Origin of the sequence: Rhodococcus sp. RS1C4, assembly GCF_002258225.1 — a bacterium.
Lineage (GTDB): Bacteria > Actinomycetota > Actinomycetes > Mycobacteriales > Mycobacteriaceae > Rhodococcoides > Rhodococcoides fascians_E.
Map to the genome: position 1 here is coordinate 57,458 of NZ_NOXZ01000032.1, position 45,401 is coordinate 102,858.

Genomic DNA, 45,401 nt, shown 5'->3' on the forward strand with positions numbered 1-45,401 from the left:
CCAAGGCTGTTCGCGACGGTGACGACTATGTGCTGAACGGCGTCAAGCAGTTCATCTCCGGTGCGGGTACGTCGGACGTGTACGTCGTGATGGTCCGAACGGGCACTGCGGGTCCCAAGGGAATTTCCGCGATCATCGTGCCCAAAGATTCGCCCGGTCTGTCCTTCGGGGCGAACGAGAAGAAGATGGGGTGGAACGCCCAGCCCACACGCCAAGTCATCTTCGAGGACGTTCGCGTCCCGGCCGCCAACGTCCTCGGTAACGAGGGCGACGGTTTCCGCATCGCGATGAACGGACTCAACGGTGGCCGGCTCAACATTGCAGCCTGCTCCATCGGCGGGGCGCAGAGCGCACTGGACAAGGCCGTTGCCTATCTCCTCGAACGCAAGGCGTTCGGTGCCCGGCTGCTGGACTCGCAGGCTCTGCAGTTCCGGCTGGCGGACATGAAGACCGAACTGGAAGCTGCACGCACCATGCTCTGGCGCGCCGCCGACGCACTGCAGAACGACGAGGCGGACAAGGTCGAACTGTGTGCGATGGCAAAGAGATTCGCCACGGACACGGGTTTCGAGGTCGCCAACGCTGCGCTGCAGTTGCTCGGTGGATACGGTTACCTCGCGGAATACGGTGTGGAGAAGATCGTCCGCGATCTTCGTGTGCACCAGATCCTCGAGGGAACCAACGAGATCATGCGAGTCGTGGTGGCTCGCTCGATAGTGGGAGCAGCATGACCGAGGCAGTTACCGAATCCGAAGCAGAAGTGCTGTTCGACGTCGCCGGCGGAGTCGGCCGGATCACGCTGAACCGCCCCAAGGCGATCAACGCGCTCAATCACGCGATGGTGCAGCAGATTGCGCCGAAGCTCGACCAGTGGGCTACCGCCGACGACGTCGACCTCGTGCTGCTCGTCGGCGCAGGCGAACGTGGTCTGTGCGCGGGCGGCGACATCGTCTCGATCTACCACGACGCCAAGGACGGCGGCAGCGGTTCGAAGGACTTCTGGCGCGACGAATACATTCTCAACGCGGCGATCGCCCGATTCCCGAAGCCGTACGTCGCCATCATGGACGGTGTGGTCATGGGCGGCGGCGTCGGGTTGTCCGCTCACGGGAACGTCCGAATCGTCACCGAGCGATCGAAGATCGCGATGCCGGAAGTCGGGATCGGTTTCATCCCCGACGTCGGTGGCACGTACCTCCTCGCCCGGACGCCGGGAGAACTCGGCACCCACCTCGGCCTGACGACGGCGCGCATGGACGCAGGCGACGCGATCGCAGCAGGATTTGCGGACCACTACATGCCGTCGGAGAATCTGGAGAAATTCTACGACGCCCTGGAATCCGGTGAATTGTCCGACGCTCTCGACGAGTTCACCGAAGAAGCACCTGCGTCGACGCTCGATGCATCGCGTGAGTGGATCGACAGGTACTACGCAGGAGACAGTGTCCAGGCCATCGTGGACGGACTGCGCGGCAGCGGGATACCCGACGCCGAGAAAGCTGCGGGCGACATCGAATCGAAATCGCCTGTCTCGCTGAAGGTGACCTTGCGCTCGCTGCGGCACGCGGCTACGGCGTCGTCGCTCGAGGAGGTGTTGAACGAGGAGTATCGAGTCTCGCTAGCGAGCCTCGAATCACACGATCTCGTCGAGGGCATCCGCGCGCAGGTCGTGGAGAAGGACAGAAACCCGAAGTGGTCGCCGGCGACGCTCGCCGACGTGACCGACGCCGACGTCGATCGGTACTTCGCATCGTTGGGTGACAGGGAACTGGGGCTGGAGTGGAGCCTGCAGAAACGACCGATGGGACTGGAGAAGAACACATGAGTGAGAAGACGATCGGCTTCATCGGTCTCGGCCACATGGGCGGCCCGATGGCGGCCAATCTGGTCAAGGCCGGGTACACGGTGCAGGGCTTCGATCTGGTCCCGGCGGCATTGGCGCAGGCCGAGTCCGACGGGGTGACCGTCGTCGACTCTGCGGTGGCGGCAGTGAAGGACGCGGGCATCGTCGTGACGATGCTTCCGAACGGACGGCTTGTTCTCGATCTGTACAAGGATCTGCTGCCGGCGGCGGCGCCGGGCACGTTGTTCATCGACAGTTCCACGATCGATGTCGCCGACGCCCACGCCGCGCACAAGCTGATCGACGACGCGGGCCACCGTGGTCTCGACGCGCCGGTGTCCGGCGGAGTCGGCGGGGCGGCTGCGGGGACGTTGACGTTCATGGTCGGTGGCTCGGAGGAGGACTTCGCTTCGGCAGCAGCGGTTCTCGATGTGATGGGCCGCAAGGTCGTGCACTGCGGGCAGGCCGGTAACGGTCAGGCCGCCAAGATCTGCAACAACATGATCCTCGGCGTGTCCATGATCGCGATCAGCGAGGCGTTCGTGCTGGGGGAGAAGCTCGGACTCAGCAATCAGGCTCTGTTCGACGTTGCGTCGACGGCGTCCGGTCAGTGTTGGGCGCTCACCACCAACTGCCCGGTTCCGGGCCCAGTCCCCACGTCGCCGGCGAACAACGACTACAAGCCGGGCTTCGCCGCTGCTCTGATGGACAAGGACCTCGGTCTCGCCGCCAATGCGTTGCGCGACAATGGTGTCGAGGGAGTTCTGGGGTTGCAGGCCGCCGAGATCTACGCGAAGTTCAAGGAGACGTCCGGCGGCGGTACCGATGTCGACTTCTCCGGCATCATCAACGACATTCGTGAGCGTTCGACAGGAGCAGCACAGTGACGGATTTCGAGACCATTCTGCTCGAGCGTCGTGGGCGCGTCGGCATCATCACCCTGAATCGACCGAAAGCACTGAACGCGCTCAATTCTCAGCTGATGCACGAGGTCGTCTCGGTCGTCGAGGAACTCGATCGTGACGAGAACATCGGCGCCATCCTCATCACCGGTTCGGAGAAGGCCTTCGCTGCCGGGGCGGACATCAAGGAGATGCAGCCCAAGTCCTACATGGACGTCTACCTCGACGACTTCTTCACGGCGTGGGATCGTCTCGCCGCGGCCAGGACGCCGATCGTGGCGGCGGTGTCCGGTTATGCACTCGGCGGTGGGTGCGAACTCGCGATGATGTGTGACGTCCTGATCGCGTCGGACACCGCGGTGTTCGGCCAGCCCGAGATCAAGCTCGGCGTCATTCCCGGAATCGGTGGTTCGCAGCGTCTGACTCGTGCGGTCGGCAAGGCCAAGGCGATGGAGATGGTGCTGACCGGGCGGAACATGAAGGTCGAGGAGGCCGAGCGAGCCGGCCTCGTCTCTCGTGTCGTCCCGGTAGCCGACCTGCTCGACGACGCCATCGCCACGGCGACCACGATCGCGGAGATGTCGCTTCCTGTTGCGATGATGGCGAAGGACGCCGTGAACCGGTCGTTCGAGTCGTCGCTCGCCGAGGGAGTCAGGTTCGAGCGTCGCCTGTTCCATTCGACGTTCGCGACCGACGATCAGAAGGAAGGCATGGCCGCGTTCGTGGAGAAGCGTCAGGCCAAGTTCGTCAATCGCTGAACTGCTGATCGGTTGCACCACTGATCGTGGACAGCAACGCGGCGCCCCGGGCCGACACGAGCTCGGGGCGCTGCGGCACCACCGTCCGCAGGCGCAGGCGTTTCTCGAAGGCCGCGCCGATCGAGGTGACGTTGGCGCCCCCACCGAGCAGGACGATGGACGCAGGTTTGGTGCCGGACAGTTCGATCGTCTGTTCAACCACCATCGTCGCGTAGCGCACCGGACCGGCGATGACGTCGTCGAAGTCGCGGCGCGTCAGCACGTGGTGGCCAGCGCCGTCGGGATCGTGTGCGCTCACCACTCCGCCGTCACTGAGCCGCTCCTTGAGTGCGCGGGACGAGTCGATGTCCGTCCGGACTCCATGGTCGGCGAGATGTCGGCGAACGAGGTGGTCCAGGTCGTCACCGCAGAACGTCTCTGTTCGACGGGCGGCGACGGTTCTCCCCGCGGCCAGATCCAGCACGGACACCGTCATACCGGTGCTCCCCAGATCGCACAGCACCGTCGATCCGTGCGCGGGAACGGTTCCGGTGAACCGAAGGTAACGCAGCTGCGCCGCGGGTTCGTGCACGAGTTGGGCGTAGCGCGGATCACGGTGAGCGCTGATGGCGTCGGCTTCCTCGGCCAGCCGGTACGCGATGGCCGAATACTGCACCGGTAGAGACAGTTTGGCGGCGATGGCATGCAGGGCGGACACCCCGTCGGAGATCGTGGACACCAACGACTGACCTCGTCGGCGACGCACGGTACGCGACGCCACCGGCGCGCGATGAGGACTGTCGAGATACGTCAGGATCGCGCGCGCACCGTGTGCCCCCGCGCCTACACCCACAACCAACACTGCTTTGCTCCAACCTGGGAGCGGCCCCCGCCACACCCGGTGACCATTTGATCATGAAACGGGTGAGCGAGCGCGATTCACCAGGCCGCAGTGGCCCCGTCGTCCTCGAAATCGCCAGCGGTGCGCCTCAGTTCGGCCAGGATTCGCACCAGCGACGTCAACCGGTCCTTCGCCAGACCGGGCTTGCCGAACACTTGCGCATTGAGCTTCTCGGTGGCATCGACCGCCAGTTCGCGGCCGCTGTCGGTGATTTCGACGAGGGTGGTGCGTCGGTCGCTCGGATGCGGCGTCCGGCGCACGTACCCGGCGGTCTCCAGCCGATCCACCGCATTGGTGACACTCGTCGGGTGGACCTGCAGGCGCGCACTTGCTTTTGCCATCGGGATCGCACCGGTCTTGGTGAAGGTCAGCAACGTCAACAACTCGTAGCGCGAGAACGTCAAACCAGTCGGCTTCAGCACTTCCTCGACCCGCGCGAGCATGATCTGCTGCGCGCGCATCAGCGACGTGACCGCGGCCATCCCGTCGGCGACGTCGCCCCATCCATGCTTGGTCCACTGACGGTGGGCCTCTGCAATGGGATCGAGTGGAAGCGGCGACGAAGCAGACATGCCGTCCATCCTCCCATGGCATCCGGCCTGGGCGCCGTCGTCTGCCGTGTCTTTGAAATCACGCTGAGCAGAACCATGGTCACATCGGGTTCACTGGGGCACTCTTGTCCTCGATGCGGGTGTGGCTGAGTGGCTAGGCACCGGCCTGCAAAGCCGTTTACACGGGTTCGAATCCCGTCGCTCGCTCGAAGGAACCGCCAGGCGACATGCCTGGCGGTTCCGCTTTTCTCACCCTGCGCCGTCCGCCGGCCGACGTGTTCCGCGCTGGTTCTGCTCAGCGCTTCCGGCGGGCTGCCGCCGAGCGTGGGGGTGCTGTGCGCATGTGATCGCGGACCGGCGACAGGAGTTCGCCGAGAGCCCGGGTGTCCGACGGCGACAGCGACGAGAACAGTTGCTGCTGAACGATCTCGACGTGGCCGGGAATCACCTTGGCGATCAACGCCCGTCCGGAGTCGGTGACCGTGACGGTGACGCTGCGTTCGTCGTCGGGCGACGGTCCGCGGGACACGAGACCCGCTTTTTCGAGCAATCCAGCCTGGTAGGTCAGTCCGCTACGGCTGTAGACGACGCCGTCGGCGAGGTCGGTCATGCGTTCGCTGCCCGATGGCGAGTCGAGGGCCAGGCGGGCGAGCAACTGGAACTGCACGTAGCTGAGGTCTCCGTCCTCCCTCAATTGCTGCTCCACCGCGTGACGCAGCAGGCCGGCGACCTCCATGAGCGAGAAGTACGCGCCGAGTTGAACGGAGTCGAGGGCGGGCGATTGTTCCGACATGTGACCACTCTACAACTGCTTCGTATTCGAAAGACTTGCTTCGAATTCGCAGCAGTGCTAGCTTTGCGGTGTGCTTCGAAATCGAAGCACTTCGGGTTCGACGAGAGGCAATACCATGAAGGCCATTCGCTTCCACCAGTACGGCGACGCCGATGTTCTGCGGTACGAGGACGTCGAGACTCCCGTTCCCGCAGCCGGTCAGGTTCGCGTTCGCGTTGCAGGAACCACCTTCAACGGCGTCGACGGAAACATCCGGGCGGGCAACATGCAGGAGCCGATGCCACTGACCCTGCCGCACATCCCGGGTGTCGATGTCGCGGGAACCGTCGACGCGCTGGGCGACGGAGTCGACAACCGAAAGGTCGGGGACCGGGTGATCGGATTCCTTCCGTTCGTCACGGACGGTGCGTCAGCAGAATTCGTGGTCGTCGACGCCGACGCGCTCGCACCGGCTCCGACGTCGATTCCGCTCGCTGATTCGGCAGTGCTCGGCGTGGTCGGACTGACCGCGTGGCAGGCGTTGTTCGATCACGCCGAGCTGAAGCGCGGACAACGCATCCTGGTGAACGGCGCGAGCGGGGCCGTCGGTGGGTTCGCCGTGCAATTGGCCCACGCGGCAGGCGCGTACGTCGTCGCGACGGGGCGTGCGTCGGAGACAGAGCGTCTGAGGAAGCTCGGTGCCGACGAGGTCGTCGACCATTCGGCGGTCGACGTCGTGGTCGCGCTGACGACGCCCGTCGACGTTCTGGTGAACTTCGCGCCCATCACGCCGGACCTGTTCGGCGCCTTGGCAACCCGAGTCGCGGACGGCGGCGTGGTCGTCAACACCACGGTCTGGATGCCCGCGCCGAGTGACGAGGCGCGCGGTGTTCGCGGCATCGACATGTACCTCCGCAGCGACGCCGCGCAACTGTCCGAACTCTCGACGCGTGTCGACCGAGGCGAGCTCGTCGTCGACGTGGCCGACCGAGTTGCGCTCCGTGAGCTCGCGACGGTGCACGCCCGCGCCGCAGCGGGGAACCTGCCGGGCAAGGTCGTCGTGATTCCCGGTTCGTGACGTGGTGTCAGCGACTGGTGCAACCCATCGGCATTCCGGTGACCCGGTGCAGTGCCAGCATCGCTCCCCATGGGCCGATGACCCACACCGGCCAGGGGTAGAGGAAGTTCCCGGTGGCGACCGAGGTGACGGCCCAGATGGTCAGGCACAGGACTCCGACGCTCGCCCACGTCAGCAGTTCGCGGCTCATCGGTGGACGTTGCGGGGACTGCGGCTCGATGAGTGTCGAGGCCACCGGTGTCGAGGCGACAGGTGCGGGGAGGTCGCGGAACACGTCGTCGAGGTCGGCGCGCGTGACGGCGGCGTAGGCCTGGGCGGCGCGTCCGTCGAAGTCCTCGATCGTCAGGCGGCCGGACGCCACATGGCTGGTCAGGAGGTCGACGGCGGCGTCGCGGTGCGCGTCGGACAGGCGGGTGTTCGAGTTCGTTTCACGGACATTCGGTTGGTACGGCATCTGCACTCCAACTCCGGACTGACGTTCCATTGTGGACTGTCGGGGTGTGTCCAGCATCGACCTACCACTGTGGAATGTCAAGGTGTGGGAGCATGACGATGTGCCCGAAAAACCACCGTTGAACGCGACCGCGGCGTCACTGCTCGGGTTCCTGCATCGCGGCTCCATGACCGGCTGGGACCTTCATGCCACTGCCGTTGCCTGCATCGGCGGCTTCTGGACCGTCACGCGGAGTCAGGTGTATCGGGAACTTGCGGCGCTGACCACGAGGGGCCTGATCGAGGAAGGCGCGGTGGGAGCCAGGGCTCAGAAACCGTTCACCATCACCGATGACGGGCGGGCGGAGTTCGCCCGGTGGATCGACCGGGCTCCCGGTGAGGAGAACATTCGACACCCGCTGTTGCTGACTCTGGCGTTCGGCGAGCATCTCGCCCCGGGGCGGGTGGCGGGGATACTGGCCGACCACCGGCGTCGGCACGCGGACACCCTGGCTCGCTACCGGGAGCAGCGCGCCGCGTCGGGCGGCGCGAGTGTGTTCGATCTGGCCACATTGGATTTCGGAATCAGGTACGAGCAGGCGACACTCGACTGGTTCGATGCACTACCCGACCAGCTTCGAGTCGGAAGCTTCAGGCCAGGAGCCGAGCCGCCCGCGCCACGGTGACCGCCCAGTCGGAGTCCGATCGCCAGGGTCGCAGATCCCAAGTGCCGAAACGATGTTCGACGATCAGGCCGGACGCGGCGAGATCGTCGTCGAACTGTCCCACGGTGTACTCCCGGTCGGTGGCGAAGCCCGCGACGAACACGCCGCCCGGCGTCAGATGCGCCGCGATGCGCTCCACCGCACTGCGCTCGGTTCCGGGCTCCACGAACACCATCACGTTCCCGGCCGCGACGACGGCGTCGAACGTCTCACCGAGGTCCAGCTGGGTCAGGTCGGCCTGGTGAACGGTGATGTCCGGGTTCAGGCGGGCTGCGTCGACGAACACGGGGTCGAGGTCCACTGCGGTCACCCGATGTCCTCGACGGGCGAGCTCCGCGCCGAGACGCGCTGTGCCACAACCCGCGTCGAGGACCGAACTGCCCGGCGTGAGGAGCGCGTCGACCATCCGTGCCTCACCGTGCACGTCGACGCCCCGAGCCTCGAGCCGAGCGAACCTGTCGACGTATTTCCTGGACTGTGCCTCGTCGTTCTCGGTCTGCCAGCGTGTCGGAGCCATGGTGGACACTCTAGGCGGCCGCCGCGCACACCTCCGCCACACGATCGAGCGCAATCGTGGAATTGTGAACCTGTGAGTGCATCTTTTACACCCGAAGACGACGCACGGTTCGCAGCCGACGTTGCGCAGGCCGCGGGCAGAGTGCTGCTCGACATTCGTACGCGCGAGAACGGAAGAACGGAAGGGCGCGAGCTCGGCCGTCTCGGAGACGCCGAGGCGAACGGTCTCATCCTCGCCAGATTGAGAGCCGATCGGCCGGGCGATGCCGTGCTGTCCGAGGAGTCCGCCGACGATCCGGCCCGGCTCGACGCACAGCGCGTCTGGATCATCGATCCACTGGACGGGTCGCGCGAGTACGGAATCCAGGGGCGTGAGGACTGGGCGGTCCACGTCGGACTCTGGGAGGCCGGGAAGGGGATGACCGCGTCCGCGGTTGCTCAACCTGCTCTCGGAGCCGTCTACTCGACCACGAAGACGGGGCAACGGGCGCCGTCGAACGGCAGGCCTACCCTCGTCGTGAGCGACAGTCGTCCGCCGTACTACATCGAAGCGGTCGCCGACGACGTCGGTGGAGATGCCGTCACGATGGGATCGGCCGGGGCGAAGGCGATGGCCGTCGTCCGCGGGGACGCCGACGCCTACGTGCACTCGGGCGGTCAGTGGGAATGGGATTCGGCTGCGCCAGTGGGCGTTGCCCTCGCGGCAGGCCTGCACTGCTCACGCATCGACGGAACGCCGTTGCTGTACAACCAGTCTCATCCCTACCTCCCGGATCTGCTGATCTGCCGTACCGAACTCGCAGAGCCCTTGCTGGCGAGCATCGCCCGGCATGCGACGAGGCAAGCAGACACCGGACGCGTCGCGATGGCACGCGAATACATCAAGGCCTTGACGAGTCACGACGCCACCAAATTGCGCCTCGCGGAGGGATGCCGACGCGTCGAGAACGGCGACGTCACCGGGGAGAGCGGGCAACACATTCGGGACGACCTGGAACAGTCGTCGCGGTACCGTCGCGTCACCGCGGTCCGTGACGTGGACATCGAGGAGTGGGAGTCCTTCGTCGTCGCACGGTACCGAATCGAACTGGACGACAACACGACACTGTCCACGGTCGAACATTTCGCCATCCCCGCCGGCGACATCACCGCCATCACGACGATCGTCGTTCCCGACGATCAAGCGGGCGAACCCGCTGGACCGTCCTCGGCGGAGTGATCGGCGTCGTCGACGAAAAGCAAGCCGTCGTTGTCGACGAGGTGATCGGGGTCGAGCGGCGCGTAACCGAACCACGGTGACACGCGAGCATCGGGGCACTCCGTTGCCAGCGCTTCGGCCAGCACGCGAGTGTCGACGAGGCTTCGCCCGGCACGCAACGAGAACAGGTGGCCCTCCACCGTGTTCGGCAACGGTGGGCCGACGTCGTGGCGTTCGATCGTGCCGACTGCGGTCGGCAGGAACGCGAAGTCGGCCCCGAGTCGGGCGTCGACGAGTGCGCCCGCACTCCACCATTCGATTCGCCCCTGCCACATCTGCATGCTGCTCTTCCAGCGTTGGAGATGGCTGTTGTGCGCCGATACCAGCGTCGGTCCCCGCTCGGCGAGTGCCAGGAGGTTCTCCGCCATCATGGAGTCTCGTAGGCTGCACAACCTCGTGATGCGTGCCGCGGAGTCGTCCGCCATCCAGTAGTGGTAGCGCAGCAACCCGGCGGCGGTCCGAGCACACAGGTGCGCATCGAACCAGGACTCGTGGGTCGTCACCGCGCGGAGACGTGGCGCCTGCATATCGAGAAGACTCGCCAGATCGTCTGCGACGAGCCGTAATTCGATGGCTTCTGCGCTGCGTCCGAAGGACCGGGACGGGGAGTGCATCGCGTCGGGATCGGTCCATCGCTCGTCCGGACCGAGCAACCGATCCAGAGTCTCACCGGTGACGGGGATCAGATCCGACTCCACCCAACGGGCGAGGTAGGCATGGAGTTCGGTGAGCGCGTGCCGTGGGCTGGCTGCCGACGCCATCTCCAGCGGTGCATCGAAACCAGCGAATCGAACGGCCTCGGATACCGGGCGCCGACGGTTGTGCTCTCGCATCCACTGCACGAGCTGCCGATTTCCGTCCAACGTGCCCCACTCGTGGCTGAAGCCGTGTGTCAGAACGTGATCGAGCGTGCCGACGCCGCTCACGACGTAGTCGTCCACCAATCGACCCATCAGGCAGTCGCTTTCGATGGAGATGGTGCGGTAGCTCTCGTTCTCGACGAGTTCGCGGAAAAGGTCGTTCCGCAGTTCCAGGAGTCCATGAGCGCCGTGGGTCGGCTCTCCGACGGCGAGCAGGTGCGGCCGGGTGCCCAGCAGTTGGACGAGGGAAGACCCTTGGGCTGGATGGACGACGTGGTCGATCGAAGCAGGCATACAGTGAACGCTATCGTTGAACCGTCCTTTGAAGCTTTGAAAGGATCCTGCCATGTCGACCACCGAAAAGCCTAGATTGCGTCCCGTCGACCTGGCTCGCGAACACGGGGTGTCGACGCAGGCAGTGCGTAATTACGAGGATGCCGGAATACTTCCCGCGGCCACGAGAACCGAGCACGGTTATCGGACGTACACGCCGATGCACGCGCACGCCTTGAGGACGTTCCGAGCTCTCACTGCGGGGCACGGTCACGCGATGTCGACGGCAATCATGTGCGCTGTGAACTCCGGTGATGTCGACGCCGCGCTTCAGACGATCGACGACGCACACGCACAGCTGCGCGAAGAACGTGCAACCCTGCGGTCGGTCGAACATGCTCTGGCAGGAGTGCAGCCTGCAGGAACGACTCGAGGGGGAGTGGAGCCTGCAGGAACGACTCGAGGGGGAGTGCAGCCTGTGGCCTCGTCGGCCGCCGGGTTGTTCATCGGCCCGCTTGCTCACAAGCTGGGTGTCGAGCCCGCGACCTTGCGCAAGTGGGAGCGCGCCGGTTTGGTGCGACCCGACCGTGACAGGAAGACGGGGTATCGCGTCTACGCCGAGTCCGCGGTACGCGACGCGCAGCTGATCAGGCAGCTGCGGCGAGGAGGGTTTGCGCTGAGCCGGATTGCGCCGCTGATTGCTCACGTTCGAAGCGCGGGCGGGGTGGAACCGCTTGCGGATCTGATGGACGACTGGCGCGGCCGGATCCATGCTCGCGGGCGCGCGATGCTGACCGGTGCCGCGGAGTTGGACAGGTACCTCGTGCTCAGGAATCCTGACGGTCCAGTTCGTCCAGAGCTGCCCGTTGCTCCGCCGTCCGTGCCTGTGCATCGGTGAGAATCCGTCGTAGACGGCGGGATTCGCGCTCGGTCGACTTCTCGTCCTTTCTGGCGTCGGCTTCGTGCTCTTCGGCATCGTGCAACTCGGAGCGCAGCTGAGCCAACCGCTCCTTGATCTCGGTCAACCGGGTCGACGCAGCCTCGGCTGCGGCGTCGGCGGCAGCGGCGGCGTTCTCGGCTGCCTGCTCGTCCTCCCGAGCCTCCTCGAACCGTTCCCTGGCCTCGTCGAATCGCTTCCGAGCCTCCGCTTGCACTTCCGCGGCCCTGGCGGCTGCCTCTGTGTCCTCCTCGTGCGTCGCCTCGTCCGGCTGCTCGGGTTCGGCAGTGTCGGTGGATGTGGCCGGTTCCGGCGCCAACGACAGCACGGCCGGGCCGAAGCCGCTGTAGGACTCGGCCGTCACCACTCGTCCCCCGCGTACGCGCTCGGCGACATCGGGATCCGCGAGTGCGGCACCGAGGGTCTGACCGACTTCGCGGGCCGCGTCCTCCGTGGTGGTCCGTCCGCGATCGGCGGCGATCTCGACGGCACGGGCGGAGAGGGCGCGGATCGATTTCTGACGGTCCGCCGACAGTTCTCGGAGGTCCCCGGCGGCCGATCGGCGCTGGGCGTCGCGAAGCCTGTCGCCGAGGTCGAACAGATCTGCCACGTCCTCGGGTTCTTCACGGACGAGGAGATTGACCATCCATCCGACGGTCGTCGGTTTACGGAGCTTGATGATCGCGGCCGCTAGTTTTCGATTCCCCGAGACCTTGGCGGCTGCGGCAGCGGATGTGCGAGCGGCGACGAACTCGGCCGGATCGACGGAATACAGCTCGGCTGCAACGTCGTCGAGTTCGGCGGAGGACATGTGCGCAATTGTTGCACCGCGCGGCAGAAATGTGTGCCCCCGGCAGGATTCGAACCTGCGGCCTTTCGCTCCGGAGGCGAACGCTCTATCCCCTGAGCTACGGGGGCGCGCCGAGACGAAGAAAACCTGCGTATCCGGCGTGCCTGTTGGGCGGCTCCAAGACTAGCGCATTGCAACCGTCACCTGAAATCGCACCTGGTGTTAACGGAAGAGGAGGACAGTCGAGGGCATGACCGACTACGAGTATTCGGACGACGCTCTCGATCTCGACCTGGCGTGGTGGTCGGCAGCGAACTATCTGACCGTCGCGCAGATATACCTGAAGGACAACACGCTTCTGCGTGATCCGCTCGATGCGTCGCACATCAAACCGCGCTTGCTCGGGCACTGGGGGACAAGCCCGTGCCTGTCGATGATCTACACCCTGCTCAACCGTCACATCACAGAGACCGACACCGACTGGCTCTACGTGACAGGACCGGGACACGGCGGCCCGGCGCTCGTGGCGTCGACCTATCTCGAAGGGACGTACACCGAGATCTACCCGCACGTGTCCCGCGACGCGGACGGAATACGACGCTTGTGCCGTCAGTTCTCCGCTCCCGGCGGGATACCGAGTCACGTCAGCGTGCAGACGCCGGGCAGCATCCACGAGGGCGGCGAACTCGGCTATGCACTCGTTCATGCGGGCGGAGCAGCATTCGACCGACCACAGTTGACGGTTGCGTGCGTCATCGGTGACGGAGAGGCGGAGACGGGTCCGCTCGCGGGCTCCTGGAAGCTCCCGGCTTTCCTGAACGCACGACGCGACGGTGCTGTGCTGCCGATCGTCAACGTGAACGGCGCGAAAATCGCGGGGCCGACGGTGTTCGGCCGGAGTCGCGACGAGGACATCGTCGACTTTCTGCACGGGCAAGGATGGGAACCCGTCGTGGTGGCCGGTGACGATCCACGTGTGGTGTTCCCGGAACTGCTGCGCGTGCTCCGTGAGTCGCATCGGAGAATCCGAGCGATCCAAAGCGCCGCTCGAACCGGCGAGCCCGAGATCGGTGCCCGATGGCCCGCGATCATCCTGCGCACACCCAAGGGCTGGACGGGCCCTCACACCGTCGACGGTGTCCTCGTCGAGGGCACTTTCCGGGCGCACCAGGTGCCCCTGTCCGGTGTCAGGACCAACCCGGAGCACCTGGCGCAGTTGGAGACCTGGCTGCAGTCCTACCGTCCGCACGAACTGTTCGACGGCGACGGAGCCCTGGCCCCGCAGATCGCAGCGCTGGCTCCGGCGGGGGACAAACGTATGGGGTCGACGCCGTACGCCAACGGCGGCCGTCTGCTGCAACCACTACGTATCCCGCCACTCGAGAACTACGAGATCTCGGTCGAGTCGCCCGGCGCAGGTTTCCACGAGACGACAAGGGTGCTCGGTGAATTGATGCGCGACATCTACGCGGGGAACACCACGGACGACGGTGGAGGAAACTTCCGGTTGTTCTCACCGGACGAAACCTCGAGCAACCGCTTGGCTGCGGTCTTCGAGCAGACCGACCGCTGCTGGCAACTCCCGACGGAGGACTGGGACGACCACCTCTCACCCGACGGACGTGTGATGGAGGTACTCAGCGAGCACCTGTGCGAAGGGTGGCTCGAAGGCTATCTGCTGGCGGGAGGCCACGGACTGTTCGCGAGCTACGAGGCATTCGCGATGGTGAGCGTGTCCATGATGATCCAGCACGTCAAGTGGCTGCAGCACGCCGCCGATCTGCCGTGGCGAGAACCGGTGGCGTCGCTGAACGTGCTGCTGACCAGTACGTGTTGGCGCAACGACCACAACGGGTTCAGCCATCAAGGACCAGGCATGATCGACGCCGCGATTCCGCTCTCGCCCGAGGTCGTGCGAATCTGGCTACCACCGGACTCCAACACCCTGCTGTCGATCGCCGATCACTGCTTCCGCAGCAGGGACCACGTGAACCTGATCGTCGTGGACAAGCAACCTCACCTGCAGTATTTGACGCTCCAACAGGCGGCCGAGCACTGTGCCGCGGGCGCGTCGGTGTGGCACTGGGCGGGAACGGAAACCGAGTCCGCCGGGAGCCCCAGCGAACCCGACGTGGTGCTCGCCGCAGCGGGTGACGTACCGACCCAGGAAATCCTCGCCGCCGCACAGATCCTCGCCGAGTGGGTTCCCTACTTGCGGATCCGCGTCGTCAACGTCGTGGATCTGATGGCGCTGGTGACGCCGGGGGACCACCCGCACGGGTTCACGCACGAGAAGTTCGTCGATCTCTTCACCGCGGACACCGACGTGGTGTTCGCGTTCCACGGCTATCCCCGCGCGGTCCACGAACTACTGCACGGCCGGCCGAAGGTCGATCGGTTCCACGTGCGCGGCTTCACCGAACAGGGCACGACCACAACGCCGTTCGACATGGTGGTGCTCAACAGAATGAGCCGCTACCACCTCGTGCTCGAGGCCCTGCGTCGATCGAGGCGGGTACCGGAGCGCGGCGCAGAGCTGGTGTCCTACTGCAACGCCCAACTCGAGCGGCATGCGACCTACGTCGTCGAGCACATGGAGGACATGCCCGAGGTAGCGGACTGGACGTACTCGCCGACCGTCAGTTAGTACCGAGGGGCTGAGCGCCCTTCTCGGCGAGCATCTGTGTCATCAGGGTGGATTCGCTTTCCTGAGTCGAGATCATCGACTGAGCGAGACGGACGAGCGCCGGAGTCTCGGCGTGATCCGCCGCGTACTCCATCATCGAGAGCCCACCCTGGTGGTGACGCAGCATCAGTTGCAGGAACATGACGTCGACAGCCGGTCCGGTTGCCTGGCGGAGGGCGGCGAGTTCGTCGCTGGTCGCCATTCCCGGCATTGCCGCGACGGGGCCCGTCGTCTCGGATCCGTCGGAGCCGGCGGACATTCCGGCCATCGAGTGGCCGTGCTCGTCGCCGGACATCCAGCCCATGTAGCCGTCGGTCCCGACGGGGGAGCGGTCCCAGATGGCGAGCCAGCCCTGCATCTGGCCGACCTGGTTCTGCTGCGAAGTGAGCATGTCGAACGCGAGGTTACGGACGAGTGGGTCGGAGGCGTTGGTCAGCGCGATCGACGACATGTCGATGGCTTGATTGTGGTGCACCGACATGTCCTGCGCGAAGCCGACGTCCACCGAATCGGATGCCGGAACGTTGTCGTTTCCGCCGAGGAAGTTCGTTCGTGCCAAAAAACCCAGAGCGAACCCGATTGCGACTGCGGCGACGACGCCGAGGGCCAACAGAGCCACCAACTGTGGCCTGCTGACCCTCGGCTTCGTGGGAACAGTCATCAGGAAGTAGGTGCCGGAGCTGCCGGTGCTTCGGTCGGGATCTGGAGGTCACTCGGAAGCTGCAGGTCCGACGGCAGGCCGCCGGTCGCGCCCGTCTCGCTGGCGTCGGGTGTGATGCCTGCGCCGTCCATCGGGACGGCGTCGGGGCCGGGTGCCGAGGCGTCGAACGGCGGTGGGTTGTCGGGATCGAATCCGCCACCGGGCACCGTCGAGCAGCTCGCGCCGACCTCGGGGTACTGGTACCGGTTGAGGCGGAGCGCCGAGATGAACTGGTCCACGCGCTCGTCGTCGACGCTGTCCACCTTGAGCTGGTGTCCCCAGGACTGCAGCGAGACGGGAGATTCCTGACCGGGGTACGGCGACATCAGCATGTACGTCTCACCGTCGACCTTGTCGGCGAGAACCTGGATCTGGTCCTCGGACAGTGCGTCGGGGTTGTAGGTGATCCACACGGCACCGTGTTCGAGGGAGTGGACTGCGTTCTCGGTGCGGATCGCTTCCGGGTACACGACGCCGGTGCAGGTGGCCCACGTCGCGTCGTGGGGTCCGCCGAACGGAGGCGTCTGGTCGTAGGCGACGCGCTGGGTGGCGGACACGTGCAGGGCAGCCTCGTACGGCTGAACCACCACGTCGGCGATTTCCGACGAGGGGTCCTGGTTGCTTTCGCTGGGCTCCCAGCGCTGCGCCTCGGCGCGGTCCTGGTACTTCGGGAAGAGGTTGATGGCGAGAGCCGCGATGAGGCCGACCACGACGACGACGGCTCCAACGGTCAGCCATGGGACCTGGCGGTTCTTCGGCGCGCCCGATTTTCTGGTCGCGGGGACGCCGCTGCTTTTCTTCGCAGCCTTGATGGCCTTGTTGGCTTTGGCTGCAGACTTCTTGTCCGGACCGCCGTTGTTGGAACCCGTGGGCATCGCTGTCGTCGCTCTTTCGGTTGTCGGAGGTGCAGTTGGGCGCGCAAAAACTACTTGTGATCGCAGAGCGCCCTTACTGTACGGTCCTAGTCTGAGTGCTTGCTTTGAGGTGCCGCCAGTACGGGCTCGCGTTGCCTCGGGCCAGTGGTTGCCGACAGTCCCCGCCTCAGACCACGGGCGCCTCGAACCTCGGGCACCTCAGACAATAGGATAGACACCTGTGACTCCCGCCGACCTTGCCGAACTACTACGCGCGACCGCAAGTGCGGTACTCGCCGACCGTGGCCTCGACGTATCCGTCCTGCCTGACAAGGTGACGGTCGAGCGCCCACGCAACCCCGAACACGGCGACTACGCCACCAACGTCGCCCTTCAGGTCGCGAAGAAGGCAGGCGCGAACCCTCGTGAGTTCGCCGGGTGGCTCGCCGAGGCCTTGAGCGCCGACGCATCGATCGCCAGTGCAGAGGTGGCAGGTCCCGGCTTCCTGAACATCCGTCTCGACGCCGACGCCCAGGGCGCGATCGTCGCGCAGGCACTCGAAGCGGGTGCCGCGTACGGCACCTCGTCGACGCTGGCAGGTACCAAGATCAACCTCGAGTTCGTCTCGGCCAATCCGACGGGTCCCATCCACCTGGGTGGAACGCGGTGGGCTGCGGTCGGCGACGCACTCGGCCGCATTCTGTCGGCTCAGGGCGCGGAGGTGGTACGCGAGTACTACTTCAACGATCACGGTGCTCAGATCGACCGGTTCACCAACTCCCTGATCGCTGCGGCGAAGGGTGAGCCTGCTCCGGAGAACGGTTACGCAGGCGCTTACATCCACGAGATCGCGCAGCAGGTGCTCGCCAAGAGCCCCGAGGTTCTGGCCATGGCCGATGTTCCGCAGGCCGAGACGTTCCGGTCGATCGGTGTCGAGTTGATGTTCGACCAGATCAAGAACAACCTGCACGAGTTCGGTGTCGACTTCGACGTGTACTTCCACGAGAACTCGCTGTTCGAATCCGGTGCAGTGGAGAAGAGCGTCGAATTCCTGAAGAACTCGGGAAGTCTTTTCGAGGACGACGGTGCGTGGTGGCTGCGTAGTACCGATTACGGCGACGACAAGGATCGCGTCGTCATCAAGAGCGACGGCAACGCCGCCTACATCGCCGGGGACATCGCGTACTTCCAGAACAAGCGGCAACGTGGTTTCGACCTGTGCATCTACATGCTCGGCGCGGACCACCACGGGTACATCGGCCGCCTCAAGGCCGCCGCGGCAGCGTTCGGAGACGACCCGAACACGGTCGAGGTTCTGATCGGCCAGATGGTCAACCTGGTCCGCGACGGTGTCGCGGTGAAGATGAGCAAGCGTGCGGGCACGGTCATCACCCTCGACGACCTGGTCGAGGCCATCGGTGTGGATGCGGCCCGCTACGTGATGGTCCGCTCGTCGGTGGACTCGAGCATCGACATCGATCTCGAACTGTGGGCGAGCGCGAGCAACGAGAATCCGGTCTACTACGTGCAGTACGCGCACGCGAGGCTCGCGTCGTTGGCGCGCAACGCCGCCGAACTGGGTATCAGTGGGGACGATCCGGACCTGAGCCTGCTCACGCAGGATCAGGAGGGCGAATTGATCAGGACCATCGGCGAGTATCCGCGGGTCGTCGCCAGCGCTGCCGACCTCCGTGAGCCTCACCGCATCGCGCGGTACCTGGAAGAATTGGCCGGCGCGTACCACCGGTTCTACGGCGCATGCCGAGTACTGCCACAAGGAGACGAGGAGCCAGGCCCCGTGAACACTGCTCGATTGGCATTGGGCAACGCAACCCGTCAGGTACTGGCCAACGGCCTGCGCCTGCTCGGTGTCAGCGCACCGGAGCGGATGTGAGCGCGCATCCGGCGGGTCCGAAGCACGCGGACGTACGCTCCCAGGACGGGCTCGCCGAACGCCCGAAGGTCGCTTCCGACATGACTGCTCTTCCCGAGCACGTCTACCCGCGCAACGCTGCTCGCGGCGACGACGGTGTGGTCACGCTTGCGGGTGTGCCGGTCACCGAGTTGGCCGAGCAGTACGGGACTCCGCTGTTCGTCATCGACGAGGACGATTTCCGTTCCCGCGCAAGGGAAATGGCGGAAGCGTTCGGTGATCCCGCACGGGTTCACTACGCCTCGAAGGCATTTCTGTGCGGCGAGATCGCACGGTGGGTGGCGGACGAAGGACTGTCCCTCGACATCTGCTCCGGCGGTGAACTGGGGATTGCACTCGCGGCGGGCTTCCCCGCCGAGCGAATTGCGATGCACGGCAACAACAAATCCGTCGCGGAGTTGACGGCCGGTGTTCGAGCGGGCGTGGAGCACGTCGTGCTCGATTCCATGATCGAGATCGACCGCCTCGACGCAGTCGCCGCGGACGAGAAGAAGGTCCAGGACGTTCTGGTTCGCGTGACCGTCGGCGTGGAAGCTCATACCCACGAGTTCATCGCGACGGCGCACGAGGACCAGAAGTTCGGCTTCTCCCTCGCCGACGGTTCGGCACTCGAAGCGATCAAGCGCGTGTTCGCGACCGACAACCTCCGCCTCGTCGGATTGCACAGCCACATCGGTTCGCAGATCTTCGAGGTCGACGGCTTCGAGCTGGCCGCGCACAAGTTGCTGGGCCTGCTGCGAGACGTGGTGGCGGAGTTCGGCGTCGAGAAGACGTCCCAGATCTCGACGGTCGATCTCGGCGGAGGAATGGGAATTTCCTACGTGCCGAGCGACGATCCGCCGCCGGTCGATCAACTCGCCGCGAAGCTGAAGTCGATCGTCGCCACGGAATCCGCTCTGGTGGGTCTTCCGGTGCCCAACATCGACGTCGAGCCCGGCCGTGCCATTGCAGGCCCGGGAACGGTGACGCTGTACGAGGTCGGGACCATCAAGGACGTCACCGTCGACGCGCAGACTCGTCGACGCTACGTGAGCGTCGACGGCGGAATGAGCGACAACATTCGCACCTCCCTGTATCAGGCGGAGTACGACTGCAGGCTCGTCTCGCGTGACTCCGACGCCGATGCAGTGCTCGCTCGCGTCGTCGGAAAGCATTGTGAGAGCGGTGATGTGGTGATCAAGAACACCTGGATGCCGAGCGATGTCGGCCCCGGTGATCTGCTTGCCGTCGCCGCGACCGGCGCGTACTGCTACTCGATGTCCAGCCGGTACAACTTGCTGACGCGACCCGCCGTCGTCGCGGTGAAAGACGGAAAGTCTCGGCTCGTCCTGCGCCGAGAGACACTCGAAGACCTGCTCAGCTTGGAGGTGCAGCCATGACAACGAAGCCGTTGGGAGTAGCCGTTCTCGGCCTCGGGAACGTCGGAAGTGAAGTCGTCCGAATTCTGACCGAGAACGCCGAGGACCTCGCCGCACGTGTCGGTGCACCTCTCGAGATTCGCGGCATCGCGGTCCGGCGAGTCGATGGAGATCGCGGAGTCGACACCGCGTTGCTCACCGACGATCCCGAGTCCCTCGTCGCCCGCGACGATGTGGACCTGGTCGTCGAGGTGCTCGGTGGTATCGACATCCCGCGCAAACTGATCCTGTCGGCTCTGGAGAAGGGCAAGTCGGTCGTCACGGCCAACAAGGCTCTTCTCGCGGAGTACACCGGCGAGCTTGCCGACGCTGCCGAGAAGTCACGCGCAGACCTGTATTTCGAGGCCGCGGTCGCCGGTGCCATTCCCGTCGTACGTCCGTTGATGCAGTCGCTTGCAGGTGACCGCGTCAACAAGGTCGCCGGAATCGTCAACGGCACCACCAACTTCATCCTGTCCGCCATGGACGAGACCGGCGCGGACTACGCCGAAACCCTGGCCGAGGCCGGACGGTTGGGCTACGCCGAAGCCGATCCCACGGCCGACGTCGAGGGATACGACGCGGCGTCGAAGGCTGCGATTCTGGCGTCCATTGCCTTCCACACCCGCGTGACCGCGGGGGATGTCTACCGCGAGGGAATCTCGAAGATCACCTCGGCGGACCTGGAGACGGCTCGCTCGCTCGACTGCACCATCAAGTTGCTGGCGATCTGCGAGCGCATCACGACGCCCAAGGGCAAGGAACGCATCTCGGCGCGTGTCTACCCGGCGCTCGTTCCGCGTGACCACCCGCTTGCCACCGTCAACGGGGCCTTCAACGCCATCGTCGTCGAGGCGGAAGCCGCTGGACGCCTGATGTTCTACGGGCAGGGTGCCGGCGGAGCCCCGACCGCGTCGGCAGTTCTGGGTGACCTCGTCATGGCTGCCCGCAACAAGTTCTACGGCGGCCGAGGCCCGCTGGAGTCGAAGTACGCGAAGCTGAAGGTAGCTCCCATGGGCGACATCCCCACGCGGTACTACGTCAGCATGCAGGTGGCGGACAAGCCAGGGGTCCTCGCGACCGTGGCGGCGGAGTTCGCCACTCGCGACGTCAGCATCTCCACCGTTCGCCAGGCCGGTTCGGGTGACGGGGCGAGGCTCGTCGTCGTCACCCACCTCGCCGCCGATTCCGCTCTGTCCGAAACCGTCTCGGCGTTGGACAAGCTCGACGTCGTCACCTCTGTAGTCAGTGTTCTGAGATTGGAAGGCACCGAATGACCGTGCATACGCCGTGGCCGGGACTGATCGAGGCGTACCGCGATCGTCTGGCGATCGGACCGGACTGGAAGACCGTCACGCTGCTCGAGGGCGGCACGCCGCTGATCCACGCCGAGCGTCTGTCCGAGATGACGGGCTGCGAAGTCCATCTCAAGGTCGAGGGCTTGAACCCGACGGGCTCGTTCAAGGACCGCGGCATGACCATGGCCGTGACGGATTCCCTTGCGCGCGGCCAGGAAGCGGTGCTGTGCGCGTCGACGGGCAACACGTCCGCGTCCGCTGCCGCGTACGCCGCGAAGGCAGGTATGGGCTGCGCTGTCCTCGTCCCGCAGGGCAAGATCGCGATGGGCAAGCTCGCGCAGGCAGTCATGCACGGCGCCAAGATCATTCAGGTGCAGGGCAACTTCGACGACTGCCTCGAGCTGGCGCGCAAGACCACGGCCGAGTTCCCGACCATCGGCCTCGTCAACTCGGTCAACCCGGTGCGCATCGAGGGCCAGAAGACGGCTGCGTTCGAGATCTGTGACGCACTGGGCAACGCGCCCGACGTCCATGCGCTGCCGGTGGGCAACGCAGGCAACATCACCGCCTACTGGCGGGGCTACTCCGAGTACTTCCGTGACGGATTGACCACGGTGAAGCCGCGCATGCTCGGCGTCCAGGCCGCCGGTGCTGCACCGCTGGTTCACGGCGCGCCCGTCGCGGACCCCGAGACCATCGCCACGGCCATCCGGATCGGCTCGCCCGCGTCCTGGAACGGTGCGGTCGCCGCGAAAGAAGAGTCCGGCGGTGCCTTCCGCGCGGCCACCGACGAGGAAATCCTCGAGGCGTACCGTCTGGTCGCGAAGACCGAAGGCGTCTTCGTCGAACCCGCGTCCGCGGCTTCCATCGCCGGCCTGATCGCAGCCCGCAAGGAAGGCTGGCTGGACAGCGGCCTGCGCGTCGTCTGCACGGTCACCGGCAACGGACTCAAGGATCCGGACACCGCGTTGTCCGGAATGCCGGTGGTCGAGCCCATTCCCGTCGACCCTGTCGCTGTGGCATCTGCGCTCGAGTTGGCGTAGTGGCAGAGTCTCGTTCCATGACGACGACACTGCCGCACGGTTTGACGGTCACGGCGCGGGTTCCTGCGTCGAGCGCCAACCTCGGCCCCGGATTCGACACCTTGGGGATTGCCCTCGGGCTGTACGACGAGATCAAGGTCACCACCACGGCGTCGGGTCTGAGTATTCATGTCGAGGGCGAAGGTGCCGACGACGTCCCGTGGGGGCCTTCGCATCTCGTCGTCCGTGCCATCGAACGGGGCCTCGAAGCCGCCGGTGTCTGGGCTGATGGCTTGGACGTGGTGTGCACCAACGTGATTCCGCATTCACGTGGGCTCGGCTCGTCGGCGTCCGCTGTCGTCGGTGGACTGTCGGCAGCGAACGGTCTTGCGGCCAAACTGGACTCGTCGTTCGCATTGTCGGATGCCCAGTTGGTTCAGCTCGCATCCGAGTTCGAAGGTCACCCGGACAATGCGTCGGCGAGCGTCCTGGGCGGTGCCGTCGTCTCCTGGAGCGAGCCCGCGAGCATCACGCAGCGGACGTACTCCGCGGTGCGACTGCCCGTGCACCCCGATATCCACGTGGTGGCGTTCGTCCCCGCGGAGCGATCGTCGACATCGCACACGCGAGGCCTGTTGCCCGAGTTGGTTCCGCATCGCGACGCCGCGTTCAACGTCAGCCGCGGCGCGTTGGCCGTCGTCGCGCTCACCCAGCGTCCGGACCTTCTCATTCCCGCGACCGAGGACATGCTGCATCAGGGGCAACGTGCGAGCGCGCTCCCGGGTGCCACGGAATTGATTGCTTCACTTCGGTCCAGGGGAATCGCGGCTGTACTGTCCGGTGCCGGACCGACGGTCCTTGCTCTCTGCACCGAACCGTTCCCGCAGGACCTCAAGGACAAAGCCGTCGCCGACGGCCTGCGGGTCCTGGAACTCGACGTCGCCGACGGCGTCAGCACGTCCTGAGAAAACCTATCGTGACTCGCCGGTAGGTGCTTCTTGCCGACCGAGAGGATCGACGCTATCCTGAGGGTCGTCCGTACATCGTGCGCTTCAGACGCCGGTTTTCGCCAGGGCAATCACGTCATCGCATTCGGGGGGTTCCACGCCCGAGTCGGCGGTCGTCCTTGGAGAGGAGCCTGCGGAGTGACCGGAAGTCGCCGGCTTCGACCCACCGTGGTTCTCGCACGGCTGCGGGTCGGTCGTCCGTCGGAAGTGGCGTGATCGTGAACGGCAATATCCGTGCTCGAAAGAGATTCGAGCTGCGGAACGAACCCTTGGCTGCGCAGACTGCGAGCGAGGGAAGGAAAGGACCTCCGTGACCGATACGGAACTGATCTCTGCGCCCGAAAAGACGCGTCGTGGAGCTGGCCTGTCCGGAATGGTGCTCACCGAGCTGCGAACTCTCGCGGGCGAACTCGGAATCAAAAGCATTTCCGGCATGCGCAAGGGCGATCTGATCGCCGCCATCTCTGCACGTCAGGGCGGTGGTGCGTCGGCAACGACCGAGGCGCCCAAGGCAACAAGGCGAGGCGCAGCCGACAAGGCTCGTGCGCAGGACGCCGCTCCCGCTGCCGAGGCTCCTGCAGCCGAAGCCCCGGCCGCAGCAGATGCGCCCGCGTCCGACGACGCGTCGACCGAGCCGCCCCGCCGGACACGTGGTCGACGCACCGCAGGCCGCCGAGCAGGCGCTCCCGACCAGCTTCCGCTGGACGACACTGCCTCGCAGTCGGTCGATTCGGACGCCGCTCAGCAGGACTCGGGATCGACCCCCGATGCACCGGCGTCGGACACCGGTTCATCGACGCGACCGCGGCGCGCTCGCGCCGATCGTGGTGACCGAGAGAACCGCAACGCTGCCGACAACCGCAACGCTGCCGACAGCAACGACGGTGCCCGCGCACAGCGCGGTGACGCACCCGGTCGTGATTCGGCAGGCCAGGACGGCGAGGGCAACCGCGCCGAGGGTGGCCGCGGAGACCGCAACCGCGACAACAACCGTGGTGACGGCAACCGGGACAGCAACCGTGGTGACGGCAACCGGGACAGCCGTGACGGCAACCGGGAGAACTCGCGCGGCGAGAACGGCCGGAACCGCAATCGCAATCAGAACCAGAACGACAACCGTTCCGAAGACCGCGGCAACGGACCGCGTGACGGCCGGGACAATCGGGACAACGCCGAGGACGACGGCGACGGCCGCGGACGCAGGGGCCGTCGGTTCCGTGAGCGTCGGCGTGGTCGTGACCGCGGCGAAGGCGGTGGTGGCAACGAGCGCGAGCCCGAGATCCGCGAGGACGATGTTCTTCAGCCGGTAGCGGGCATCCTCGATGTCCTGGACAACTACGCGTTCGTGCGTACGTCCGGCTACCTTGCGGGCCCGAACGACGTGTACGTGTCGATGAACCTGGTGCGCAAGAACGGTCTTCGTCGCGGTGACGCGATCACCGGCGCCGTCCGGGTGGCCCGCGAGGGTGAGCAGTCGAACCAGCGTCAGAAGTTCAACCCGCTGGTGCGTCTGGACACGGTCAACGGCGGAGACGTCGAGGCCGCGCGCAAGCGTCCCGAGTTCGGCAAGCTCACGCCGCTGTACCCGAACCAGCGTCTGCGGCTCGAGACCACGCCGAACATCCTGACCACGCGCATCATCGACCTGGTCATGCCGATCGGTAAGGGCCAGCGTGCATTGATCGTGAGCCCGCCGAAGGCAGGCAAGACGAGCGTTCTGCAGGCCATCGCCAACGCGATCTCGGTCAACAACCCCGAGTGCTACCTCATGGTCGTTCTGGTCGACGAGCGTCCCGAGGAAGTGACCGACATGCAGCGTTCGGTGAACGGTGAGGTCATCGCCTCCACGTTCGACCGTCCGCCGGGCGATCACACCTCGGTCGCCGAGCTCGCGATCGAGCGCGCGAAGCGTCTCGTGGAAGCCGGTCAGGACGTCGTCGTGTTGCTCGACTCCATCACCCGTCTGGGTCGTGCGTACAACAACAGTTCACCTGCGTCGGGCCGGATCCTGTCCGGTGGTGTCGATTCCACGGCCCTCTACCCGCCGAAGCGTTTCCTCGGTGCTGCTCGCAACATCGAGAACGGTGGATCGCTCACCATCATCGCCACGGCGATGGTCGAGACCGGTTCGACCGGCGACACGGTGATCTTCGAGGAGTTCAAGGGCACCGGTAACGCGGAGCTCAAGCTCGATCGCAAGATCGCCGAGCGTCGTGTGTTCCCTGCGGTCGACGTCAACCCGTCGGGTACCCGCAAGGACGAACTGCTGCTGAGTTCCGACGAAGCCGCGGTGCTGCACAAGCTGCGTCGCGTGTTGTCCGGTCTCGATTCGCATCAGGCGATCGATCTGCTGATCGACCGGTTGAAGAAGAGCAAGAGCAACATCGAGTTCCTGATCCAGGTGTCGAAGACGGCACCCGGCGCGCTCGACGACTGACCTCGTGAGTACTTGTGTGTCCCCTGGGACACACAAGTACTCCCAGCGGGGAACAAGCCGACAGGGGTTCGTGTTGAAGCCACTGTCGGTGAGCGATTAGCAGGTCGGATCGCATATCTGGCATACTGAACGGCCGAGTCCGGTTCCGGTTCACGTCCTCGAACGGCGAGGTCGACCCGGCGACCATATGAAAGGGACACCATGAAGGCAGGAATTCACCCCGACTACACGCTGACCACGGTCGTGTGCGGTTGCGGAAATACTTTCGAGACGCGCAGCACCACCGACAAAGAGCGCATCAACGTCGAGGTGTGCTCGCAGTGCCACCCGTTCTACACGGGCAAGCAGAAGATCCTCGACACCGGTGGTCGCGTTGCACGCTTCGAGGCTCGCTACGGAAAGCGCGCCGGCAAGAAGGCTGCAGCCGACAGCTAGCTGCTCTCCCGACGCCCGTCCTGCGATGTCTGCAGGGCGGGCGTTCGGCTTTTCACCACCGATTCTTTTTCAGGGAAGCAGAGCGGAGCGACACCATGGCGAGGACCACGAAGCCTTCGGCCATCGACGACATTCTGGCCGAACATTCAGGCCTCGAGCAGCAGTTGGCCGATCCGGCTCTGCACAACGATCCGTCCGCTGCGCGCAAGGCAGGCAAGCGTTTCGCCGAGCTGGCGCCGATCATGTCGGTGCACGGAAAGCTGATGTCCGCCACGGACGATCTGGCTGCCGCTCGTGAGCTCGCCGCCGACGACGCATCCTTCGCTGCCGAGATTCCGGAGCTCGAGCACACCGTCGAGTCGCTCGAACAGACGCTCGCCGATCTGCTCGCGCCGCGCGATCCGCACGACGGCGACGACATCGTCATGGAGGTCAAGTCCGGTGAGGGCGGCGAGGAATCAGCGCTGTTCGCCGCGGACCTCGCACGGATGTACGTCCGGTACGCCGAGCGTCGCGGATGGCGCGTCGAAATTCTCGACGCGAACGTGTCGGATCTCGGCGGTTACAAGGACGCGACCCTGTCGATCAAAGCCAAAGGCGATCCGCTCGACGGCGTCTGGGCGCGGCTGAAGTTCGAAGGTGGAGTCCACCGCGTGCAGCGCGTTCCCGTGACCGAATCGCAGGGCCGAGTGCACACGTCGGCCGCCGGAATTCTCGTCTATCCGGAGCCCGACGAGGTCGAGGAAGTCCAGATCGACGAGACCGACCTGCGTATCGACGTCTACCGGTCCTCCGGCAAGGGTGGTCAGGGCGTCAACACAACGGACTCCGCGGTGCGCATCACGCACTTGCCGACGGGCATCGTCGTCACCTGCCAGAACGAGCGGTCGCAGTTGCAGAACAAGGCGCGTGCGATGCAGGTACTCGCCGCGCGGTTGCAGGCCGCAGCCGAAGAGGCTGCCGACGAGGAAGCCGCGGCCGGTCGAGCGAGCCAGGTCCGTACCGTCGACCGCTCGGAACGCATCCGCACGTACAACTTTCCGGAGAACCGCATCACCGATCACCGGATCGGGTTCAAGTCTCACAATCTCGACGCGGTGCTAGACGGCGAGCTCGACGCTCTCCTCGACGCTCTGGGCAAGGCCGACCGCGACGCTCGGATGCAGGCAGAATGATGTGGTCGTGAGCGCGTAGGTTCCGCTGCACGACACCGCACGGGCACACGAAGGGGAACCGATGCATCAGCAGCTCACACCCACCGGCGAGGACGCCGTGGCGGACCTGGCCGCTCGCCACGGAGTATCCACCGACGCTGTGCGGGCGATGCTCGACGCCGTGAATGCAGGCCGGGGATCGATGGCGCAGTTCCACATTCCCGAGCTCGGTGGCGGCGGGCAGTGGATGCGCGGCGGAATGACGATGGTCGGCAACATGTTCGATCACGGTCTCAAAGCTCGCGTCGACGGCCTGTGCCGCGATCTGTCCGAGCTTCTGGCCTCGCACCAGATCTATCCGCCGCTGCAGTCGAACCAGGGTTTCGGCGGGAACTGGTGGCCGAGCGGCCTCGGAAGCCCCAGTTCGAGCGGCGGGCAGAACGGTTCGCAGTACGCGTATTTTCCTGCTGCGCGGCGGCTCGCGGTTCTGGTCGGTGGACGGTTGTCGGTGTACGACACTCTCGACCACTCCATCGGCGGTGTTCAGCAACAGCAGGGCGGGAGTCCAGGCTCGGTGGAGTTCACCAGCCAGTACGGAACGTTCACCGCGGCAAGTCTTCCGCTGGTGGATCCCGCGCCGGCCGATTCGATCTCCGGTTCCGCACCAGATCCCACGCCGGCGACGAGCCCGGTAGCGCCACCGTCGACGAATCTCGACGAGATCACGTCGGCCATCGAGGCGTTGGCGGCACTGCACGGCAAAGGCATCCTGACGGACGACGAGTTCTTCTCGAAGAAGGCCGAGCTGCTGAAGCGAATCTGACCGTCGCGTGGGTGGCCGGCGGGACGTGGCAGGCTGTAACCGTGACCCGGAAACCTCTTCGACTGGCCATTCTCGAAGCAACAGCGATACTCGAAGCGGCCGGTGTTCCGAGCCCGCGGGTGGACGCGGAACTCCTCGCGTCTCATCTCGTCGGAGTCGAGCGTGGTCGGCTCGGGCTGGTCCCTCTCGTGGAACCCGAGGTGGTCGAGGCCTACAACCGCACCATCGAACAGCGTGCCAAGCGAATCCCGTTGCAGTACATCACCGGAACGACGGCGCTTGGCAACATCGACGTCGAGGTCGGACCGGGGGTTTTCGTTCCGCGGCCGGAGACGGAGCTGCTGCTCGGGTGGGCGCTCGCATTCCTCGAGGGCGTCGATCGCAAGCCGCCGGTGATTCTCGATCTGTGTACCGGATCGGGGGCACTCGCGCTGGCGCTCGCCAACGCCAGGCCCGACGCTCAGGTCCATGCCGTCGAACTCGACCCGTCGGCTCTCGCGTGGGCCAGACGCAACGCCGACCTGCGGGCCGAGCGGGGAGACACGCCCATCACCCTCCACCACGGCGATGTCACCGACCGCGAACTGCTACGAGAGCTGGACGGCCGCGTCGACGTCGTGGTCGCCAATCCGCCCTACATCCCGGAGGGCGCCGAGCTGGATCCCGAGGTGATCGATCACGACCCGCATCTCGCCCTGTTCGGAGGTGTCGACGGTCTGTCGGTCATCGAGCCGATGATCGAGAACATCGCGCGGTGGCTCCGCGTCGGCGGGGGAGTAGGCGTCGAACACGACGATTCTCACGGTGATCGCGTGGCTGCGCTGTTCGAGAAGCGCCGCGTGTTCGGCGACGTCGTCGAGCATCCCGACCTGTCCGGACGGCCCCGGTTCGTCGTCGCGTCGCGCGCAGTGTCCGCAGACAGCTGACGTCACTCGGCTACCGCCGGACGGGTAGGCGACGCACGGCAGAGGCGTCCTGCACCGCGGGAGGCACAGGTGAGAAGATGAACGGGTGAGTACCGTCTACGACTGCCAGCACGCCGATTCACGAACAGCAGGGTTGTCTGCAGCCAGAGGCGCACTCAAATCCGGCCGCCTCGTGGTCATGCCGACGGACACGTTGTACGGCCTCGCGGCCGATGCATTCGACGGCAGCGCGGTCACCGACCTTCTCCGCGCCAAGGGCCGTGGGCGCGACATGCCGGTCCCCGTTCTCGTGGGTTCGTGGAACACCATCGACGGGCTGGTCGGCAGTGTCAGGCCGCGCACCAGAGATCTGATTCGGGCCTTCTGGCCGGGCGCCCTGAGCCTCGTCGTGCAGCAGGCACCGTCCCTTGCCTGGGACCTCGGTGACGCGCAGGGCACGGTGATGCTCAGGATGCCGCTGCACCCGGTGGCGCTCGAACTGCTCCGCGAAGTCGGACCGCTCGCCGTCTCGAGTGCGAACATCTCCGGACAACCGCCGGCTACGACGGTCGTCGAAGCTCGCGATCAGCTCGGCGGATCTGCGGCGGTGTATCTCGACGGCGGGCCTGCGGCGCACGCGAAAGCGTCGACGATCGTCGATCTCACGTCCGAGCAGCCGAGGATCCTGCGCGCCGGAGCCATCGCGACCGAAGCCGTCGCCGAGGTGCTCGGAGTGACGGCGGAGAGCCTGACGCAGGGGAGTTCGGCATGACCGAGCCGCGTTTCCACGGACCCGACTTCGCGGCGCTCGAGGCATCCGATCCCGAGATCGCGGGCATCGTCCTGGACGAGCTGGACCGTCAACGTGGCGGTCTGCAGCTCATCGCGAGCGAGAATCTGACGTCGCCTGCTGTTCTCGCGGCGCAGGGGAGCGTGCTGACCAACAAGTACGCCGAGGGTTACCCGGGTGCGCGGTACTACGGGGGCTGCGAGGTCGTCGATCGTGCGGAGACCATTGCGATCGAACGAGCGAAGGCACTGTTCGGCGCGGATCACGTCAACGTGCAACCTCATTCCGGCGCTTCGGCGAACCTCGCGGTCTATGCAGCCTTCGCGCAGCCGGGCGACTCGATTCTGGCGATGAGCCTCCCGCACGGCGGCCACCTCACCCACGGGGCGACGGTCAACTTCTCCGGCCGATGGTTCACCGCGGTGCCGTATCACGTGCGAAAAGACACGGAACTGATCGATTACGACGAGGTCCGTGAACTCGCGTTGGTCCACCGCCCGCGCATCATCGTCGCCGGGGCGACGGCGTACTCGCGTGAGCTCGACTTCGCGGCCTTCAGAGCCATCGCCGACGAGGTGGGCGCCATCCTGTGGGTGGACGCAGCGCACTTCGTCGGACTGGTGGCAGGCAAGGCGATTCCCTCGCCCGTGCCGTACGCCGACGTGGTGTCCGCGACCACTCACAAGGTGCTGCGAGGGCCTCGCGGAGGAATGTTGATGTGCCGCGCGGAGCACGCACGCGCCATCGACAAGGCTGTGTTCCCGTTCGGCCAGGGCGGGCCGATGATGCACACGATCGCGGCCAAGGCCGTGGCGTTCGGCGAGGCGCAGACCGAGAGCTATGCACGCTACGCAGCCCAGGTCGTCGCGAACGCGCAGACACTGTCCGCGTCCTTGACCGACGCCGGGATGCGTGCCGTGTCCGGAGGGACGGACACACATCTGATTCTGTTCGACCTCCAGCATCTGGGGATCGACGGACGTACCGCCGAAGCACGATGTGCCGCAGCCGGCATCACCCTCAACAAGAACGCGATTCCGTTCGACCCCGCGCCGCCTGCGGTGGCGTCGGGCATCCGGGTCGGTTCCGCGGCCGTGACGACACAGGGGTTCGACGCGGCGGACATGAACGCGGTCGGATCTCTCGTGGCCCGTGCGGTGCGCGCCGAGGCAGGCACCGCCAACGGTGACCGTGAACTCGCCGCCGTCAGGGACGAGGTCACCACCCTCGTGGCACGCAAGCCTGCGTATCCCGGCATATGACGGTCGAGGTTCTCGCTCAGTCCGGCCAGGGCGCAGGCGTTCCGATCCGCGAACTCCTGCTGGTGTTCTTCACGGCTGCGGTGGTGACCTTCCTGGCGACCGGTGGTGTGCGGGTGCTCGCCGTCAAGTTCGGTGCCGTCGCCGCTCCCCGTGACCGCGACGTGCACGTGACGCCGACGCCGCGTCTCGGCGGAACCGGAATGTTCCTCGGGATGCTGGTTGCTTTGTTGTTCGCGTCGCAGCTGCCTGCTCTCGCACGTGGTTTCGACTCGGCCTACAACCAGGACGTCCGAGCTGCGGCCGTCGCCGGTTTCGTCATCGTGGCGGTGGGGATCATCGACGACCGATGGGGCCTCGACGCGCTCACCAAATTCGTCGGGCAGGTGACGGCGGCGGGTGTGCTCGTCGTGATGGGCGTGAGTTGGAACATCGTCTATCTGCCTTGGGGGCCGGACGGCGGTAGCACTCTCGTGCTCGATCAGCTTCAGGCCGGGCTGGTGACGGTGCTGGTGACGGTCGTGATGGTCAATGCCATGAACTTCGTCGACGGTCTGGACGGCCTCGCGGCAGGGCTCGGGTTGATCGCGTCGCTCGCCATCTGTGTCTTCTCCGTCGGACTGTTGCACGAGCAGGGCGGCGACACCGGTATCTATCCGCCGGCGATCATCGCGGCGACGTTGGCCGGTGCCTGCCTGGGATTTCTTCCGCACAATTTCCAGCCTGCGCGGATCTTCATGGGCGACTCCGGGTCCATGATGATCGGGCTGATGCTCGCGACGGTCGCGACCAGTGCGTCGGGCAGAATCCCGCTCGTCGCGTACGGCCCACGCGACCTCCTCGGTCTGCTGTCGCCGTTGCTCCTGGTCGGCGCGGTGATGTTCATCCCGATCCTCGATCTCCTTCTCGCGGTGATCCGACGGACGCGCGCAGGCCGAAGTCCGTTCAGTCCGGACAAGATGCACCTGCACCACCGTTTGCTGCAGATCGGGCACTCTCACCGGCGCGTGGTGTTGGTGATCTACCTCTGGGTCGGTGTCCTCGCGTTCGGCGCCGTCGGCTCGTCGTTGATCGACCGTCGAATAGTGGTGTTGCTGGTTGCTGCCGGATTGGTGTTCGCACTGGTGGTGACGGCCGTGCCGAGCATCCGTCTCGACATGGCCAGGCAGCGCAGGCGCACCAGAAAGTCCGCTGGACGAGGCCGTCGGGCCTGAAGTCGGACATGGCTGGGTAGTCTGTGCGGCTGTGAGCTTCTCTCCTTCTCCGGTGCCCGATCAGTCCGACTCGATGCGAGCCGCGGTTCGGTACGGAATCATCGGCCTCCTTGCGCTGACGGTTCTCGGAGCCGTCGTCGCCACGGTGGCCGCCGGTCTTCCCGGTTTGTGGGGTGCGCTCATCGGTGCGGCACTCGGTGGGGGATTCATTCTCACCACGGCGCTGTCCATCGCCCTGACATCCAAGTTTCCGCCGACGATGGCAGGCGCGGTCCTGCTCGGTGGCTGGATCGTGAAGATGCTGATCGCCGTTGTCGTGCTCGCGGTTCTGAAGGACATGGATTTCTACAACAGAAAAGCTCTTGCCGGGGTGGTGATCGCCGCACTGGTTCTGGTTCTCGGCGCGGAGGTATACGGTGTCGTCCGTACGAAGGCCCCCTACGTCGACGATCCTGAATCCGACAAGGCGTAGTACGACGACCAGTCGTAATCGGTCAAGAAGTAGCCCCACCTACACAACGTCGTAGTTGTGTTGATAAAGTTCCGACCAAGTAAGGGTAGGACTGCCGCTAATAGGACAAAAGGCGTGCAGAACAGCCCTTGCAGGTAACCGAAGCTGCGTGAAATTGCTTACAGACGCGGCCGCAAAGTTACCGAGTCGACGTGAGTCGCCGACACCCGACAGACGCTGGCCTTTCAAGACCAGGCCTCAGCTGCTGACGACCTCGAGCCGATCTCGTCGACTTGATAGATCGTCAATGTCCGATCGAACCGCAGTCCTTTGGCGTCTGCGGCCCGAACACGGGAGAGACCGCTGAGCGTCACCAACCTGGCTGCGGAGTTCCACCCGCCGTCACTATCCGACTTCTTTCCTCCCGCTGTGCTGTTCGAGGGCACACCCTTCGAACTCGACCGGCTGATGCTGATCCGCATCCTGATGACCCTCGTGTTGGTCGTGCTGTTCGCAGTGGCCATGCGCAGCCCGAAGGTCGTTCCGCGTGGTCTGCAGAACTGCATCGAGTACATGCTGGACTTCGTCAAGGTGCAGATCGCCGACGAGATTCTCGGCAAGGAGCAGGGCAGGCGGTTCCTGCCGATCATCATGACGATTTTCTTCGCCGTGCTGTTCATGAACCTGTCGGGCATCATCCCGTTCCTGAACATCTCGCCGAACGCTCGAATCGGTATGCCGATCGTGCTCGCACTGATCGCCTACGTGACGTTCAACTACGTGGGAATCAAGAAGTACGGATTCTTCAAGTACGTCAAGAGCAGCGTCGTGGTTCCGGACGTCCCGCCCGCACTGCACATCATTCTGATTCCGATCGAGTTCATCTCGACGTTCATCCTCCGTCCGTTCACGCTCACCGTTCGTCTCATGGCGAACATGCTGGCCGGCCACCTCATGCTCGTGCTGTTCTTCAGCGCGACTCAGTTCTTCTTCTTCCAGGCCGCGGCGGGAATGAAGATTTTCGGCGTGTTCTCCCTTGCAGCGGGCTTCGGCTTCACGCTGTTCGAGATGCTCGTCATCGGTCTGCAGGCGTACGTGTTCGCACTGCTGACCGCGGTGTACATCGATCTCGCCCTGCATGCAGACTCGCACTGATCTGCACGCCGATTCTCACTAGACCGCACGACCAAGATCTACCTGACCCACGCACCGACCGGTGATGGGCAACAGAAAGGGAACGGAAATCAAATGAGCCTCGCGTACCTGGCACAGGAAGTCACCGAAACCACCGTCACGGGTGGCGGCTACGGCGCAATCGGTTACGGCCTCGCTGCCATCGGACCTGGCATCGGTGTAGGCATCGTGGTCGGAAAGGCTATCGAGGGCATCGCTCGCCAGCCTGAGCTTCAGGGCACCATCCGTACCAACATGTTCCTCGGCATCGCGTTCACCGAAGCGCTCGCGCTGATCGGTATCGTCGCCGGCTTCCTGTTCGGTTAATCCACTATGGCAACCAACATCGCGATCTTGGCCGCGGAGGAAGGCGAGGACATCAATCCTCTCCTCCCCGCGACATACGACATCGTTTGGTCTGCGGTCTGCATCGCTGTCATCGGCTTCGTCTTCTGGAAGTACATCCTTCCGAAGTTCCAGGAAGTGTTGGCGCAGCGTAGCGATCTGATCGAAGGCGGCATCAAGAAGGCCGAAGAGGCTCAGGCAGAAGCCAAGGCTGCTCTCGAGCAGTACCAGAAGCAGCTTGCCGACGCCCGCGCCGAGGCTGCGCAGATCCGTGAGGAAGCGCGCACTCAAGGCCAGGCCATCCTCGCCGAAATGAAGACGAAGGCACAGGAAGAAAGCGACCGGATCGTGGCTGCAGGCCACAACCAGCTCGCTGCGCAGCGCCAGCAGATCGTGACGGAACTCCGTGGCGACCTGGGACGCACTGCAGTCGAACTCGCAGAGAAGGTCATCGGAGAGCAGCTGTCCGACGAGGCCAAGCGCGCTGGTTCGATCGACCGCTTCTTGAGCGAACTCGACTCCGTCACCGCTGACTCTGCAGCGGGAAAGTGAGATAACCATGTACGCAACTTCTCGCGAGGCTCTCGCTCGCACGCGTTCGGTTGCGAACGAAGCACTGGGACAGGCGGGGGACGCGACAGCGGTCGCTGCTCAGACCGGTGCAGAGCTCTTCGCAGTCGTGGAGGCCCTCGACGGCCAGCGCACGTTGCGTACTGCGCTGGCCGACGCTTCGGTCTCTGCCGAACGTCGCAGCGCGCTCGCGGAGGAAGTGTTCGCCGGTCAGGTCTCCGCCACCACGGCGCAGATCCTGAAGTCCGCCGTCGCGGACAACTGGTCCAAGGCGTCGGACCTGCTGAACTCTCTGGTCGAACTGGGTCGGGAAGCACTGCTTCGCGCCGCGGCCGATCAGGATCAGCTCGACACGGTCGAGGACGAATTGTTCCGCCTCGGTCGCATCGTCGCCGCGAATCCTCAGCTGGAACAGGCATTGTCGGATCTCGGCAAGCCGGTTCAGGCGAAGCGTGAGCTGCTGGGCCGGTTGCTGTACGGCAAGGTCACCGCGGTGACCGAAGCCCTGGCAATCCAGACGGTCAGCCGCCTGCGCAAGACGGCACCTGCGGACGCACTCGATGCGCTTGCAGGCTTGGCGGCACAGGTTCGCGATCGGGCTGTCGCACACGTGCGGAGTGCTGCTCCGCTCAGCGCCAGCCAGCTCGAGAAGCTGACCGCGACACTCACACGCACCTACGGCAAGCCGGTCACCGTGCATGTCGAGGTCGATGCCGAACTGCTCAGCGGACTGGTGGTCCGGGTCGGCGACGAGGTCATCGACGGCAGCGGGGCGGGTCGTCTCGCCGCACTACGAAAGACCCTCAAGTAGTCCGCGAGCGGACACCACTTCTTACGAAGAAGCGTTTCGAACCTTCGAAGCCCTTCACACCGCGAACATTGAAGGAAGAGCAGGAAAAAATATGGCGGAGCTGACGATCTCCTCCGACGAGATCCGTAGCGCGATCGAGAACTTCACCGCGAGCTACTCACCGGAGTCCTCTCGCGAGGAGGTCGGCACGGTTACCGACACGAGCGACGGTATCGCTCACGTGTCCGGACTGCCGTCGGCGATGTCCAACGAGCTGCTGGAATTCCCCGGTGGCGTTCTCGGTGTGGCGCTCAACCTGGATGCCACCGAAATCGGTGCCGTCATCCTCGGTGACTACGAGCACATCGAAGAAGGCCAGGAAGTCAAGCGCACCGGCGACGTTCTGTCCGTGCCGGTCGGCGACGGCTACCTCGGCCGCGTCGTCAACCCACTCGGCCAGCCCATCGACGGCCTCGGCGACATCGAGTCCAGCGAGAACCGCGCCCTCGAACTGCAGGCTGCGTCCGTGCTCGAGCGCCAGCCGGTGGAAGAGCCGCTGCAGACCGGCATCAAGGCCATCGACGCCATGACGCCGATCGGTCGCGGACAGCGCCAGCTCGTCATCGGTGACCGCAAGACGGGCAAGACCGCCGTCTGCATCGACGCCATCCTCAACCAGAAGGCCAACTGGGAGTCCGGAGACGAGAAGAAGCAGGTTCGCTGCATCTACGTCGCCATCGGTCAGAAGGGCTCCACGATCGCAGGCGTCAAGGCTGCGCTCGAAGAGCAGGGTGCACTCGAGTACACGACCATCGTCGCGGCTCCCGCATCCGATTCGGCCGGCTTCAAGTGGCTCGCTCCGTACACCGGTTCGGCCATCGGCCAGCACTGGATGTACCAGGGCAAGCACGTCCTCATCGTGTTCGACGACCTGACCAAGCAGGCCGAGGCGTACCGCGCCATCTCGCTTCTGCTGCGTCGCCCGCCGGGCCGCGAGGCATACCCCGGTGACGTCTTCTACTTGCACTCTCGTCTGCTCGAGCGTTCGGCGAAGCTGTCCGACGAGCTCGGCGGTGGATCGCTGACGGCGCTGCCGATCATCGAGACCAAGGCCAACGACGTCTCGGCATACATCCCGACCAACGTCATCTCGATCACCGACGGACAGGTCTTCCTCGAGTCGGACCTCTTCAACAAGGGTGTTCGTCCCGCGATCAACGTCGGTATCTCGGTGTCCCGAGTCGGTGGCGCTGCGCAGACCAAGGGCATGAAGAAGGTCTCCGGTTCGCTTCGTCTCGAGCTCGCTCAGTTCCGTGAGCTGGAAGCATTCTCGGCGTTCGCGTCGGACCTGGATGCTGCATCGAAGGCTCAGCTGGACCGCGGTGCTCGCCTCGTCGAGCTCCTCAAGCAGGACCAGTACGCACCGGTTGCCGTCGAGGATCAGATCGTCTCGATCTGGCTCGCCGGTCAGGGCACGTACGACTCCGTTCCCGTCGGCGACGTCCGTCGCTTCGAGAGCGAGCTGCTCGAGGACCTGCATCGCAACGCGAGCGGCGTCTACGACAGCATCGCCGGCGGCAAGGCTCTCGACGACGACGCTCAGAAGTCGCTGCTCGAGGCAACCGAGAAGTTCAAGGCAGGGTTCCTCGACTCCGAGGGCAACCGCGTCGTCAACGAGGCTGAGGCGGACACGCTGAACCCCGACGAGGTCAGCCAGGAGCAGGTCAACGTCACTCGCAAGACAGTCAGTAAGTAGGTCTTACGAGATGCCAAGTGTCTTTACGAGCAGAGAAGGGAGCGTGAACAGCTAGATGGCAAGCATTCTCGAGCTACGTTCCCGGATCAAGTCGGTCAACTCGACGAAGAAGATCACCAAGGCTCAAGAGCTGATCGCGACGTCGCGAATCACCAAGGCGCAGGCGCGCGTGGCAGCGTCGAAGCCGTACGCGGAGGAGATCACCAAGGTCCTCTCCGCGCTGGCCAGTGCGTCGGGTTCGCTCGACCACCCGCTGCTGAACGAGCGTGACGAGCCCAAGCGCGCAGCAGTTCTGGTCGTCACCAGTGACCGCGGCATGTGCGGTGGCTACAACTCCAACGTCCTCAAGGAAGCGGAGGAGCTGTTCCAGCTTCTGCGCAAGGAGGGCAAGGATCCGGTCATCTACGTGCTCGGCGCAAAGGGCCTCGGCTACTACACCTTCCGTCAGCGCGACGTGAAGGGCGCGTGGACCGGCTTCTCGCAGGAGCCCGGTTACGCGGATGCAGCCAAGGCGAGCAAGCACCTGGTCGAGCTGTTCATGGCGGGTTCGGGCTCCGAGGTCGAGGCCCCCAACGGTGAAGGCACCGTCGAGGGCGTCGACGAACTGCACATCGTCTACACGCGGTTCGTGTCGATGCTGACGCAAAAGCCCGAGGTCCGGCGTATGGCTCCGCTCGAGGTGTCGTACACGGACGAGGAAATCGAGCTGGGCGCGGATGCTCTGACCGATTCCCCGTCGGCGTCCGAGGTTCAGGCTCAGTACGATTTCGAGCCCGAAGCCGGAACTCTCCTGTCGGCTCTGCTGCCGAAGTACATCAGCACGAGGGTCTACTCCTCGTTGCTCGATGCGGCTGCATCCGAGTCGGCCGCGCGCCGTACTGCCATGAAGGCGGCCACGGACAACGCGAACGAATTGGTCGAGACCTTGAGCCGTCAGGCGAACCAGGCTCGGCAAGCCCAGATCACCCAGGAAATCAGCGAAATCGTTGGTGGCGCAAACGCGTTGGCTGACAGCGCAGGAAGTGACTAAGCAATGACCGCAGCAGTAGCCCAAGAGAACGCGAGCGGAGCGGACACTCAGTCCGGCCGTGTCGTTCGGGTCATCGGCCCCGTTGTGGACGTCGAGTTCCCGCGCGGCTCCATCCCCGCCCTGTTCAACGCACTCCACGCAGAGATCACGCTGCCGACGGTGGCGAAGACCCTGACACTCGAGGTTGCACAGCACCTCGGTGACAACCTGGTCCGCACCATCTCGATGCAGCCGACCGACGGTCTGGTTCGTGGCGCCTCGGTGTCCGACTCCGGCAAGCCGATCTCGGTGCCCGTCGGCGACGTCGTCAAGGGCCACGTGTTCAACGCCCTCGGTGACTGCCTCGACAGCCCGGGCCTCGGACGCGACGGCGAGCAGTGGGGCATCCACCGCAAGCCACCAGCCTTCGATCAGCTCGAGGGCAAGACGGAGATCCTCGAGACCGGCATCAAGGTCATCGACCTCCTCACCCCGTACGTGAAGGGTGGAAAGATCGGTCTGTTCGGTGGCGCCGGTGTCGGCAAGACCGTTCTGATCCAGGAGATGATCACCCGTATCGCGCGTGAGTTCTCCGGTACGTCGGTGTTCGCCGGCGTCGGTGAGCGCACCCGTGAGGGAACCGACCTCCACCTCGAGATGGAAGAGATGGGCGTCCTCCAGGACACCGCCCTCGTCTTCGGCCAGATGGACGAGCCGCCGGGCACGCGTATGCGCGTCGCCCTGTCCGCACTGACCATGGCGGAGTACTTCCGCGATGTTCAGGGCCAGGACGTGCTGCTGTTCATCGACAACATCTTCCGTTTCACGCAGGCAGGTTCCGAGGTGTCGACCCTGCTGGGACGTATGCCTTCTGCCGTGGGTTACCAGCCGACGCTGGCGGACGAGATGGGTGAGCTCCAGGAGCGCATCACCTCGACCCGTGGACGCTCGATCACCTCGCTGCAGGCGATCTACGTTCCCGCCGACGACTACACCGACCCGGCGCCTGCGACGACGTTCGCCCACCTCGACGCAACGACCGAGCTGTCGCGTCCGATTTCGCAGATGGGTATCTACCCCGCTGTGGACCCGCTCAGCTCGACGTCGCGAATCCTCGAGCCGGGCATCGTCGGTGCGGAGCACTTCCGCGTCGCCAACGAGGTCAAGCGGATCCTGCAGAAGTACAAGGAACTGCAGGACATCATCGCCATCCTCGGTATGGACGAGCTTCAGGAAGAGGACAAGGTTCTGGTCGGTCGCGCACGTCGCCTCCAGAAGTTCCTCGGACAGAACTTCATCGTCGCCGAGAAGTTCACCGGTGAGGCCGGCTCGGTCGTGTCCCTCTCGGACACCATCGAGGCGTTCGACAAGGTCACCAAGGGCGAGTACGACCACCTTCCCGAGCAGGCATTCAACAGCTGCGGTGGACTCGACGACGTCGAGGCTGCAGCCAAGAAGATCGCCGGAAAGTAGCCCGACGTGACTTCTGCGGAAAGCTCCGGCATGGAGGTCGCTCTCGTCGCGGTCGAGCGCGAGTTGTGGTCCGGCAACGCAACTCTGGTCAGTGCTCAGACGACCGAGGGCGAGATCGGCATCATGGCCGGCCACGAGCCAGTGCTCGGCCAGCTCGTCGAGGCAGGCACGGTGTCCATCACGACGACCGACGGCGAGAAGATCGTTGCTGCGGTTCACGGTGGGTTCCTGTCCGTGACGGGTAAGACCGTCACGGTCCTGGCGGAGTCCGCGGACTTCGCTCAGGACATCGACGTCGACGCAGCCCGTTCGGTCCTCGACGCCGGCGGCGACGACAAGGAAGCCCTCGCTGTGGCGAAGGGCCGAATTCGCGCCGTCGAGCGGGCCTAGGTTCCAAGAGAAAGCCGCGACGAGGTTCTGTGATGCACATGGGAGTGATCGTTCTGATCATTCTGGTTGTGCTGCTCGCAGGCCTCGTCGCGGCTTTTCTGTACCGTCTCACCATTCTTCGTCGCGGTGGAACGGCTGCCATTCTGCGCATGACGCCCGCTGCGGGTGGAAGCGGTTGGCGGCACGGGGTCATCCGGTACGGAGACAACACCCTGGTGTTCTTCAAGCTGTCGAGCCTGCGGCCCGGCCCGGACCACCGGATGAGCCGTCAGGGCATCGAGGTCGGGGAGCGGCGCACCCCACGCAACGACGAGTTCGACATCATGTCCGACGAGATCGCGATTCTCGAGCTGACCGATCAGGGCCTGGGCTACGAGATCGCTCTCGACCGCGGTGCGCTCACCGCATTCATGTCGTGGCTGGAATCGCGTCCGTCCGGCCGTTCTCGGCGGGGTCGGCCCGCCGCCTGATCTACGTGTCGGTGGAGCGTGATGCTCCCGGCACCCATTTCACGTCACCTTCGGGGTTCGCGTACCTGCTCAGGATGAACAGCAGGTCGGAGAGCCTGTTCAAGTACTTCGCCGGTAGGACGCTCGTGTTCTCGGGGTTGGCGTCCACCGCGGCCCATGCCGAGCGCTCTGCTCGACGCGCCACGGTTCGGGAGGTGTGCAGCAGCGCCGCCAGGGGAGTGCCGCCGGGAAGAATGAACGAGTCGAGCGCCTTCAGGCCTTCGTTGAACTCGTCGCACCATCCTTCGAGCCGGTCGACGTAGGACTGATCGATGCGTAGGGGTGGATACTCGGGGTCTGCGACGACGGGTGTCGAGAGATCGGCTCCGGCGTCGAACAGATCGCTTTGAATCGTTCGAATGACCGAGACGACCTTCTCCGACGGATTGCCCAGTGCCAGAACGACTCCGAGGCTCGCGTTGGTCTCGTCGCAGTCCGCGTAGGCAACGAGCCGCGGATCGTTCTTCCCGACCCGCGAGAAGTCGCTGAGACCGGTGGTTCCGTCGTCACCGGTGCGGGTGTAGATGCGAGTCAGGTGCACAGCCATGGCGCTACGGTACCGCCCGGATGGGGCGACCGAACCCTGGCTACGCTGTCGAACTGTGAGTGAACGCTTTTTGGTCTCCGGTGGTAACCGGCTCGTCGGTGAGGTGTCGGTCGGCGGCGCGAAGAACAGCGTGCTCAAGTTGATGGCGGCAGCGCTGCTCGCCGAGGGCACGAGCACCATCACCAACTGCCCCGACATCCTCGACGTGCCGTTGATGGCCGAGGTCCTCCGCGGATTGGGGTGCGAGGTCGTGCTGGAAGGTGACGTCGTGCACATCACCACGCCGGCGGAACCCAAGCACCATGCAGATTTCCCGGCCGTCACGCAGTTCCGAGCATCGGTCTGTGTCCTCGGTCCGCTCGTCGCCCGGTGCAAACGAGCGGTGGTGGCGCTTCCCGGTGGTGACGCCATCGGGTCTCGTCCGTTGGACATGCACCAGTCGGGACTGCGCCTGCTCGGTGCGCACAGCGAGATCCAGCACGGTTGCGTCGTGGCGGAGGCCGAGGAACTTCGGGGCGCCAACATCCGTCTTGCTTTCCCGTCGGTCGGCGCGACGGAGAACATCCTGATGGCAGCAGTGCTCGCCAAGGGCGACACCGTCATCGACAACGCTGCGCGTGAACCCGACATCGTCGACGTGTGCAACATGCTCAACGAGATGGGGGCGCAGGTCAGCGGCGCCGGCACCTCCACGTTGACCATCAGGGGCGTCGAGTCGTTGAAGCCCACCACGCACAAAGTGATCGGTGACCGTATCGTCGCTGCGACGTGGGGAATCGCTGCCGCGATGACGCGGGGCGACGTGCGAGTTCGAGGCGTCAACCCCAAGCATCTGTCACTCGTGTTGGACAAGCTGAGGCTTGCGGGTTCGGAGGTGACGTCCGAGGCCGACGGGTTCCGCGTGGTCCAGCGTGAGCGGCCGACCGCCGTGAACTTCGCGACGTTGCCGTTCCCCGGTTTTCCCACCGATCTGCAGCCGATGGCGATCGGCCTCGCGGCGGTGGCCAACGGAACGTCGATGATCACCGAGAACGTGTTCGAAGCGCGCTTCCGGTTCGTCGAGGAGATGATCCGACTCGGCGCCGACGCCCGTACCGACGGTCACCACGCGGTAGTGCGTGGCGTAGCCCAGTTGTCGAGTGCACCTGTGTGGTCGTCCGACATCAGGGCGGGTGCAGGACTGGTACTCGCAGGACTGTGCGCCGACGGGGTCACCGAGGTGCACGACGTCTACCACATCGATCGGGGTTACCCGAGGTTCGTGGAGAACCTGACGGAGCTCGGCGGAAGCATCGAGCGAGTCAGCTGACGGACGTCAGCGCGTCGACCAGTACGTCGAGTCCGTAGCCCAGTTCGTCGTCGGACACCGATCCGTATCCGACGATCAGTCCGGTGACGGGCGACGGGGAACGTGTGGATCTCGCGAGAGTGTCGACATCGACGCCGGCCGCTGCCGCTCGTTCTGCCACGGCGACCGCGACCGTGGCGTCGAGCAGGAGTGTGGTGTGCATTCCAGCGCCGACACCACGAAGTTCACCGAAGGGCGCCAGAGCAGCGGCGACCAGTTTGTCGCGTTGCCGATAGACGCGGCGGGCAGCACGCACAGTTCTGTCCCACTCGCCGTCGCGTAGCAGCGAGAGCATCGCGTGTTGGACCGGTGTGGAGGGATAGTCGCCGAGGTCGGTGCGAACGTGTGCGATGAGTTCGACGACATCGGGCGGGGCAACGAGCCAACCGAGTCTGATACCCCCGCCCAGGGTCTTCGCCACCGTTCCGAGATAGACGGTGCGGTCGGGCGCCAGCTCCGCGATGGTGGGCAAAGGTGCTACGTCGTAACGGAATTCGGAATCGTAGTCGTCTTCGATGATCATCGCGTCGCGTGATCGTGCGTACGATGCGAGGGCGCGACGGCGGCCGACGGTAAGAAGGCCGCCGGTGGGGTACTGGTGAGACGGAGTGACGTACACCGCGCGTGCGGTCCGTGGCGTCATGTCCAGACGTTCGGTGACAATTCCGTCGAGGTCGACGGGAACGTCGAAGACGGACCACCCCCAGCGTCGTGCGGCTGTGGTCGCGACCCGGTAGCCCGGGTTCTCGTGTGCCAGGACCGGACGTGAAGTGCCGTCTTCGGTCGACAGCGCGGCCAGGGCCAGGCTCATCCCGTGCATGCTCCCCGTGGTGACCACTACGGATTCGGCTGACGTGTGAAGCCCACGCGCGCGGCCCAGTAGGTCTGCAAGGGCGGCTCGGAGTCGGTGGTCACCGCGAGGGTCCGGGTATTCCTGCTGTTGCGGGACTGCGCTGACGTCCCGCCACGCTCGCTTCCACGCCGCCGAGCTCGGGGGCACCCACGGTGTTCCGGTGGCAAGTCGAATACGGCCTAGGGTTTCCGTGGTTCCGGCGGTACGGGATGTGGTCGACGGCCGCGTCGGTGTGGTGACGCCGCTGAGGCGGCGCACGAACGTTCCCGATCCTGCGCGCGGTTGTAGCCACCCCTCCGCGGTCAGTTGATCGTAGGCGCTCTCCACCACGCCCCGAGCGACTTCGAGCTCAACCGAAAGCGCTCTGCTACTTGGCAATCGGGTGTTCGGTTCGATACGAGCGGAGTCTATGGCCGCGCGTATCCCGTCCGCGATCTGCACCGGCAGCGTGCGGGGATCCGTCCGGTCGACCGAGACGATCAGGGACATCGGCAGCATGCTCGCCTCCAAGTGGTCTATTGGAAATCGAGTTGATTGGATCATGACAGTAGGCCAATCATGACCGAGGATCGACAGTATGAGTACCGAAGCCGATTTGTCGCCGACCGAACGCACCACCATCAGGCGAGGCAGAGTCCGAGCACGAACCGATCGCTCGGACCTGGCGGACGTGCTGGCCACCGCGCGGATATGCCACCTCGGCGTGGTGGTCGACGGGAGCGTGCGCGTTCTTCCTACTGTGTTCGCGGTCGATCATGACGGTCCCGATCCCGGCGGCACTCTGTACGTGCACGGATCGGTGGCCGCTCGCAGCTTGGTCGATGCGCCGAATGGGGAGATCTGCGTGACCGTCACCGTGCTCGACGGCCTGGTTCTGGCGAGGTCGGCGTTCCATCACTCCATGAACTACCGAAGCGCCGTCGTGTACGGCCGGCCGCGATTGGTTGGCGACGACGAGGAACGCGTGCGCGCACTTGCGGCGATCGTCGATCAGGTGGTGGACGGGCGCAGTGAGCATCTTCGTGCGCACACGCGGAAAGAGTTGGCGGCAACGGTGGTGCTCGCCCTCCCGCTCCACGAGGCATCGGTGAAGGCGCGGACCGGAGACCCGGTGGACGACGAGCGAGATGTCGACGCGGGTGGAGTGTGGGCAGGCGTCGTTCCCGTGCGCGACGACTTCGCCGAGCCGACTCGGGCGGCGGACGTGGACGTGAGAATCCCTGTGCCCGAGCATGTTCTGGCCCTCGTTCGACAATTCTGAACGCGTCTATGTCCGGCGTCACATTCACGAATTTTGCGACGAGGCGCTTTCGAGTTCGTCGTGACGAGCGAGCTACCTGCGGAAATGTTGTCCAGGATTTCCTCGACCTGGCGATTTGCGCGACGGATTCTGCTCGCGTAACTTTTGTCGAGTCAGAGCGACACGGACACCGACCAGGGCCTACACGGTCCCGGACACGAGGTTGGACGTCGGAGCCTGACGGAACATGAAATTCCAGTTCTACCCACCAAGAGTCGGAGCTTGCATCCGAGACCAAGCTGGGATAGGCTGGAGAAGTTGCCCCAAACACCCTGAAGCTACGGTTTCCTGGCTGTTCGGTGTGTGCGTGTTCTTTGAGAACTCAACAGTGTGTCGATGAATGTCAGTGCCGAATGTTTTTGGTGCTCATGCCTTTTGGGGTGTGGGTGTGACATCTT

General features: G+C 65.1%; 45 protein-coding genes and 2 tRNA genes (1 of these 47 cut by a window edge). 35 read left to right on the forward strand and 12 right to left on the reverse strand.

Going from position 1 to position 45,401, the window contains the following annotated elements:
* The 4 genes in view from CH289_RS16785 to CH289_RS16800 are tightly spaced (each overlapping or abutting the next) and all read left to right on the forward strand, a layout consistent with a single transcriptional unit that may run on beyond the window.
* Window positions 1-731, forward strand: the 3' portion of a protein-coding gene (locus CH289_RS16785) for an isobutyryl-CoA dehydrogenase (protein ID WP_019667246.1). 409 nt of this gene lie to the left of the window's left edge; only the last 731 of its 1,140 coding nucleotides appear in the window; its start codon lies off the left edge, out of view; it ends in the stop codon at window positions 729-731.
* Complete coding sequence (locus CH289_RS16790; RefSeq protein WP_094725095.1) at window positions 728-1,825, forward strand: enoyl-CoA hydratase/isomerase family protein; 1,098 nt, start codon at window positions 728-730, stop codon at window positions 1,823-1,825. Before CH289_RS16785 ends, CH289_RS16790 begins: the two co-directional genes overlap by 4 nt.
* Window positions 1,822-2,730, forward strand: a complete 909-nt coding sequence (gene mmsB, locus CH289_RS16795) for a 3-hydroxyisobutyrate dehydrogenase (RefSeq protein WP_037104646.1) — start codon at window positions 1,822-1,824, stop codon at window positions 2,728-2,730. Before CH289_RS16790 ends, mmsB begins: the two co-directional genes overlap by 4 nt.
* On the forward strand, window positions 2,727-3,503 hold the full coding sequence (locus CH289_RS16800) for an enoyl-CoA hydratase (RefSeq protein ID WP_033190361.1): 777 nt from the start codon (window positions 2,727-2,729) through the stop codon (window positions 3,501-3,503). Before mmsB ends, CH289_RS16800 begins: the two co-directional genes overlap by 4 nt.
* On the opposite strand, the gene CH289_RS16805 is transcribed toward CH289_RS16800, so the two are convergent.
* Complete coding sequence (locus CH289_RS16805) at window positions 3,493-4,344, reverse strand: Hsp70 family protein (protein WP_256977270.1); 852 nt, start codon at window positions 4,342-4,344, stop codon at window positions 3,493-3,495. The genes CH289_RS16800 and CH289_RS16805 overlap by 11 nt on opposite strands.
* Window positions 4,345-4,421: 77 nt before the next feature.
* Window positions 4,422-4,955, reverse strand: coding sequence for a MarR family winged helix-turn-helix transcriptional regulator (locus CH289_RS16810; protein WP_026348155.1), 534 nt, complete (start codon window positions 4,953-4,955; stop codon window positions 4,422-4,424).
* A 115-nt stretch (window positions 4,956-5,070) separates the two neighbouring features.
* Here CH289_RS16810 and CH289_RS16815 point away from each other — a divergent pair.
* A tRNA-Cys gene (locus CH289_RS16815) sits at window positions 5,071-5,141 on the forward strand.
* An 88-nt stretch (window positions 5,142-5,229) separates the two neighbouring features.
* Here the strand turns inward: CH289_RS16815 and CH289_RS16820 are convergent.
* Window positions 5,230-5,727, reverse strand: coding sequence for a MarR family winged helix-turn-helix transcriptional regulator (locus CH289_RS16820; RefSeq protein ID WP_094728201.1), 498 nt, complete (start codon window positions 5,725-5,727; stop codon window positions 5,230-5,232).
* A gap of 115 nt (window positions 5,728-5,842) precedes the next feature.
* Between CH289_RS16820 and CH289_RS16825 the strand changes: the two genes are divergently transcribed.
* On the forward strand, window positions 5,843-6,784 hold the full coding sequence (locus tag CH289_RS16825; RefSeq protein WP_019667253.1) for an NADP-dependent oxidoreductase: 942 nt from the start codon (window positions 5,843-5,845) through the stop codon (window positions 6,782-6,784).
* Between the two features lie 7 nt (window positions 6,785-6,791).
* Here CH289_RS16825 and CH289_RS16830 read toward each other — a convergent pair whose 3' ends face one another.
* Complete coding sequence (locus CH289_RS16830) at window positions 6,792-7,238, reverse strand: DUF1707 SHOCT-like domain-containing protein (protein ID WP_033190598.1); 447 nt, start codon at window positions 7,236-7,238, stop codon at window positions 6,792-6,794.
* A 46-nt stretch (window positions 7,239-7,284) separates the two neighbouring features.
* Between CH289_RS16830 and CH289_RS16835 the strand changes: the two genes are divergently transcribed.
* On the forward strand, window positions 7,285-7,902 hold the full coding sequence (locus CH289_RS16835; RefSeq protein ID WP_094728202.1) for a PadR family transcriptional regulator: 618 nt from the start codon (window positions 7,285-7,287) through the stop codon (window positions 7,900-7,902).
* Here CH289_RS16835 and CH289_RS16840 read toward each other — a convergent pair.
* Window positions 7,868-8,458 (reverse strand): class I SAM-dependent methyltransferase, encoded by a 591-nt coding sequence (locus CH289_RS16840; protein WP_033190599.1) that lies wholly within the window; start codon window positions 8,456-8,458, stop codon window positions 7,868-7,870. The genes CH289_RS16835 and CH289_RS16840 overlap by 35 nt on opposite strands.
* Before the next feature lie 72 nt (window positions 8,459-8,530).
* Between CH289_RS16840 and CH289_RS16845 the strand changes: the two genes are divergently transcribed.
* Entirely contained in the window at window positions 8,531-9,676 is a 1,146-nt protein-coding gene (locus CH289_RS16845; protein ID WP_094728203.1) for a 3'(2'),5'-bisphosphate nucleotidase CysQ, read from the forward strand.
* Here the strand turns inward: CH289_RS16845 and CH289_RS16850 are convergent.
* Window positions 9,637-10,869 (reverse strand): erythromycin esterase family protein, encoded by a 1,233-nt coding sequence (locus CH289_RS16850; RefSeq protein WP_094728204.1) that lies wholly within the window; start codon window positions 10,867-10,869, stop codon window positions 9,637-9,639. The genes CH289_RS16845 and CH289_RS16850 overlap by 40 nt on opposite strands.
* A gap of 52 nt (window positions 10,870-10,921) precedes the next feature.
* Between CH289_RS16850 and CH289_RS16855 the strand changes: the two genes are divergently transcribed.
* The gene (locus CH289_RS16855) at window positions 10,922-11,746 is read left to right on the forward strand and encodes a TioE family transcriptional regulator (RefSeq protein WP_094728205.1); all 825 of its coding nucleotides are present in this window, start codon (window positions 10,922-10,924) and stop codon (window positions 11,744-11,746) included.
* Here the strand turns inward: CH289_RS16855 and CH289_RS16860 are convergent.
* Together CH289_RS16860 and CH289_RS16865 are read right to left on the reverse strand one after the other, a co-directional pair.
* The gene (locus tag CH289_RS16860; protein ID WP_019667260.1) at window positions 11,676-12,596 is read right to left on the reverse strand and encodes a hypothetical protein; all 921 of its coding nucleotides are present in this window, start codon (window positions 12,594-12,596) and stop codon (window positions 11,676-11,678) included. The genes CH289_RS16855 and CH289_RS16860 overlap by 71 nt on opposite strands.
* A gap of 34 nt (window positions 12,597-12,630) precedes the next feature.
* A tRNA-Arg gene (locus tag CH289_RS16865) sits at window positions 12,631-12,703 on the reverse strand.
* Window positions 12,704-12,825: 122 nt separating this feature from the next.
* On the opposite strand from CH289_RS16865, the gene CH289_RS16870 reads away from it, so the two are divergent.
* The gene (locus CH289_RS16870; protein ID WP_019667261.1) at window positions 12,826-15,222 is read left to right on the forward strand and encodes a phosphoketolase family protein; all 2,397 of its coding nucleotides are present in this window, start codon (window positions 12,826-12,828) and stop codon (window positions 15,220-15,222) included.
* On the opposite strand, the gene CH289_RS16875 is transcribed toward CH289_RS16870, so the two are convergent.
* Together CH289_RS16875 and CH289_RS16880 are read right to left on the reverse strand one after the other, a co-directional pair.
* Window positions 15,215-15,922: a DUF305 domain-containing protein gene (locus tag CH289_RS16875; RefSeq protein WP_019667262.1), complete on the reverse strand. Its 708-nt coding sequence runs from the start codon at window positions 15,920-15,922 to the stop codon at window positions 15,215-15,217. The genes CH289_RS16870 and CH289_RS16875 overlap by 8 nt on opposite strands.
* Entirely contained in the window at window positions 15,922-16,836 is a 915-nt protein-coding gene (locus CH289_RS16880) for a DUF3105 domain-containing protein (RefSeq protein ID WP_094728206.1), read from the reverse strand. Before CH289_RS16880 ends, CH289_RS16875 begins: the two co-directional genes overlap by 1 nt.
* Window positions 16,837-17,056: 220 nt before the next feature.
* Between CH289_RS16880 and argS the strand changes: the two genes are divergently transcribed.
* The 23 genes from argS (at window position 17,057) to CH289_RS17000 (ending at window position 40,916) form a co-directional block, all read left to right on the forward strand.
* Window positions 17,057-18,709, forward strand: coding sequence for an arginine--tRNA ligase (gene argS / locus CH289_RS16885; RefSeq protein ID WP_019667264.1), 1,653 nt, complete (start codon window positions 17,057-17,059; stop codon window positions 18,707-18,709).
* On the forward strand, window positions 18,706-20,127 hold the full coding sequence (gene lysA / locus CH289_RS16890) for a diaminopimelate decarboxylase (protein WP_019667265.1): 1,422 nt from the start codon (window positions 18,706-18,708) through the stop codon (window positions 20,125-20,127). Before argS ends, lysA begins: the two co-directional genes overlap by 4 nt.
* Complete coding sequence (locus CH289_RS16895) at window positions 20,124-21,422, forward strand: homoserine dehydrogenase (RefSeq protein WP_019667266.1); 1,299 nt, start codon at window positions 20,124-20,126, stop codon at window positions 21,420-21,422. The genes lysA and CH289_RS16895 overlap by 4 nt, the downstream gene beginning before the upstream one ends.
* Window positions 21,419-22,486: a threonine synthase gene (thrC, locus tag CH289_RS16900; protein WP_019667267.1), complete on the forward strand. Its 1,068-nt coding sequence runs from the start codon at window positions 21,419-21,421 to the stop codon at window positions 22,484-22,486. Before CH289_RS16895 ends, thrC begins: the two co-directional genes overlap by 4 nt.
* Window positions 22,487-22,503: 17 nt before the next feature.
* Window positions 22,504-23,430, forward strand: a complete 927-nt coding sequence (thrB, locus tag CH289_RS16905) for a homoserine kinase (RefSeq protein WP_019667268.1) — start codon at window positions 22,504-22,506, stop codon at window positions 23,428-23,430.
* 415 nt (window positions 23,431-23,845) lie between these two features.
* On the forward strand, window positions 23,846-25,909 hold the full coding sequence (rho, locus tag CH289_RS16910) for a transcription termination factor Rho (RefSeq protein WP_019667269.1): 2,064 nt from the start codon (window positions 23,846-23,848) through the stop codon (window positions 25,907-25,909).
* A 201-nt stretch (window positions 25,910-26,110) separates the two neighbouring features.
* The gene (gene rpmE / locus CH289_RS16915; protein WP_019667270.1) at window positions 26,111-26,344 is read left to right on the forward strand and encodes a 50S ribosomal protein L31; all 234 of its coding nucleotides are present in this window, start codon (window positions 26,111-26,113) and stop codon (window positions 26,342-26,344) included.
* A 95-nt stretch (window positions 26,345-26,439) separates the two neighbouring features.
* Entirely contained in the window at window positions 26,440-27,519 is a 1,080-nt protein-coding gene (gene prfA / locus CH289_RS16920; protein WP_019667271.1) for a peptide chain release factor 1, read from the forward strand.
* Between the two features lie 61 nt (window positions 27,520-27,580).
* Complete coding sequence (locus CH289_RS16925) at window positions 27,581-28,321, forward strand: SHOCT domain-containing protein (RefSeq protein WP_094725087.1); 741 nt, start codon at window positions 27,581-27,583, stop codon at window positions 28,319-28,321.
* A gap of 41 nt (window positions 28,322-28,362) precedes the next feature.
* Window positions 28,363-29,247: a peptide chain release factor N(5)-glutamine methyltransferase gene (gene prmC / locus CH289_RS16930; RefSeq protein ID WP_094728207.1), complete on the forward strand. Its 885-nt coding sequence runs from the start codon at window positions 28,363-28,365 to the stop codon at window positions 29,245-29,247.
* A gap of 85 nt (window positions 29,248-29,332) precedes the next feature.
* Window positions 29,333-29,998: an L-threonylcarbamoyladenylate synthase gene (locus tag CH289_RS16935; RefSeq protein WP_026348158.1), complete on the forward strand. Its 666-nt coding sequence runs from the start codon at window positions 29,333-29,335 to the stop codon at window positions 29,996-29,998.
* Window positions 29,995-31,278: a serine hydroxymethyltransferase gene (locus tag CH289_RS16940; RefSeq protein WP_019667275.1), complete on the forward strand. Its 1,284-nt coding sequence runs from the start codon at window positions 29,995-29,997 to the stop codon at window positions 31,276-31,278. The genes CH289_RS16935 and CH289_RS16940 overlap by 4 nt, the downstream gene beginning before the upstream one ends.
* Entirely contained in the window at window positions 31,275-32,489 is a 1,215-nt protein-coding gene (locus CH289_RS16945; RefSeq protein WP_019667276.1) for a glycosyltransferase family 4 protein, read from the forward strand. Before CH289_RS16940 ends, CH289_RS16945 begins: the two co-directional genes overlap by 4 nt.
* Before the next feature lie 31 nt (window positions 32,490-32,520).
* The gene (locus CH289_RS16950) at window positions 32,521-32,961 is read left to right on the forward strand and encodes a hypothetical protein (RefSeq protein ID WP_019667277.1); all 441 of its coding nucleotides are present in this window, start codon (window positions 32,521-32,523) and stop codon (window positions 32,959-32,961) included.
* A 408-nt stretch (window positions 32,962-33,369) separates the two neighbouring features.
* The gene (atpB, locus tag CH289_RS16960) at window positions 33,370-34,095 is read left to right on the forward strand and encodes a F0F1 ATP synthase subunit A (RefSeq protein WP_019667279.1); all 726 of its coding nucleotides are present in this window, start codon (window positions 33,370-33,372) and stop codon (window positions 34,093-34,095) included.
* 93 nt (window positions 34,096-34,188) lie between these two features.
* Window positions 34,189-34,440 (forward strand): ATP synthase F0 subunit C, encoded by a 252-nt coding sequence (locus tag CH289_RS16965; protein WP_019667280.1) that lies wholly within the window; start codon window positions 34,189-34,191, stop codon window positions 34,438-34,440.
* A 6-nt stretch (window positions 34,441-34,446) separates the two neighbouring features.
* Complete coding sequence (locus tag CH289_RS16970) at window positions 34,447-35,010, forward strand: F0F1 ATP synthase subunit B (protein WP_019667281.1); 564 nt, start codon at window positions 34,447-34,449, stop codon at window positions 35,008-35,010.
* A 7-nt stretch (window positions 35,011-35,017) separates the two neighbouring features.
* On the forward strand, window positions 35,018-35,839 hold the full coding sequence (locus tag CH289_RS16975) for a F0F1 ATP synthase subunit delta (protein ID WP_019667282.1): 822 nt from the start codon (window positions 35,018-35,020) through the stop codon (window positions 35,837-35,839).
* 91 nt (window positions 35,840-35,930) lie between these two features.
* Complete coding sequence (atpA, locus tag CH289_RS16980) at window positions 35,931-37,574, forward strand: F0F1 ATP synthase subunit alpha (RefSeq protein WP_019667283.1); 1,644 nt, start codon at window positions 35,931-35,933, stop codon at window positions 37,572-37,574.
* A gap of 55 nt (window positions 37,575-37,629) precedes the next feature.
* Window positions 37,630-38,604: a F0F1 ATP synthase subunit gamma gene (locus CH289_RS16985; RefSeq protein WP_019667284.1), complete on the forward strand. Its 975-nt coding sequence runs from the start codon at window positions 37,630-37,632 to the stop codon at window positions 38,602-38,604.
* 3 nt (window positions 38,605-38,607) lie between these two features.
* Window positions 38,608-40,056, forward strand: a complete 1,449-nt coding sequence (atpD, locus tag CH289_RS16990) for a F0F1 ATP synthase subunit beta (protein ID WP_019667285.1) — start codon at window positions 38,608-38,610, stop codon at window positions 40,054-40,056.
* Window positions 40,057-40,086: 30 nt separating this feature from the next.
* Entirely contained in the window at window positions 40,087-40,446 is a 360-nt protein-coding gene (locus CH289_RS16995) for a F0F1 ATP synthase subunit epsilon (RefSeq protein ID WP_019667286.1), read from the forward strand.
* A 32-nt stretch (window positions 40,447-40,478) separates the two neighbouring features.
* Window positions 40,479-40,916 (forward strand): DUF2550 domain-containing protein, encoded by a 438-nt coding sequence (locus CH289_RS17000; RefSeq protein ID WP_026348159.1) that lies wholly within the window; start codon window positions 40,479-40,481, stop codon window positions 40,914-40,916.
* A gap of 1 nt (window position 40,917) precedes the next feature.
* Here the strand turns inward: CH289_RS17000 and CH289_RS17005 are convergent, their stop codons facing one another.
* Complete coding sequence (locus tag CH289_RS17005; RefSeq protein ID WP_019667288.1) at window positions 40,918-41,502, reverse strand: cob(I)yrinic acid a,c-diamide adenosyltransferase; 585 nt, start codon at window positions 41,500-41,502, stop codon at window positions 40,918-40,920.
* A 55-nt stretch (window positions 41,503-41,557) separates the two neighbouring features.
* Here CH289_RS17005 and murA point away from each other — a divergent pair, with 55 nt between their 5' ends.
* Complete coding sequence (gene murA / locus CH289_RS17010; protein ID WP_026348160.1) at window positions 41,558-42,811, forward strand: UDP-N-acetylglucosamine 1-carboxyvinyltransferase; 1,254 nt, start codon at window positions 41,558-41,560, stop codon at window positions 42,809-42,811.
* Here the strand turns inward: murA and pdxR are convergent.
* Complete coding sequence (pdxR, locus tag CH289_RS17015; RefSeq protein ID WP_249277251.1) at window positions 42,804-44,192, reverse strand: MocR-like pyridoxine biosynthesis transcription factor PdxR; 1,389 nt, start codon at window positions 44,190-44,192, stop codon at window positions 42,804-42,806. The two genes, murA and pdxR, sit on opposite strands and share 8 nt — an antisense overlap.
* 88 nt (window positions 44,193-44,280) lie before the next feature.
* Between pdxR and CH289_RS17020 the strand changes: the two genes are divergently transcribed.
* On the forward strand, window positions 44,281-44,964 hold the full coding sequence (locus CH289_RS17020) for a pyridoxamine 5'-phosphate oxidase family protein (RefSeq protein ID WP_019667291.1): 684 nt from the start codon (window positions 44,281-44,283) through the stop codon (window positions 44,962-44,964).
* The last annotated feature ends 437 nt before the right edge of the window (window positions 44,965-45,401 follow it).

Coding starts and splice junctions, on each gene's coding strand:
- atpD (WP_019667285.1), top strand. CDS start 38,608: ATGACCGCAGCAGTAGCCCAAGAGAACGCGAGCGGAGCGGACACTCAG.
- CH289_RS17020 (WP_019667291.1), top strand. CDS start 44,281: ATGAGTACCGAAGCCGATTTGTCGCCGACCGAACGCACCACCATCAGG.
- CH289_RS16790 (WP_094725095.1), top strand. CDS start 728: ATGACCGAGGCAGTTACCGAATCCGAAGCAGAAGTGCTGTTCGACGTC.
- pdxR (WP_249277251.1), bottom strand. CDS start 44,192: ATGTCCCTGATCGTCTCGGTCGACCGGACGGATCCCCGCACGCTGCCG.
- CH289_RS16860 (WP_019667260.1), bottom strand. CDS start 12,596: ATGTCCTCCGCCGAACTCGACGACGTTGCAGCCGAGCTGTATTCCGTC.
- CH289_RS16820 (WP_094728201.1), bottom strand. CDS start 5,727: ATGTCGGAACAATCGCCCGCCCTCGACTCCGTTCAACTCGGCGCGTAC.
- CH289_RS17000 (WP_026348159.1), top strand. CDS start 40,479: ATGCACATGGGAGTGATCGTTCTGATCATTCTGGTTGTGCTGCTCGCA.
- CH289_RS16995 (WP_019667286.1), top strand. CDS start 40,087: ATGGAGGTCGCTCTCGTCGCGGTCGAGCGCGAGTTGTGGTCCGGCAAC.
- CH289_RS16880 (WP_094728206.1), bottom strand. CDS start 16,836: ATGCCCACGGGTTCCAACAACGGCGGTCCGGACAAGAAGTCTGCAGCC.
- CH289_RS16945 (WP_019667276.1), top strand. CDS start 31,275: ATGACGGTCGAGGTTCTCGCTCAGTCCGGCCAGGGCGCAGGCGTTCCG.
- CH289_RS16810 (WP_026348155.1), bottom strand. CDS start 4,955: ATGTCTGCTTCGTCGCCGCTTCCACTCGATCCCATTGCAGAGGCCCAC.
- CH289_RS16975 (WP_019667282.1), top strand. CDS start 35,018: ATGTACGCAACTTCTCGCGAGGCTCTCGCTCGCACGCGTTCGGTTGCG.
- rho (WP_019667269.1), top strand. CDS start 23,846: ATGGTGCTCACCGAGCTGCGAACTCTCGCGGGCGAACTCGGAATCAAA.
- CH289_RS16940 (WP_019667275.1), top strand. CDS start 29,995: ATGACCGAGCCGCGTTTCCACGGACCCGACTTCGCGGCGCTCGAGGCA.
- mmsB (WP_037104646.1), top strand. CDS start 1,822: ATGAGTGAGAAGACGATCGGCTTCATCGGTCTCGGCCACATGGGCGGC.
- CH289_RS16850 (WP_094728204.1), bottom strand. CDS start 10,869: ATGCCTGCTTCGATCGACCACGTCGTCCATCCAGCCCAAGGGTCTTCC.
- CH289_RS16965 (WP_019667280.1), top strand. CDS start 34,189: ATGAGCCTCGCGTACCTGGCACAGGAAGTCACCGAAACCACCGTCACG.
- prfA (WP_019667271.1), top strand. CDS start 26,440: ATGGCGAGGACCACGAAGCCTTCGGCCATCGACGACATTCTGGCCGAA.
- thrC (WP_019667267.1), top strand. CDS start 21,419: ATGACCGTGCATACGCCGTGGCCGGGACTGATCGAGGCGTACCGCGAT.
- atpA (WP_019667283.1), top strand. CDS start 35,931: ATGGCGGAGCTGACGATCTCCTCCGACGAGATCCGTAGCGCGATCGAG.
- thrB (WP_019667268.1), top strand. CDS start 22,504: ATGACGACGACACTGCCGCACGGTTTGACGGTCACGGCGCGGGTTCCT.
- CH289_RS17005 (WP_019667288.1), bottom strand. CDS start 41,502: ATGGCTGTGCACCTGACTCGCATCTACACCCGCACCGGTGACGACGGA.
- CH289_RS16870 (WP_019667261.1), top strand. CDS start 12,826: ATGACCGACTACGAGTATTCGGACGACGCTCTCGATCTCGACCTGGCG.
- CH289_RS16875 (WP_019667262.1), bottom strand. CDS start 15,922: ATGACTGTTCCCACGAAGCCGAGGGTCAGCAGGCCACAGTTGGTGGCT.
- CH289_RS16985 (WP_019667284.1), top strand. CDS start 37,630: ATGGCAAGCATTCTCGAGCTACGTTCCCGGATCAAGTCGGTCAACTCG.
- CH289_RS16895 (WP_019667266.1), top strand. CDS start 20,124: ATGACAACGAAGCCGTTGGGAGTAGCCGTTCTCGGCCTCGGGAACGTC.
- CH289_RS16970 (WP_019667281.1), top strand. CDS start 34,447: ATGGCAACCAACATCGCGATCTTGGCCGCGGAGGAAGGCGAGGACATC.
- CH289_RS16830 (WP_033190598.1), bottom strand. CDS start 7,238: ATGCCGTACCAACCGAATGTCCGTGAAACGAACTCGAACACCCGCCTG.
- CH289_RS16840 (WP_033190599.1), bottom strand. CDS start 8,458: ATGGCTCCGACACGCTGGCAGACCGAGAACGACGAGGCACAGTCCAGG.
- rpmE (WP_019667270.1), top strand. CDS start 26,111: ATGAAGGCAGGAATTCACCCCGACTACACGCTGACCACGGTCGTGTGC.
- CH289_RS16825 (WP_019667253.1), top strand. CDS start 5,843: ATGAAGGCCATTCGCTTCCACCAGTACGGCGACGCCGATGTTCTGCGG.
- CH289_RS16925 (WP_094725087.1), top strand. CDS start 27,581: ATGCATCAGCAGCTCACACCCACCGGCGAGGACGCCGTGGCGGACCTG.
- CH289_RS16855 (WP_094728205.1), top strand. CDS start 10,922: ATGTCGACCACCGAAAAGCCTAGATTGCGTCCCGTCGACCTGGCTCGC.